The organism is Methylophaga sp. OBS4 (assembly GCF_026319305.1).
Taxonomy (GTDB): domain Bacteria; phylum Pseudomonadota; class Gammaproteobacteria; order Nitrosococcales; family Methylophagaceae; genus Methylophaga.
This window is the reverse complement of sequence record NZ_JAPDMV010000003.1, coordinates 1-57,671: the sequence shown is the minus strand read 5'-3', so window position 1 is coordinate 57,671 and position 57,671 is coordinate 1. Positions and strand designations below refer to the sequence as shown.

Genomic DNA, 57,671 nt, shown 5'->3' with positions numbered 1-57,671 from the left:
ATCCTCCCGGTGTCCCCACAACTCGGACGTCCGGAACACCACGAATGGCGCTGGGTACGTTTCAGCCAGGCAACAAAACTGCTGCCGCCACGGCTGCAACCAGTACTCGCCTGGGCAAGGCAGCAGTTGGAGTCATAAATGCGCCCTTCATTTCACCCCTTTCTGGTCAACGATCCTTTCGGTGATCCGGGACTGTATATCGATTTCCTGTTCGAACGCCGCGCCCTGCTGTTCGATCTGGGCGATATCCGTGCTCTGCCTCCACGCAAGCTGCTGCGCATCTCCGACATCTTCGTCTCGCACTGCCATATGGACCATTTCATGGGCTTCGACTGGTTGCTGCGTATCCGTCTGGGCCGTGAGCGTGATGTCCGGCTGTACGGCCCGCCGGGGTTTCTGGACCAAGTGGAAGGCAAACTCTCGGCCTACACCTGGAACCTGGTCCACCGCTATGAAAGCGATTTTGTCTTGACCGTAATGGAACTGGCGGAGGATGGCCATGCCCGGCAGGCGGTGTTTCGCTTACAGAATGCCTTTCAGCGCGAGGCAGAAACAGAAGCCATCATCAATGACAACATCCTGCACAATGAAATGGACTTCCGCGTGCGCTGTGCCATTCTTGATCACGGCATCCCCTGCCTGGCTTTCGCCCTGGAGGAAAAGCAGCATGTCAACGTGTTGAAAAACCGTCTCGCCGAGCTGGGTCTTGCTGCAGGCCCCTGGTTACAAAAACTCAAACGGGCAATCCTTGAAGACCGCCCCGCCGACAGCCCTATCGCGGGGCCGGAAGGCCGGATCTTCACCCTGGGCGAGCTCAAATCCTGCCTGCGGTTCACTCCGGGACTCAAGTTGGCCTACGTTACCGATGTCCTGTTCAATGAAAGCAATGCGGCGCGCATCGAAAACCTGGCCAGGGATGCAGACAAGCTGTTCATCGAAGCGGTATTTGCCCAGGAACTGGCTGAACGGGCCAGGGACAAATGTCATCTCACCGCCGCCCAGGCCGGCTGGCTGGCGCACCGGGCGAAGGTAAAAACAGTGATACCGTTCCACCACTCCCCCATCTACCGGGAACAAAAAGCCCTGCTGCAGCAAGAACTGCAGACACACTTCCGGCAAGGCAGGTCCCCCTAGCGCTGGCTCAACTGCAACTCGCACCCTTCCGAAGAGGTCACTTGCGTGCCGAAACGTTCACCTTCCCGATTAAGTGTTGCCTTCAGCCACTGCACACCTTCCGCAGGTGCATAACCCACCCGGAAACGGCGGGTCTGTGTGGGTGTCATAGCAAGGCTGACCAGCTTGCCCTGTGCCAGCACCGGGAAATACATCAACGCAAGATCGCCTCGGTATTGATCGTAGCCACTGATGCCCTCATAGTCGTTGAGAAAGTCGCCGCAACCGTAGAGAATGAGCCGGTCGTGATAGACCTCGATGCCTCTGACATGGTGGGACGAGTGGCCATGCACCACATCCACCCCGGCTTCGTCGATAAGGCTATGCGCGAACCGGCGATAGTCGTTACTGACGGCAAAACCCCAGTTGCCGCCCCAGTGAATGGAGGCAACCACCTGGTCACCGGCTTGTTTTACCGTCCGCACCTGCTGCGCGATGTCCGCGATCGTGCCCAACGACAGATCAGGCAGAAAATTCACCCCCGCCCGTTTTTCCCCGGCCGCCCATTCTGCAGGAACACCACTGCCCGGCATGCCCCAGGCAAATACCAGCACCCTTCCCTTGCCTTCTACTTCCAGCACCGCCGGCGCTGCAGCCTCGGCCGCGTTGCGTCCGGCCCCCGCAGTGGCAATACCTGCCTGCTGCAGCGTATCCAAAGTTTCTGCCAGGCCCGCATAGCCCCAGTCCAAAACGTGGTTGTTGGCGAGTACACAACAATCAATACCGGCAGCAGTCAGGCAAGGCACATTGTCCGGGTGCATGCGATAATGGATGCCTTTGCCAGGCTGGGCTTCCTCGCTGGTAGTCACTGAGGTTTCCAGGTTGATGATGCGCAGATCGGGACGCAGCCGCTCCCAGGCGTCCAGCGCATCGCCCCAAATATAGGAGAAATCCACCGGTTTCGAAATAGGACCGTTCTCTTCCTCAGCGAGTTGTACGTAACCCAGCGCCGAGCGCATATAAGGCTCGAATAACTGAGGCTTCGATGGCTGCGGCAGGATCTGGTCGATACCGCGACCGGTCATGACATCGCCACACAGAAACAATGTGATGCGCTGCGAAGGATGTTGTGTCTTCATGTCAGCATGCTCCTTCGTCATCAAGACGCCGGCGAAGCCAGTTCGGATCCCTGACAGAGCGCCCAGCAGCAGGCTCGTGATAGCGGCCAGAAAGCGTCTGCGGTTAAGCAATGATATGAAGTCAGTATTCATACATTTTTCTCCACCGAAGCCAGCCGGTGCGCGTGGCGAGTCGTTTCCGGCAATCGGTAGCGGCCGACACAGCCCAGCGTAAGCTCGACAGCGGACCGGAGACTCACTCGATGGCCGGTGGATACATAAACCGGTTTCACACCAGTACGAGTCCGCAACACGGCGCCGATCACCTCGTTACCATCAATCAGCGGCGACCAGTTACCTTTCTCAACCGGCGGCTCAGCATAATGGCCGATGAGCCTGGTCTTGCCAACGCCGATGGTAGGCAAATCCAGCAAGACCCCGAGATGGCTGGCAATACCGAAGCGGCGCGGATGCGCGATACCCTGTCCATCGCACAGGATAAGATCAGGCAAAGTTTTCACTTTATCCAGCGCTGCCAGCACAGCCGGGAGTTCGCGAAACGACAACAGTCCCGGGATATAGGGAAACTCAGAGGGACAGCGGGCCACGGCTGTCTCCATTAATTGCAAATCGGGAAAGCTGAGCACGGCCACTGCCGCCCGTGTCATGCGCCCGTCCTGTTCAAAACCGACGTCCACCCCTGCCACTCGGCAGATTTCAGGCAGACGATCATAACGCTCCACACGCCCGCTCAGTTCATACTGCAACGCGACCGCCTCAGCCGGCGTTAGCCGCCAGGGATGTTCGATCTTCAATTTCAAAATACGGCTCCTTATGAAGCTGAAGCCCGAGTGATCAGTACCAGATTTCCATACGCAGCCCCTTGCTGTCTACCGGCACATTCTGACCGGGCAGGCGGGCACCCAAACCAAGCCGGATGCGGCGGGCCACCAAAGCCAGGACGCAGGCGTCGAGAATGTCATCCTCCGCCAGCCGCTGCCTGCCAAAGTGCTTCCGCAACGCCTGCACATCAGGTTCATGGCGGCCAAAATGCTGCCTCAACCATCCCATACGTTCGACCAAACCCTCGCGACTTTTCTTGCTGTGACTCATTGGAGAACCGGCAAGCGACATAAAAGCCAGTTCCGGGTGAGATTCCATGATGCGCCTCTGCAGGCGCGGTGTCATGCAGCTATCCACTTCCCCGATTCTGGGCAAGATATGCCATGCCGGCAGACTGATACCCGCCCCGTTTACCGCTACCGCCGCAGCATAATCCGGATAAGCTGCCAGCGCCGGACGTGCAGGCGGTGAAAAGACGCTGGACCTTCTGGGCCCCAGCAGGCGACGCGCTGCCCGATCGCACATTCGTCCGCCCGGCAAGGCCTGTTCCAACAAGCCGACAGGCATGTCTACCGTCACCATTACCGACCGCGCTACAAGTTTGACCACCTCATCAAAGTGTTGGCACAACTCGTAGCGCACAGTCTGTACCGTATCCTCGCGACAGCCCAGCAGTGTAACGAACCAGCCGCCGCGGCAACCATCAACTCCGGCGTACCCAACCTCAGTCATGGCAGATCCCGCTCCAGTAAAGTCCCTGCCAGACTTTGAACCGGAATCTGGCCAGCAGAAACTGTTCGATAAGCCATATCAGCGTCTGCGCATGCTGGCTCACCTGCCGAAAGTCTTTGTATCTCAGCCCATCGATTGCCTGCAGCAACTGCAAAGTAAACTCCAGCTCCTTCAGCTTTTTCAGGTAGTAGCGCGGCTCGCTCATAAAGTGTTGGCAAGATGATTTTCATTGTTCAATCTGCCTGGTTCAGCCTGAATCAGGCAGAACCAACTAGTTTTCTCCTTATTGCACACCACTAAGTATCTGGAGGTTTATGTGCCCTTGCTGAATCATAGCAAGTGGTACAAGCCATCCAAGTCTTTTCCAGCAAACTCAGCACCGCACTTTTAACCAACTTAGAACGTGATAAACATTCGGTGTCATTAGAGCTTCTATCTATTGTCGGCCCAATCCTTATCTTCTATTATCATCGTTATCGGTTTCGATATGCCATGGACTCTTGCTGATGTCAGAGACGATAACCAGCAGTATGAAAAACCCGACAGCCGTTATCGGCTTCATCGTCGAGGTTCATGGCCCTGTTGTGGTTATCAACTGCGATCCCCTTCCCCCCTTGCGGCAAGCACTATGTACCAAAGTCGCCCATGAAACCTTCATTTTCGAAGTCCATCAGCACCTGGATCAACAACATGTACGTGCGGTGACTTTGCACCGAACGGCCGGTCTGTACCGTGGCATGCCGGTATACGATACGGGCGCCCCGCTGCACGTGCCTGTCTCGCCTGATTGTCTCGGGCGTCTGCTCAATACTTTTGGCGAACCACTGGATGATGAAAATCAGCTGCCGGCAACAGAATTCCGCAATGTTCACTGCCGCCCCGCACCGTTGAATACCGCAATAAGTACCGGACAAATTTTGGAAACGGGCATCAAGGTGGTTGATCTGCTATGCCCTTTTGTCAGGGGGGGTAAAACTGGCCTGTTCGGCGGCGCTGGGGTCGGCAAAACGGTGCTAATAATGGAATTCATGCATGCGGTAGCAACTTTGCATAAGGGCGTATCGGTATTTGCCGGTGTCGGAGAACGGATCCGTGAAGGCCATGAGCTTTGGCATGAACTGAAACGAGCCGGTGTGTTACCACAGACGGTAATGATATTCGGCCAGATGGACGAATCGCCCGGCGTACGATTTCGTGTCGGGCTTTCGGCCCTCACTTATGCAGAATATTTACGTGACACGGCACAAAAAGAAGTGTTGTTCGTCATGGATAATATCTTTCGCTTTGTTCAGGCAGGCAGCGAAGTTTCCAGCCTGCTTGGCCGCATGCCGGCCACCGTCGGTTATCAACCGACTTTAACCACCGAAGTAGCGGAAATGCAGGACCGCATTATTTCCACCGAACTCGGTGCCATCACTTCCGTCCAGGCGGTTTATGTACCTGCTGACGATATGACCGATCCGGCAGTCAGTGCCATTCTCAGCCATCTCGACACGATTGTGATTTTGTCTCGCAGCCTGGCCAGCAAGGGGATTTATCCTGCTATCGATCCGCTGCAATCGGGTAACCGGTTGATGGATCGGCAAACCCTTGGCGATCACCACTACACCATCGCGGAAGGGGTACGAGAACATCTGGCCCGTTATCACGAACTGGAAGATATTATCGCAATGTTGGGCATAGAAGAATTGTCCAGCCAAGACCGCAAAATCGTGATGCGAGCCCGCAAGCTGCAACGCTATCTGACTCAACCTTTCTGGTCGACCGCATCTCATACAGGCATAGTCGGCGTTTCGGTACCGCTAGAGGCCACGCTCGCCGACTGCGATGCCTTATTATCCGGGCAATACGATGATATTTCTGAAGACGCCTGTTACATGCGTGGCACCATTTCAGAGTCACGGTCATGACCGCGAGCTTCACACTCCGGCTTCAGGATGCGACCCACCGGCAAGACATCACCGGCATCACATCTTTTGTCGGTGAAGATGCCTCCGGCAGTTTCGGCATTCTGGCAGGGCATGCCCGCATGATAACGACACTGATTATAGGTCTCGCCCGTTTCCGCAGAAATAATGGGCAGTGGCAATATCTGGCACTACCCGGTGCCGTATTGTATTTCCATGAAAACGTACTGACCTTGAGTACCCGCCATTATCTGATGGATGATAACTACATGCGGATCAGTCAGGCCCTGCAACAACAGTTACTGGCAGAGGAAGAAAAGCTGCAGGACATGAAGAAAAGTTTGCATCATATGGAGGAGGAAGTCCTTAAACGGCTGTGGGATATGAGCCGGGAAAGAATAAGGTGACCACCATGACGTCATCAAATGATCTGAAAAATCAGGTAGAACGACAAGCACGGCGAATGCAGAAAGCCGAGCGTGAACGCCCGACGCTGGTCGGCCAGACGGTTTACATCGGTGTGCTCGGACTGTTGTTTGTACTGCCGGTGATTGGCGGTGCTTATCTCGGCCATTGGCTCGACAGCCTGACAACCGGCTATTCAATTCGCTGGACTGTCAGCCTGATCCTGCTTGGCGTTATAGTGGGGGCGCTGAACGTTTATCTGACAATCAGGGAATAACGTGATGACCGACGGGGAATTGATTATTAAACCTTTATTCACGATCGGACCGTTAGAAGTGACCAACACCATTGTCACCACTTGGCTGATCATGGCAGCACTCACCCTGTTCTGCTGGATATTGTCACGCCGGCTCAGCAGCGAGCCTGGCCCGTTACAGACAACCGTGGAAGGCATTGTCGAAACCATCGACAAAGCGATAGCGGAAGTCACGCCACAACATTGCCGCACAATCATGCCGTTTGTCGCCAGTCTGTGGATATACCTGGTCATCGCCAATCTCAGCGGTCTGCTCCCCGGCGTGCATGCCCCTACCCGCGACCTGTCGGCCACCACGGCGCTGGCGATCCTCGTATTTCTATCAACACACTGGTACGGGATCCGCATTCAGGGACTAAAAAAATATCTGCATCATTACATCATTCCCAACCCTGTATTGCTGCCGTTTCATATCATCAGCGAAATCACTCGTACGGTCGCGCTGGCTGTACGGCTGTTCGGCAATATCATGAGCCTGGAAATGGCCGCGCTGATGATCCTGCTGGTCGCCAGCTTTCTGGCACCGATTCCCATCCTGATGCTGCATATTGTTGAAGCGCTGGTACAAGCCTATATCTTCGGCATGCTGGCTTTGATCTATGTGGCAGGCGGAATTCAGTCCCAACAGGTACGTTCACAAAACAAGGAGTAGCCCATGCCTGATCTTTCTCTATTTAGCCTGGCGTCGACCGTAGCCGTGGTACTGGCTATCGCTTTCGGCGTTTTGGGGCCGGCTCTGGCAATGGGCTGGGCGATAAGTCATGCCATGGACGCCTTGTCACGTCAGCCGGAAGCCGAACATGCCATTATGCGAACCTTGTTTATCGGGCTGGCGATGATTGAGTCATTAGCGATCTATGTGCTGGTCATCGTGCTGATCGTGCTGTTCCGCAATCCGCTGCTTGAATATCTGTTGCAATAAAAATAGCCAAGTGTCATGTCCCTGATACCCACAACCTGTTGGAGCAGCATGTTATGGAACTGAACTGGTCCACTTTTGTACTCGAAATCATTAACTTTCTGGTACTGGTCTGGCTACTTAAACACTTTCTGTACAAGCCAGTCAGAGAAGTGATTGCACGCAGGCAAGCCGGCATTGAAAAAACGTTGGCTGATGCCGAAGCCAGATATGCTGAAACCAGACAATTACAGCAACAGTACGAAAGCCGCCTGGCCGACTGGGATCGGGAGCGGCAGCAAAAGCGCGAAACACTCCGGCAGGAACTGGATGACGAGAGCCAGCGACAGCAGCAGGAATTGCAGACACGCTTGCAACAAGAGCAGGAAAAAGTACAGGTCACTGCAGCCAAACGCCAGCATGACCGGAACCGCAAAATGGAAGAAACTGCCTTGCAACACGGCGCCAGTTTTGCCGCCAAACTGCTACACGGTTTATCAGGCCCCGACACCGAAGCCCGCCTTGTCGACAAGCTTGTTCACGACTTGAGCCAGTTGTCTGCCGAAAAAACCAGCATGCTGCGCAGCCATTATGGTGAAAATCTGGACAAGTTCGAAGTCGCCAGCGCCTATCCGCTTTCCTCCGATCTGCAGCAGCAAATCGAGCAGGCCTTGCACACGGTGACCGGCCTCGATATGCCCGTCAGTTACAGCCAGGACAGCTCGCTGATAGCCGGCCTCAGAGTCGGCATTGGCAGCTGGGTTATCAATGCCAATATCCAGGATGAATTAAGCGGTTTCGCGGAGCTGGCCCACGATGGATAAAGAAGAAGTCGAGACAAACTCCCTGCTGGCCCGTCAGGCAAAATGGCTGGACAGCTATCAGCCTGCAGTCCATATCAATGAACGCGGCCGCGTAGTGGCGGTTGGCGACGGTATCGCCTGGATCACCGGCTTACCGTCAGCTGCGATGGACGATATTCTAAGCTTTGCCGATGGCAGTACCGGCATGGTATTTGACTTGACTAATAAACTTATCGGGGCTGTTTTGCTGCGTGACTCGGAAAAACTGACATCAGGTACGTCAGTAAAGCGTACCGGCCGCACGCTCAGTATCGCTGTCGGTGACGCATTGCTGGGACGTATTATCGATCCACTCGGCATGCCGCTTGATAATAAGCCTCGGCCCAAACATAGCCGCTGGTTACCGCTGGAAACAGCCTCTCCCCCCATCGTGGCACGTGACTTCGTAGTCAAACCGCTCTATACCGGCAACAAGATTATTGACACCATGATTCCGATAGGTAAAGGTCAGCGGCAACTACTTATCGGCGACGAAGGATTGGGACGCAGTTCAATTGCTTTGGATACGGTTATCAACCAGCGCGGCCAGAACGTATATTGTGTCTATGTGCTGATTGGACAGAAACGCTCATCTATAGTCAACACCATCAATATTCTGCGTAAAAGCGGCGCGCTTGATTACACAACAGTCATTGTCGCTGAGGCCAGCAGCTTACCGGGCTTACAACATCTAGCACCTTTTGCCGGATGTGCCGCGGCTGAGTTCTGGATGCAACAGGGGCACGATGTTCTGGTGGTCTATGACGATCTTTCCACCCATGCCAAAACCTACCGCGAACTCTCTTTATTATTGCGGCGGCCACCTGGACGAGAGGCCTATCCGGGCGATATCTTTTCTGTTCATGCCAGACTGCTGGAGCGCACCACCTGTCTGAATGCCGCCAATGGTGGCGGCAGCATGACTGCCCTGCCAATTGTAGAAACCAAGCTCGGAGAAATCACCGCCTACATCCCGACCAATCTGATTTCCATCACTGACGGCCAGATCTATTTCGATCAGGCTTTATTTGCGGGCGGTTTCCGTCCGGCTATTGATATTGCCCGATCCATCTCCCGTATTGGCGGTCAGGCCCAACATCCAAGTATCAAAAAAGAAGCAGGTCGCATGAAGCTCGATTACCTGCGCTATCTCGAGCTGGAAATCTTCACCCGTTTCGGTGCCCGTCTTGAAGCATCGATGGAAAAAGCTATCCATCGAGGCCGTCTGTTAAGGGAAATTCTCAAACAGGATCGATTATCGCCATTACCCGCCACATTCGATATGGCATGGCTGGTGGCCTTTAATGACGACATGTTAGAACAAGCCGGCACCGATAAAATTCCGCCGCTGCTGGCAACACTTGAAGCATCGGTGAGCCACACCACCCTGACGCTGGATAGTCCGCGCGACCAGTGGGCCGATGCAGTCACACGATGGCTTGGCCCTGTAGGAGACTGACTATGTCACGGCGTCAGAATCTCGAGCATCATCGCCATAGCCTGACTGAAGTGCAAAACATCATGAACTCGATGAAGACCATGGCCTACATCGAGAGCCGCAAGCTGTCCGCTTGTATCGATGCCCAGCAAGCCGTGATTCACAGTATTGAGCAGGCAAGCCGGGATTTGCTCAATTTCTATCCCGATATCTTGCCGCAACCGGGCCGAAATCCCTCTGTTATTTTGCTGATAGGCAGCGAGCGCGGCTTTTGCGGTGATTTCAATCACGCCCTATTCCGAGAATTGGAAGTACAGACATCCAAGTCTTCACTGCTGATCAGTGTCGGACACAAGCTGAATCTTCTGCTGGAAGATGACCCGCGCCTGACAGCAGCCATTGACGGCATCAGTGTGAACGAGGAAATCACTTCCGTCATTGAACAGTTGGTCGCCCGGTTAGCTTTATTGCAGGAGCAACACGGCTTGCTCAGTGTTTCCTGTTTGTATCACGCTGGGGATGATGGTATCCGCACTCAGAAACTGCTGCCCCCTTTCCATGATCTTCTGCATCAAACTGTCGGTTTTTCTCATCCGCCGCTGCACAACCAGCCCCCCGAAGACTTGTTGCTTGAACTCAGCGACCATTATCTGTTTGCCGTATTGCATCAGATCCTGTTCATCTCACTGCTGGAAGAAAACCATCGCCGTATTACCCACCTTGATGGTGCGGTTAAATACCTCGACAAACAATTAGCAGAACTGACCCGAAAAAGCTCTGCCCTGCGTCAGGAAGAAATCATTGAAGAAATCGAGGTGATTCTACTGAGTGCGGCAAGCCTCGATGCCAATCTGGATACACAAACCTGAATCCCGAACATACAGTTAACAGCGAGGGGCTCTACTTTCAAGTTCTCATGGTCGCCTAGGTGCGACATATGGAAACAGACCGAGATACTCGCGCCGCCACCAATCACCGCTTTGCTTACGCTGTTCAGCCGTGGTGAACCGGTAATCATAAGCCTGCACCCGCAAAAAGCGCGGCGGTTTGACCGGGAACGGATTGTTTTTCAGCAAGCTAAGCACCTGCGGCGAACCCTTTCTGAGCTGACTCTGAAACTCTCGGAACCAGTACAACTGCCGCCCGGACTGGCTCGGAACAAACCACATCATCCAGTCCAGCCGCGGATGATAAGGCACGATAAAAGCCGGTTGCCGGTTCACCTTGCCCGGTTTGAATTTAAACTCGTAATCCCGCCAGTTCTGACCGTCATCACTGCCCTGAATTAGCAGCTCCTGCCGCGTTGTCTGCATGGTGGGAAACACATGATAAATATGGCCGATACCCCAAAGCTGCACACTGTCGTCAATCTTGATGATCGGCTCGGGCAACAAGCTACGCGTGGCATACATATAAAAAGCCGTGGTACTGACAAACACAATCAACAAACCCGATATCAGTGCAAGGCCCGACTTCAGCAGGCCCGGTTCACGACTGCCCTTATTTATCCACTGCAACAGTTTTCGCGGTAACAGCCGGCTGATAATACGATCATCCAGCAGCAATACACAGAGTAAGATCACCAGCAGATTGACATAAGCATGATTGCTCGTCGCTATCAGCAGCAACTGCATCAGAATCGTAATCAAAGCTGCAGCAATCCGGTACGGCCTCGGCATAAAGATCAGAAACGGCACCAGCAGTTCGGTAAACAAGGTGAAACCGACCCCGAATTGATGCAGCCAGTGCGGCAAGTAATGGGCATACCAGGAACCGATATGTGGTAACGGCTGCGTCTCGAAATAATGATGCAATGCGGTAAAACTGGCCCAGCTGGGATCATCGGAAAGCAGTTTGGCCAGTCCTGACATAAACCGAAAACGAAACAGTAACCACTCATACAGCAGAATCAGCAGCAAACTGGGACCTGAAATCAGAAATATTGCCAGAAACCCTGCTTCCAGTAACAGGCTATCCCACTGAAAACTCAAAAACAGCTGGCCGGCATGAAACAAAGACAGATACAACACAAATAGAGCAATCGTAGCCAGCTGTTCCAGTCGCCCGAGAAACAATAAAACCGAGAAAATACAGCCGGCTACGGCCGCGCTCTGCAACGCCAAATCCGAAGCATTGAACCAGAACAGATTGGGCAATGTCAGCCACGCCTGCCAGCCGTCCTGTTGATAAGCCCGTTCAAGCACGCGGTCAAACGGTAAAATACCGTCCGGCCCGACCAATCCGGCCATCTGACCAAATAAGGAAGCAAAGGCAATAAAATAGATAACCGCGAGCAGACGCAGGAATAAATTGGCGGTCAGCTGATAATCCGGTCGCAGCTGAAACAATGTCCGCCAGAGCATGGCTTGTTGTGCCGCTTTCATGCTCACCTCCGTGCAATGCTATGACTACTTTAAATATGCCTGTCAGTAAGATGCCTCCGCTTCGGTCGGCATGACAACGCCCTTTACCAAACCAGCCCCGCCGAGCATAGCGAGGGGCCTGTCATTCCGAGCGCAGCCGAGGAATCTCTGTTTATCTTCTCAGATGCCTCCACTCCGGTCGGCATGACAGCTACTTGTCCAACAATTCCAGATACAAATCCCTCCATTCGGGATTCATAACATCAACCAACTTATTTTTCTTTTCTCTACGCCAACGTTTGAGTTGTTTTTCCCGACTGATCGCGGTGTAAGCATCATTCGTCTGCTCAAAATAGACCAGCTTGGTCACGTTGTACTTATCTGTGAATCCTGTGACCACATGCTGTTTATGTTCATAAACACACCGTATCAAATCGTTTGTAACACCGATATAAAAACACGATTACTGATGTTCGTCATGCAATAGACATAGTACGTTTTCATCGGCAGTTCCCTCTGCATTCATCCTTCAGAGTTATTGAGATGCCTCCGCTTCGGTCGGCATGACAGCGCCCTTTACCAAATCAAGCCCCCGAGCATAGCAAGGAGACTGTCATTCCGAGCGTAAGCCGAGAAATCTCGTCCAATGCCCGACCTTAAGGCAAAGTCCAAACCTTCAAAAAATCGCCGCTTTGATAACCAAACAATTTGTTACCGCCGCTAGCCACCGCGATATATTGCCTGCCGTCTATCTCATAACTGATGGGCGGCGCATTCACACCCGCCTCAGATTGACCAGACCACAACTTCTCGCCGGTTGCGGCATCCAAAGCAAATAATTCACCCGAACCTTCGCCGCTGAACACCAGACCACTGGCTGTGCTCAACACACCGCCCAACAGCGGGTTCGGCGTTTTGTGCTGCCAAACCAGTTTACCGTTATCAATATCAATGGCGCTGAGCAGGCCATAACGCTCGTCGGTATCCAGCGGCGACATCGAAGAATACTGCAGCCCCGGCTTACCGTTTTTACCCTGCAACTGATGCAGGCTGTATTCAACCGGCCAGTGAATACCGGCGATAAAAACCAACCGCCGTTGTTCATCGACTGAAACCGGCGACCAGTTGGAGCCGCCCAATACCCCCGGATAAATAATCGTGCCGGCTTTACTCGGTTTCTGAAACATATTCTGTTGCGGCACATAAGCTTCGCTCTTAAACAACAACGCACCGTTTTCACGATTTAACACATAAAACCAGCCGGTCTTACCCGCCTGCCCGATAGCAGGGATCGATTCGCCATCAATATGAGCGGTGAACAACACCGGCGGACTGGCGACATCATAACCCCACATATCATGCGGCACCTGCTGGAAATACCATTTCAACTCACCGCTATTGGCATCCAAAGCCACCAATGACGAGGTATACAGATTATCGCCAGGCCGCGACGAACCTTCCATTTGCGGAGAAGGATTGCCGGTGCCAAAGAACAAGGTATCGGTTTCATAATCAATCGCCGGGGTACTCCAGGCCGAACCGCCGCCATAACGCCAGGCATCGGCATAATTGTCAGCACTGGATTTTTCAGCCTCGATATCACGAGGCAACCTGACACCATCGGCGGTGAATTGAACAAAATCCCCTTCCCAGCCCTGCTCCGGAATGGTATCGAACTGCCAGGTTTGTTCGCCGGTTTCCATGTCATACGCAGCCAGAAAGCCGCGACGGCCGTATTTGCCGGCAATGCCGACCACCGTGCCCAGCGGTGCATCCGAGTCCAGCGAGTCCAGATGCAAACCGTAACCGACTCCGGTAATGCCGATAATCACTTTACCTTTATAAACCATCGGCGCCATATTCAAACCGGCGCCGGACGTGCCGGATACTTCACCTGTAGTATCGCCGGCCAATGTGCGGATATCTTCCTGAATGCCGCTTTTACCTTCGGTCACATCCTTATCCCATAATTTTTCACCGGTCTCGGCATCCAGTGCCAGCAAACGGCCATCGACCGTCCCCATAAACACACGGTCTGCGGACACCGCCACCCCGCGATTAGCCGGGCCGCAGCACATCCCGCGTTCTTTAATCCGATCATGCCGGTAGCGCCAAATCTCACGACCGGTTTTCGCATCCAGCGCCGCCACATCATTAAAGGGCAAAGACAGATACATCACCCCGCCGCGCACAATCGGCGTCGCCTGAAACGTCGCCTCGATACCGCTGTTGTACTGCCAGGCCAGTTGCAACTGCTCGACATTCTGCTTGTTGATTTGGGTTGACGGGCTATGGCGTTGATGCAGGTTATTGCCGCCGAACAAAGGCCATTCGGCATCCGCAGCACTGGCAAACCATGGCATAGCCAGAAATAAGAAAGTTGTTATTTTCAAAATCGATGTTGTTGTCATAACTTTATTTCTGCAGCCTCGTTGTTTCATTATTAGTTTTTAACCTAGTTTCTATCACTCTAAAACGCAATCAATCTGCGGCCATCAAAACCATCCAAATGCCGCCGGTTCAGTGACAAAGTGCGCATTTATATCCGCCATACTGTCTGTCAGCCCGTTTTGCCAACGATTTCACGCCAATCATCGCCAAGCCTGCTATTGGTAACATATAATTAATTCAGCGGTCATTACCAATAATGGCTGTTACTCTCGGAGGCGACTATGTTGTCTATGGGTAAATGGATGACGCAAAGACTGACCAGTTGGTTGAACAAGGAACCAGCTGTCGATCCCTCTGTTCCTTCTTTAACCAATTATGAACGGCTCTGCGATGAGATCCGTCCCGGCGATGTGTTGCTGATCGAAGGCCGCAGCCGCGCCAGTAACATCATCAAGAAGCTCACCCAGAGCACCTGGACACACTCGGCACTCTATATCGGCAATTATTATCAACTCAATCTCGCCGGTATCGCCCCGCATGCCTTGGTCAACTATTCACGGACACCCCATACCAATCTGATTATTGAAGCCGTCTTGGGACAGGGCACGATCGTCACCCCGTTGAGCAAGTATCGACAAGCGCATATCCGTTTGTGCCGTCCCCGCAGCCTGACTTTGACTGATCGCAATGCCGTGATCAAACATGCCTTGGACAAACTGGGCTACCAATACGATATCCGGCATTTGATTGATCTGGCCCGGTTTTTATTGCCTTATTCGCTGCTCCCTCGCCGCTGGCTTTCCAGTCTGTTCGAATTCAAGCCCGGCAAGCCCACTCAAACCATTTGTTCCTCCATGCTGGCCGAGGCCTTTATGTCGGTGCATTATCCGGTATTGCCGATTATCTCGCACACCGAGGACGGGATACGTTTCTACAAACGCAATATCAAACTGTTTACCCCGAAAGATTTCGATTATTCCCCTTATTTCGACATTATTAAATATCCCTTTGTCGGTTTGGATGAACTGGCCACCTACCGTTCATTACCCTGGGATCAGGAAGGATTGATCTGTAATGATGCCGGAGATTGTGTGGTTCCTTTCCAGGATCTGGATAAAGACTCGCACCAAAAAGGAGAATGAGATGAAACGCCTATGGACAGTGCCTTTATTATTCATCATTACCCTATTGTTACTGCTAACCGGCCATTATCTGTCGACATTGATCGTCTTTGCCGCTGCAGTGGCCATCATCTGGATATCGTCGTGGCGCAAATTTTTTATTATTGAACCTATCGTGTCCGTTTTTCGGCGGGCAATGCCGCCGTTATCTGCAACCGAACGGGAAGCGCTTGAATCCGGTACCGTCTGGTGGGACGGCGAGTTGTTCAGCGGCAAACCTGACTGGACTAAGCTGCTCGCAGCAAACAAACAGGAACTGACGGGGGAAGAACAGGCATTTCTGGCCGGACCGGTCGAGCAATTATGTGAGCAGCTCAATGACTGGCAAATCAACCATCAAGACCATGACTTGCCGCCACAGGTCTGGGATTTCATCAAACAGCAGCAGTTTTTCGGATTGATTATTCCCAAACAATACGGTGGTCTCGGTTTTTCACCGCTCGCGCATTCACAAGTCATTATGAAAGTAGCCAGCCGCAGTGTAACGGCGTCGGTCACCGTCATGGTGCCCAACTCCCTGGGACCGGCGGAATTGCTACTACATTATGGCACTCAAAAACAAAAAGACTATTATCTGCCCCGACTGGCCCGCGGCGAAGAGGTGCCCTGCTTTGCGTTGACCGGTCCGGAAGCCGGCAGCGACGCCAGCAATATTCCCGATAAAGGCATTGTCTGCAAGCGCGAATTCGAAGGCAAGGAAATAACCGGCATCCTGCTCAACTGGGAAAAACGTTATATCACGCTGGGGCCGGTGGCCACCTTGCTGGGGCTGGCTTTTCATCTTTACGATCCTGACCATCTGCTCGGCGACTCGTTTGATGGCAGGGACGATATCGGCATTACGCTGGCACTGATCCCGACTGATACGCCGGGGATCCGTATCGGGCAGCGGCACTGGCCGATGGGCACCGCGTTCCAGAATGGGCCTAACTGGGGTAAAGACGTGTTTATTCCGCTGGACTGGATCATCGGCGGTGTCGATTATGCCGGTCAGGGCTGGCATATGCTGATGGAATCGCTGGCAGCCGGCCGCTCCATTTCCTTGCCGGCTTTAAGCGCCGGTGCCGCCAAGCTGGCCTGCCGCATCACCGGTGCTTATGCGCAAATCAGAAAACAGTTCCACCAGCCTATCGGCCACTTTGAAGGCATTGCCGATGTCTTGGGCCGCATGGCGGGACAAACCTATATGATCGATGCGGTGCGCCGCACTACGGCACAAGCGGTCAGTGCCGGTGAACGGCCCGCCGTGCTGTCGGCCATCGCCAAATATCAGTTGACCGAAGCCATGCGCCGCATTGTCAATGATGCGATGGACGTGCATGGCGGCAAAAGCATTTGCCTCGGCTCACATAATGTTTTGGCCAATATTTATCAGACCATTCCGATCAGCATTACTGTTGAAGGCGCGAATATCCTGACCCGCAATCTGATTATTTTCGGTCAGGGTGCGATTAGAGCTCACCCTTATATTCTGCAAGAAATGGCAGCGCTGGAAGCTGAAACAGGTAAACAGGCGGTCACTCAGTTTAATGCAATCTTTAGCCGTCATTTGCTTCATACCATCCGCAATATCGGCCGCAGTGTTTTACTGGGTGTGAGCAAAGGCCGCTTTAGCCGGGCACCGCCATCACCGTTACGCCCCTTATATCAGCAAATAAATCATCTCAGTGCCGCCATGGCGGTGACCACTGATTTCAGCCTGGCCTTACTCGGCGGCAGTCTTAAACGCCGCGAATCACTCTCCTCTCGCATGGGTGATGTACTGAGTCAGCTTTATCTGGCTTCCTGCAGCCTGCAAAATTATGAACATAATAATGAAGCCGATGATATTGACCTGGCGCGATGGGCGGTTGAACACGCTGTTTTCCAGGCACAACAGGCGTTGATCAATCTGTTGGCCAACCTGCCCAACCGCTTTCTGGGCTGGTTGTTGAAACGATTGGTATTTCCGCTCGGCCCCCGTTACCGGCCGCCTTCCGACAAACTGACTCATCGTCTGGCGCAACAAATCCTGCAACCCGGGCCGGTACGTGACAGGTTGACCGCCGGTATTTACCTGCCGGCAGACAAAGACCAGGTCGTGCAGCAGCTGGAGTTGACTTTAGCGCTCTGTGTTGAAGCCGAACCAATCGAACAAATGCTCAGAAAAGCAACGTTGTCAGCTGAATCAGCCTTGCAAAAAGGGGTAATAAGCGATGATGAATTTCTGTTGGTTGTATCTGCTCGCAGCGCACGCAGTCAGGCCATTGCGGTTGATCATTTCAGTGCGCAACTGGAGGAAGCCGTATTATGAATACTGAATATCCTCATTTTGCCTATCCGGATCGGCCGGTTTATATCGTCGACGGCTGTCGCACCCCTTTTCTCAAAAACACCGGCAAACCCGGCCCGTTAAGCAGCAGTGACCTGGCTGTGGCCGCCGGCCGCACCCTGTTAAACCGCCAGCCTTTCGCTGCTGAACAGCTGGATGAAGTCATTCTCGGTTGTGTGATGCCCGGTCCCGGTGAAGTCAATATTGCCCGCATCGTGTCGTTACGGCTGGGTTGCGGTAAAGCGGTACCGGCCTGGACGGTGCAACGTAACTGCGCCTCCGGTATGCAGGCATTGGATAGTGCGGCGCTTGATATCAGCAGCGGCCGCAGCGATCTGGTATTAGCCGGTGGCAGTGAGGCGATGAGTCACGCGCCGTTATTGTTCAAACCTGAGATGGTCGACTGGCTGGGCGAGTGGCGTAAGAAACGCCCTATTCACAAGCGTCTGCAATTGTTAACCGCTTTGCGACCGGCCATGTTAGCGCCGGTTATCGGCCTGTTAAAAGGCCTCAAGGACCCCACCGTCGCTTTATCGATGGGACAGACAGCTGAAATACTGGCGCACCGGTTCAATATCCAGCGCAGCGAAATGGACGCCTTTGCTTTGGCCAGTCATTACAAACTGGCAAGGGCTAATGAACAGCATTATCTGAGCGAAATCGGGCCGGTTATCACTGCTGACGGTCAGATTTTTGATACCGATACCGGATTGCGCACGGACAGTGATTTCGCCCAACTGGCCAAATTAAAACCGGCGTTTGAACGCCATGGCCTGATCTCGGCAGCCAACAGTGCCCAGGTCACCGATGGTGCCGCCTGGTTACTGCTCGCCTCGGAAGCGGCAGTCAACCATTATCAGTTACCGGTTTTGGGTCAGCTCATTGACTGCCAGTGGTCCGGTCTTGATCCGGCACAAATGGGGCTGGGGCCGGCCTATGCGGTACCTTCATTATTACAACGGCATCAACTGCATTTTGATGATGTCGACTTTTGGGAAATCAACGAAGCGTTTGCAGCCCAGGTGCTGGCTTGTCTGGCCGCCTGGCAGGACGAGCAGTTTTGTCGCACTGAGCTTCGCTGCGACGGGATAGCAGGCACGGTTCCGCCCGCGCGCTTAAATGTGGATGGCGGCGCAATTGCCATCGGTCATCCGGTCGGCGCCTCCGGTGCCCGCCTGGTCTTGCATCTTTTATCGGTACTCAAACGCCATGATGCTCAGACCGGCGTCGCCACTTTGTGTATCGGTGGTGGTCAGGGTGGTGCGATGCTGATTTCCAGAACAGGAGCAACATTATGACTAAGGTCAAAGAAACGGCAATCTGGATAAGAACGCAGGATAAAGACGGCATTGTCTGGCTGGCGCTGGATACACCCGGTAGCCAAACCAATACGCTCACGCCGACAGTGCTGGATGCGTTAACGGCTGAAGTCGAACAGTTGGAATCAACACCGCCGCGCGGCGTGGTATTTTATTCCGCCAAGGAAAAAGGCTTTATCGCCGGCGCTGATATCAATGCCTTTAAACAGCAACATTCGGTGGATGAAACCTATGCCGTGATCCACGATGTGCAAGCGCTGTTCAGCCGGATTGAGAAGCTGCCCTGCCCGACTGTCGCGATGATTCACGGTTTCTGTCTTGGCGGCGGCCTGGAGCTGGCTCTGGCCTGTGACTACCGGGTGGCGCAAGATGATGCCGATAGCCGGATCGGGCTGCCCGAAATCAAACTCGGTATCCACCCCGGTTATGGCGGCAGTGTGCGTTTAATTGAATTAATTGGCGTTCTGCCGGCCATGAAACTGATGCTGACCGGGCATTTGCTCTCTGCCCGCAGTGCCCAAAAACAGCATATCGTTGACCAAATCGCACCGGCCAGGCATCTACGGCGTGTTGCCTCCGAGCTGATCCTGACCGCGCCCGCCAAACGAAAAGCGCCCCGGTGGCAGATTATTTTGTCACACAAAAAGCTACGGCAGACCGTCGCCAATATGCTGCGCAAACAGACGTTAAAACAGGTCAATCCAGCGCACTATCCGGCACCACTGGCGTTAATTGAATTATGGCAAAACAGGCCGGAGCAGCGGCAGCAGTATTTTGATGCCGAAGCGTTATCGGTGGCCAAGCTGCTTGTGACTGAAACCGCACAAAATCTGGTCAGACTGTTTTTCTTACGCAAACGGCTGAAAGATTTCGGTAAACAATCAGCATACCGGGCCCGTCATGTTCATGTCATCGGCGCCGGGGTGATGGGCGGTGATATTGCGGCCTGGTGCGCTTTGCAAGGTTTGAACGTGACATTGCAGGATCAATCCAGCGAGCGTATTGCACCGGCTGTCAAGCGGGCGCATAAGCTGTTCAGCAAACAATTGAAGGCACCCCATCTGGTACAGGCTGCCATGGACAGGTTAAGCCCCGATGTCAGCGGCGACGCGGTTGCCAAGGCCGATGTGGTGATCGAGGCTATTTTTGAAAACCTGGAAGCCAAACAAACCCTGTACCGGACGATTGAACCGAAATTGACAGCAGATACCATACTGGCGACTAATACCTCCAGTCTGTCACTGGAATCCTTGTCGACCTGTCTGGTTCATCCCGGGCGGCTGGTCGGACTGCACTTTTTCAATCCGGTTGCCAAAATGCAGTTGGTTGAAATAGTGACGGCAGCAGAAACCGCTTCGCAGTGGACCGAAAAAGCCATCGCCTTTGTACATCAGATCGATCGTTTGCCTTTGCCGGTTAAGAGTGCGCCTGGCTTTTTGATTAACCGCATCCTGATGCCTTATCTGCTGGAAGCGGTGCAGATGGAAAATGATGGCATTCCGCCAACCCGGATTGACCAGGCCGCAAGAGATTTTGGCATGCCAATGGGGCCTATCGAACTCGCTGACAGTGTCGGGCTGGATATCTGCCTGTCGGTGGCTGAGATTCTGGCACCGGCCCTGGAACTCAGCATTCCGGATAACCTGTCCCATCTGGTCGACCAGGGTCATCTGGGCCGAAAAAACGGCCGGGGATTTTATCAATACGATGCCAAAGGCAAGCTCAAGCCACCGGCAAAAACTGATAGCGACACAGACACTGCGGTCGACATTTCCAGCAAGGATATCGGTCAAAGACTGATTCTGCGTTTGCTGAACGAATGTGCGGCCTGCCTGGAGCAAGGCATTGTTGCTGATGCCGACTTGCTTGACGCCGGTATGGTATTCGGCACCGGTTTTGCTCCATTTCGTGGTGGGCCGATGCATTATGTAGAACAACAAGGTGCAGCCACAGTGGTCAAACAACTCGATCAGTTCAGTCAGCTTTACGGCGCCCAGTTCAAACCTCAATCAGGATGGAGGCAATTGCTATGAAACGCACCGATATTATCCCGCCTCAAATCGCCCGCACCTTGCCCGGTTTATTGGTTGAGCGCGCCAGGCGCAGCCCTGATAGCACGGGCTGTTGCCAATATGATGAACAGCAGCAGCAATGGCAGTCATTAAGCTGGCAACAAATAAATGCGGCGGTGATGCAGTGGCGCGGTGCATTGGCTGCGGAACAGCTCAACCCCGGCGATCGGGTGGCTATTATGCTGCGCAACTGCAAAGAATGGATGTTTTTCGATCTGGCTGCACTCGGCCTGGGCCTGGTTACCGTACCGCTTTATCCCAATGATCGTGCTGACAGTGCCGCCTATATTTTGCAGCATGCCGATGCCAAACTGCTGTTGCTGGAAGATCTGTCTGAGCAACCGGAGTTATTGCAACATGATGTAATCCACAAATTGAAGCGGGTGATCAGTCTGGCTGAAACGCCGCCCCCCGAACCTCTGGCCAACGGGCATATTGTGACAGACTGGCTGAACCAGGCCGAACAGGCACTTGAACCACTCAACACCATCGATACCGATGAACTGGCCACCATTGTTTATACCTCGGGGACCACCGGTCCGCCCAAAGGCGTTATGCTTAGCCACCATAATATTTTATGGAATGTCTGGCGCGGACTACAGTATGTACCGATTTATCCGGATGACAGTTTCCTTTCCTTTTTACCGCTTTCCCACACATTGGAACGCAGTATCGGTTATTACCTGCCGATCATGGCCGGTGCCGGCATTACTTATGCCCGTTCTATTCCACAACTGGCGGAAGATTTATTAGATCGGAAACCTTCGGTATTAATCAGCGTACCGCGTATTTATGAACGTATTTATAACCGCCTGCAGGAACAACTGCTCACTAAATCGCCACTGGAACGGCAGTTATTTAAGTGGGCGGTTACCATCGGCTGGCATTATTTTGAATACAGGCAACAACGCCGTCGCTGGCATCCAGCCTTGTTATTACACCCCATTTTAAACAGGCTGGTAGGAAGCAAAATACAAAATCGTGTCGGTGGCCGTCTGCGGGTTGCGATCTGTGGCGGCGCGCCCCTACCGGAACATGTATCACGAACATTTATTGCACTGGGTTTACCGATCCTGCAAGGTTATGGCCTGACCGAAACCAGTCCGGTTATCAGCGTCAATCAGGCTGATAAAAATCTACCGCGCAGTGTGGGTTTGCCACTGCAGGATATCGACTTGCGCATCACTGATGAAGATGAGCTGGTAGTCAAAAGTCCCGGTGTCATGCTGGGTTACTGGAAAGATCCGGAAGCAACAGCACAGGCTGTTGATGAACACGGCTGGCTGCATACCGGTGATCTGGCCGAGCAGGATGAAAAAGGTTATATCCATATCACCGGACGGCTGAAAGACATTATTGTCTTGGCAAACGGTGAAAAAGTGTCGCCGGTGGATATGGAAACGGCCATTGCTGCTGACAAGCTGATCGATCAGGCGCTGGTCATCGGTAATGATCGTCCTTTCCTCAGCGCATTGTTGGTATTGAGCGACGAAGCCTGGGTACAGCTGTCCAAACTGACCGGCTTGGCCGAACAGGAACAGATCAAAACCGAACCGGCCGCCCAGCAACTGTTGTTGGACAGAATTCAACTGTTACTGCACGATTTTCCCAGCTATGCTCAAATTATCCGGGTGGCGATCTGTCTGCATCCGTGGACGATTGAAAATGGCTTATCCACACCGACGTTGAAAGCCAAACGCCAACAAATCCTGAGACAATATGCAGCAGATATAGACAAGCTTTATGAAGGACATTAATACTCCTTCCCTATAATATTGCCGTATCCGGCGTTAAGTCGCTTGTGTTTCAGGCAACACAGCATGGGACAAGTGGCTTGACGCCCCAAGGTTAGTTTAAAAGATACCCATTAAGACAATATTATTATATGGAAGGAGCCTGTATGGATTGTTTACCTGCTGAACACGCTATCCTGCGGATCATGGCCCGGCCCAGTGATGTGAATGTCGCCGGCGATATATTCGGCGGCTGGCTGATGTCCCAGTGTGATATTGCCGGAGGTATTGTTGCCAGCCGTCGGGCAAAAGGCCGGGTAGTCACCGCAGCAGTCAAGAATTTTCACTTTATCGCCCCGGTATTGGTCAGCGATATCGTCAGCATCTATGCCCGGGTTAAACGGGTTGGCATCAGCTCAGTCACGATAGAGATTGAAACTTATATCGAACGCCAACAAGATAATGTCGAAACCACCGTCAAAGTGGCGGCGGCAGACATTGTTTATGTGCATATCGACGAGCAGCGCAAACCCTGCCCGATATAAATGAGTACTTAGATTTCAGTTTGCTAACTTACTGGTAGTAAACAATCTCGACAATTTCGACCCGTAAATCACCGGCCGGACGCGGCCAGATAATTTCATCATCGACTTCCCGGCCGAGCAAAGCTTTTGCCAGTGGCGATACCCAGCTGATTTTGCCGTGTTTGATATCTGCTTCATCCTCACCGACGATCATAAATTCATATTCTTTATTGTCTTCGTCGATCATGCGCACGGTGGCACCGATACCAATCACATTCGGATCTTGCTTGGTAATCAATTGAGCACTGTTAATACGGGATTCGTAATAACGCAGGGCACGCTCACACCGTTCCAGTTCAATTTTGTTGCTGAGATCCTTGTTGCCGTCCTGTTGCAATTCCTGAATCTTTTTCAGCAATCTATCCTGCTCGTCCCTAAGCTGTTGCAAGCCATTGACTGTGACATAGTTAGTATGTGGGCTGATAGGCCATTCCGGTAGTTGATCAGCAACCTGATCACCATCAGGCTCTTTTACAAATGCTCTGCTCATGAGAATTATCTGCTTAATTTAGACTCTATACTCTATAAAGACTGCGCGCGATAGATTAGAGTTGCACCCCCTCCAGCAGTAGTGAAGATGCAACATCAACAGGTCCCGATAACAGATATAGAAAACTTAACAACTGTGCTATATTTAACACATCAGAAAAATCATTCTGAGATGTTAATAGCCCTCATGAAAGCGCTACTAACAGGAGTATCGCATTATGAACGACTGGCTATACCTCCTTCTTATTCCTGCCTTGCTGTTAGTGGTCTGGTTCTGGCCTGAACAGAAAAACAAAGCACCGTCTTCAACAAGACGTGAGCGTTCTTCGGCACGCGCCAACCAATACCATGCTGTCAGCATAGAGCCCGGTGCAGATGCTTGTGATGCAGTAAGTGCGCTGGGTGGAAAACGTTTTCTGGCTGCTGAAGCGATGCCCCTGCCCCTTTCCGCCTGTGATGCTATTCAATGCAAATGCACTTATAAACATTACGCGGATCGGCGCAAAGGCGAAGATCGTCGACATGCCAGTACCGTCATGGAACATATTTATTCCAAACAAGAGCATCGGACAGGCATAGATAGAAGAAGGCAGCACGTCTATCAGTAGACGTGCTTGACAGAAAGCTTGAATATCAGGTCGTTCAATCGGCACAGAGGATATTACGCGTCAAACTGACGACAAATTTCTGCTGTTGCAGCCACGGTTCCGGTGCTACGGTTTTCCATTATCTGTACGAAGATCGGTGATAACTTTTCTCCGCCGCTTTGAAAGCAGGCAATCAGTTTTTCATATTCGTTCAAATAACGGGCAGGTCACTGCCGGTATTTATTTGCATCTTTTCATCCACCTGCAACGATGTACCTTGTCCTGAAATAGCAACGTTGGACAAGCAAAACTGGCAGACAAAAAAAGGGGTAAACAAATGTTTACCCCAAGGCTCAGCACGTAGACAAGAGAGAAATCACAAACAACATGAAGCTGAAAAGATTGTTTGTAGTTATGACTTAGCATCAGCCATGCCAAAATTTATTCCTTTTGTTTTCAATAAGATAAAAATGGTTCGATTTCTATTGCTGTTTATTTGCACAGTCTGAGTGCACTGATTAATGCTTGTGCTCTTTAAAGGTGATATTACCGAGAAACTTTTGAATTCCCACTGAACCGATCATAATTTATGAGTCTAAGTACAATATAAGCATTACAAATAGAAGCAGGTAGGCATGCACCAGCACAGTGTTGAACAATGGCAACAGGATCATGATTTTGTTATCTCCAATAAACAGGGAGAACGTCGCACTCGTTATGTATTGATTCTGACGGCTGTCACCATGCTGGCGGAAATTATCGCCGGCACCGTGTTTGGTTCGATGGCCTTATTGGCGGATGGCTGGCATATGGCCACGCATGTAGCCGCTTTTATGATCACGCTGTTTGCTTATCACTACGCCAGCAAACACGCCGATAACCCGGCGTTTGCATTTGGCACCGGTAAAGTCAGTGTACTGGGCGGCTTTACCAGTGCCATTGCCCTCGCAGTGGTTGCCTTGATGCTACTGGTTGAATCAATAGAACGCCTGCTCGATCCACAAACCATTCAGTTCAATGCTGCAATTGCAGTCGCCATAGTGGGACTGACTGTTAACCTGCTCAGCGCTTTGTTGTTGAAAGATTATCACCACCATCACGATCAGAAACATCATGATCACAATTTGAAAGCAGCCTATGTGCATGTGTTGGCCGATGCATTAACTTCCGTTCTGGCAATTGTCGCGCTGCTGTCGGCTAAATTTCTCGGCCTGCTTTGGCTGGATCCGATGATGGGCATTGTCGGTGCGACCATTATTACTGCCTGGGCGATCAGCCTTATCAGGGAAACCAGCCCGATTCTGCTGGATGGCAGTATTGATCAGAACTATCAGCAGGCCATTCGACAGCGCATTGAAAATGATGCCGACAACCGCATCGCCGATTTTCATATCTGGCATGTCAGTGCGCATCACTATGCCGCTATCGTTACCATTGTCACCGCGCATCCTCAAGCTACGTCCCACTACAAAAATCTGCTGTCCGAATTTGACCGGCTGTCCCACCTCACGATAGAAGTACATCAGTGTCTGGACAAGGACTGTGAGCATCACGCCTGAGCGAATCCATTATTTCCGTTTCGCTGAACTGAACCTGTGGTTATGGCGATGGTCGATAATTATACCGAAACAACCTGGAAATACATGAGCCCCCGCAGGGCGGAGACGATAAGCTGATATCGTGTATTCCCAGGTTGTTTCGGTATAAAACGGGGATTATCAATAAAGTTATCGTTATCAGGGCATCTCTAAATATCAGAATTATTAGAGGTGTCGGTACGAATATTGCGTTGCCCCTCGGTATCTACCTTTAACTTAAAAGACAGACATGGATATGCTGGACATCGATATCAGCCGTTTTCTTAAACAACAGCAATTGCCTGACTCCTATTGCCAGTTGACGGAACGCTGGTTTGCGGCATTGGCTGAAGATATTGCAGCGCACCAGAAAAGTGCAAACAGACCTTTGGTAATCGGTATCAATGGTGCACAGGGTTCCGGAAAAAGCACCCTAGCCCAATTACTGGTCTTTTTATTGCAACAGCAATATCAACTGAAAGCCCTGTCGCTGTCGCTGGATGATTTCTACTTCAGCCGCAGTGAACGGGAAACGCTGGCCCAGGGCATTCACCCCTTGCTTGCTACCCGCGGTGCGCCTGGCACCCATGATATTGCTTTGGCCAGAAAGACTATCAGTGATTTGATACAGCAACGTCTGCCAGTGACTATTCCGCGCTTTAACAAGGCAACGGATGATCGCTTTCCACAGCAAGACTTTGACCGCATGGAACACGCTGTTGATATTGTGGTGCTGGAAGGCTGGTGTCTGGGTGCACAACCGCAATCCGAACAAGAACTGGCTGTTGCGGTAAATGATCTGGAAGCCAACGAAGACCAAGACCGGCATTGGCGTCGCTATGTGAATGAGCAACTGGCATTGTTCTACCCCAAGCTGTTTGAGTTGATAGATATATGGGTGATGTTGAAAGCGCCTTCTTTTGATTGTGTATTCCGCTGGCGCGCAGAACAGGAAAACAAACTGCGCCAATCACAAATAACCCAGCCTGACCCTGCAACAAAACAATTGATGGATGATGCGGCGATCGCCCGTTTTATCAAGTTCTATCAGCGCATTACCGAGCACACGCTCAAAACTTTACCCGCCAAAGTGCATTATCTGTTCGAGCTGGACGCGCAGCGCAATATCATCAAACTGCAACAACACGATCTCAAACTTGCGTCGCGGAATCAGGAAAAAAAATGGCTGATATTTACCGATATGGACGGCAGTCTGCTGGATCATTACAGTTATCGTTTTGACGAAGCGGTGCCGACGCTTGAATTACTCGAAAAAAACCATATTCCGCTGATCCCGGTTTCCAGTAAAACTCAGGCTGAACTGGAATTGTTACGTAATAACCTGAACAACGCCCACCCCTTTATCGTGGAAAATGGTGCCGCAGTGTTTATCCCGGTGGGTTATTTTGACAAACAGCCTGCCGGCACCATCGAAAAAGGCACATTCTGGGTCAAGGAATTTGTCGAGCCCAGAAAAAAATGGCAAGCGCTGATAGCAGAGCTCAGACCCCAATATAACGATCAGTTCATCACATTTGCCGATGCGGGCATAGACGGCATTATCGCCATGACCGGTTTGAATGTGCACACTGCAGCCAGAGCCGCCCGCCGCCAGTATGGCGAACCGGTTTCCTGGCTGGGCAACGGCAATCTCCGGCAGCAATTTATCCGCGAGCTAATACAACGCGGCGCTTTTGTGCTGGAGGGGGGGCGCTTTCTTCATGTTTCCGGCGATTGTGATAAAGGTCGCGCACTGCAGTGGTTGGCCGATGTGTACCAACAGTTTTCACCAGCACACACCGTGGTCACGCTGGCCATAGGTGACAGTCCCAATGACAAAGCCATGCTGGAGCAGGCTGATTATGCACTGTTAGTCCGCTCACCGGTGCATGCTTTGCCGGAAATCGAACGGGACAACAACCTGTATGTCTCAACCCGTACCGGACCCAAAGGCTGGGCAGAAGGTGTCACCCAAATACTCGGCGCAATGTTGCATTCCAATTCATCAACGCTACCCAGAGGACATCATGGCTGACTTTCACCAGAATGGGATTATTACAACCTTACATAATCTGACTAACCGCCACCTGGCAGATCTGGAAAGCGACCTGCTGCAATTCAGCAAGCAACGGCCGATGGGTTTACTGTTACCTTCGCTGTTTTCAGAACTGGAAGGCGAAGCCCTGCCTAATATTGTGCAACATCTGAAAGCGGTGCCGTATCTGTCGGAAATCGTGATCGGGCTGGATCGGGCGGATGCAGAGCAATATCGTTATGCTCTCTCCTTTTTCTCCACCCTGCCCCAGCATCACCGCATTTTGTGGAATGACGGGCCGCGGCTTAAAGCAATCGACGCTGAACTGCAGTCACTGGGACTGGCACCGAAACAGCTTGGCAAAGGACGTAACGTCTGGTACTGCATGGGATATATCCTCGCCTCCGGCAAAACAGAATCCATAGCCCTGCACGACTGCGATATTGTGACCTACAGCAGCGAACTACTGGCCAGGCTGATTTATCCGGTTGCCAACCCCATGTTCAACTATGAATTCTGTAAAGGCTATTACGCCCGTGTCTCTAACGGCACGCTGAAAGGCCGGGTCAGCCGTCTATTGGTGACGCCGCTATTGCGGGCTTTAAAAAGCGTGGTCGATAATCATCAGTATCTGGATTATATGGACAGTTATCGTTATCCGCTGGCCGGCGAATTCTCGTTTCGCCGCGATGTGCTGACCGATATCCGCATTCCCAGCGACTGGGGGCTGGAAATCGGCGTATTGTCGGAAATGCACCGCAACTATGCCAATAACCGTCTGTGCCAGGTTGATGTGGCCCAGGTTTATGACCACAAGCATCAGGACTTGTCGCTGGATGATCAACATACCGGTTTGTCAAAAATGTCGGTCGATATCGCCAAGTCGCTGTTTCGTAAACTGGCCACCAAGGGCACCGTCTTTTCGGCTGAAAGTTTTCGTACCCTCAAAGCGACTTATTACCGGATTGCGTTGGATTTTGTCGAAACCTACCGTAACGATGCCATTATGAACGGGCTCAGTTTTGATATTCATCAGGAAGAAGAATCGGTGGAGATGTTTGCCAAAAACATTATGGACGCGGGCCAGATGTTTCTGGAAAACCCGATGGAAACGCCGTTTACCCCAAGCTGGAGCCGGGTACAAAGTGCTTTGCCTGATATTTTCGAACGTATTTACGACGCTGTGGAAGCCGATTATCAAGAATTTTCGGCCTGAGGAACCCCGTCCATGAAACCCAGTGATGAGCAGTTCAAACTGCTGAACGAGACTGTCCTGTACCATCTCCAGTCTATCTATTCGGAGGTACCGCCAGCAAAGCCGTTGCAACAGTTATGTGATGAACTCATTGCCATTATGCGTTTGCATGATGAATATCACGAAGTAGTGCCCCACCAGAATAACTGGGATCAGCATGATATGGCCTTAATCACTTACGGCAACAGTATCAGCCGTGAAGGTGAAGCGCCGTTACAAACGCTGCACCGTTTTCTTGATGAAACCGTGAACGGTTATATTAACAGCGTACATATCCTGCCTTTTTTCCCTTATTGCTCCGATGACGGCTTTGCCGTAATGGACTACTACCAGGTTAATAAAGCACTGGGAGACTGGCAGGATATTGAAGCCATCGCCAGTGATTACCGGCTGATGGCCGATCTGGTTATCAATCATGGCTCCAGCAGTGGTGAATGGTTTAAAAACTTCATCAAGGGCGAAGGTCATGGGCATGATTATTTCTTCACGGTACCGGCCAATGCCAAGGTCAGCCAGGTGGTCAGACCGCGTATCAGCCCTTTATTGCGCGAAATAGAAACACATGATGGCACGCACTATGTCTGGTGCACCTTCAGCCACACACAGGTCGATTTTGATTTCCGCAATCCCGAAGTGCTCAAGGAATTTATCAAAATCGTGCGTTTCTATCTCGACAAAGGCATCCGTATTTTCCGCCTTGATGCGGTAGCCTTTCTATGGAAAAAACCGGGCAGCAATTGCCTTAACCTGCCGGAGACACATGAAGTGGTGCGTCTGCTGCGCAGTCTGATTCAACATGTACAACCCGATGCGATTATTATCACCGAAACCAATATTCCCAACCGGGAAAACCTCAGCTATTTCGGCAATGCCAACGAAGCCCATTGCATTTATAACTTCTCGCTGCCGCCATTGCTGGTTAACACACTGGTCACCGGCAATTGCCGCTATTTGAAACAATGGCTGATGAGCATGCCACCGGCACAAAATGGCACCGCTTACTTTAACTTTATCGCGTCACATGACGGCATTGGCCTGCGGCCGGCAGAAGGCCTGTTAACTGAGGCCGAAATCGCCTCCCTGATCAGCACCATGCAGCATTTTGGCGGCCGGATTTCCTGGCGGGCCGGGGACAGTGGCGCCAAAAAGCCCTACGAAATCAATATCTCTTTGTTTGATGCCTTGCAGGGCACAACCGAAGGACCGGATCAATGGAATATAGACCGGTTTATCTGTGCCCACGCCATCATGCTGGCGCTGGAAGGCATTCCAGGTATTTATATTCACAGTCTGCTGGCAACCGGCAACGATAATGAAAAACTGGCCCGTACCGAACAAAACCGGGCCATCAACCGGCATGAGTGGAACTATGAGCAGCTGCAACAACAGCTGGATAATCCGCAATCGCAACACAGCAAAGTTTCCGGGCTTTTGAAAAAACTCATGCATCTGCGCCAGCAGCAACGGGCTTTTCATCCCAATGCGACCCAGTTTACACTGCATATGGGAGAACAACTGTTCGGGTTCTGGCGCCAGAGCATGGACAGAAGACAGAGCATCTTTTGCATATACAACATCAGCAAAACGCCGCAGCCATTGCGTCTTGCTGATTTAAACCTGGTTATCACCGATCGTTGGTGGGATCTGATCAGTGGTCATATTTTTGATGAGTCCACCGAGACTTTCACGCTGGCACCCTATCAGGTCTTGTGGATTACTAACGGCTGAGCAACCATGTCATGGTAAATTCATAATGATCTGTTATTGTTCCGCTACTTAGACTCATAATTTATGAGTCTAAGTATTAGCTAAAAAGGAAAGAATTAATGGAACACGTTAAACCTATTCGCAAATGTCTTTTTCCTGTGGCTGGTTACGGCACTCGTTTTTTACCGGCTACCAAAGCCATGCCTAAAGAAATGCTGCCCATCGTCAACAAACCCCTGATTCAATACGGGGTTGAAGAAGCAATAGAAGCAGGCGTCAGTGAAGTCGGGTTTATCACCGGACGCGGCAAACGTGCTATTGCCGACCACTTTGATACCAGCTACGAACTTGAACATCAGATCCGCGGCACCAGTAAAGAAAAACATCTGGAAGATATTCGCGAGGTGATGGAACACTGTGACTTCATCTTCATCCGTCAGCGCGCCATGCTCGGTCTGGGCCATGCCATTCTGACCGGCGAACCCATTATCGGCAATGAACCGTTTGCCGTTATTCTCGCCGACGATCTGTGCGCCGAACCGGAAAACGGCGAAACCAAACGCACATTGAGCCAACTGGTCGCGTTATACGAGAAATATCACTGCTCAGTGATCGCCATTGAAGAAGTGCCTAAAGAAAATATCGGCAGTTACGGCGTGATCTCCGGCCATGAAATCGAAGACGGCGTGTTTGAAATCGAAGATATGGTGGAAAAACCCAAACCCCAGGAGGCACCCAGCAATCTGGGTATTATCGGTCGTTATGTGCTGACCCCCGACATCTTTGATTACATTCGCAATACCCCGCCCGGCACCAACGGCGAAATTCAGATTACTGACGCTATCCGGGCATTGGCTCAGGAAAAACGGGTTTTAGCGGTCAAGTTCAAAGGCCGGCGTTTTGATTGTGGCAGTATTGATGGTTTTGTTGATGCCACCAACTATTATTATCAACGTGAGCATCAGAACAAATAAATCAGCAGATATGAGATGATAGAGCTACTGCTGATTATATCGTTGCGATGACAGCAGACCTGTTTAAGGCTGACACTTATCTGTAACCAGTTGTTTTATTATGGATAAAGAATCTGACAACCACACGGTAGCTGCTAATGCCATTTTGATCAGTCAGGCAGCCCTGCTTGACCAGTTGCTCACACACTGGCAGCTAGCACCAAAATACGGGTTTTCCGTATCGGTCTTTATTATTGATACCGACAGATTTTCCCAGCTTGAAAACAAGTCTGCCTGTTTTGAAAAAATCCTCGCGGCAGTACACAGTCAGTTTCATCGCGAAACCGACTTTATCGCCCGTTTCAATCGCAAGCAGATCATGGCCATTTCCTCGCATATGAACTTCCATCAGACCACACAGCTGGCAAAACGCATACACAAAGCGGTCGCCGCCCTGGAAATCTTTCATCCCTATTCACCTACAGGCCGTTACGCTACCGTGAGTATCGGCCATACTACCTATGCGCCTAAAGCTGATGATGGCTACGGCGTACTTGATTTTCTCACCACTGTATGGAAACACCTGCGACAGGCCAAACAAAGTGGCGGTAATTGCTCCAAAACCCGGCTGCACAGCCGCGTACTCCAATAGTCTTACCGATGTCCTTTGGGTTGTTAGGATCTGTTGACGTTTCACCTCCAGCAGTGGTGAATACAAAAGATCAACAGACTCTAAGGGTAAGTGCGTAACTGACCGACCACAATGCCCTGTACTCTGACACGCGCAGCCGGCAAGGTCACCGGTTCATAATTGATATTAGCCGGCATCAAGGTTACCGTGCCATCATCATTCAGCAGCAAGGTTTTCAGCGTTGCATCAAAACCATCCACCAACGCCACCACGATATCGCCATGCCGTGCGCTCGACTGTGACTGCACAACCACATAGTCACCGGACATAATGGCTTTATCAATCATCGAGTCACCATTGACCTTTAGTACGAAACGGTCTTTACCAGTGAACATCTCACTGAGATCAATTTCAGACTCATCAGCAACCGCTTCAATCAAACGTCCGGCAGCGATCCTGCCCATGACCGGCAATTTAACGGAGACCATACCGATTTGCTCATCCTGCTCAGTCAGGCGTAATCCACGGGTTCGGCCTACATGGCGTTCCAGTAACCCCGCATCCACCAGCGCCTGAATGTAACGGTGTGTGGTACCTTGCGAGCGTATGCCAAGGCCATCGGCAATATCAGAAACCAGCGGTGAACGTCCATGTTCAGCGACATAGGCACGAATAAAATCCAAAGTATCCTGTTCACGTTCAGTCAGCATGTGTATCTTCCTCTTTGAGAAAATAGCAAGAAGAGAAAATATAGAGAACTTTCAGCTATTAAGCAAGCGGATTTTTAATCAGGTAGTCGGTCGCCATTTTTGGTTTGTGTCCGGCAATACTCAGCAGGCCGGTATCTGGTATCAATCACAACAATAACAACGTCTGGGGCGGCAAACTGATATGGCGCGCAGCTGCCTCTGTTCGAAAATAAAAGGAATTTTATGTTTAAAATACCCTGGCATAATTTCGCAACAACTGATATCTTAGCCCGCTAATAATAATTTTAATAATCGTTTAACCATTTGAACTACGAGTAAAAAGTTATGTTGAAAAAAATCGATACGCTGCTGATGGAAAAATTTCCACACATCATTCTGAGCTTCACTGTTTTCTGGCTTTCGTTGGTTGCATACGGCTTTCTCAACTCATAAGCAGCCGTTGAATTCATATCGAAAGAGCCAGTCACTTGACTGGCTTTTTTATTGGGTCTAAGCTCAGAATTACCAACAAATGAACAATTCTTGATCCAGGTCAAGGCTCACCACCAGGACGTGACTGATAATTCAAACAACAATTGAATGTCAATTCATCTAATAAGGAGGTGCACCATGGAGAACAAGTTTGAAGAATTCATTCACAAACACTTCGTTGAATTAATCTGTATCTTATCAGTAGCATTTATCGTATTAGTCGCTTACGGCTTCTTCGTATCGTAAAGATCGTTTATCATATACAGCTAAAAGCCGGTCTCAGACCGGCTTTTTTTTGAATTCAATATTGTTATTCAGCGGTGTATCACATAGCATCTTTTAGTTTGACTACGTAAAAAATAATTAAGGGTTAATGATGACTTTTCAGTATATCCGTCCTTTTGCAGAGCTCAGTATTGACGACATTGAGCTGGTCGGCGGTAAGAATGCCTCGCTTGGCGAAATGTATCGTGAACTGGCACCTAAAGGTGTCAAGGTACCCAACGGTTTTGCCACCACAGCTGAAGCATACCGTTACTTTATGCGTCATAACGATCTGGAACAGAAAATCAAACAGGCGCTGGACGAATTGGATCTGGAAGACACTGAAGCCCTGGCCGTCACCGGCGCCAAGATCCGTCACTGGATTACCGACGCCGAGATGCCCAAAGATCTGGCCGCCGAAATCGAACAGGCTTATCACCGAATGGAAGCAGAATATGGCCCCAGTGTGGATGTAGCTGTGCGCAGTTCGGCCACCGCAGAAGATCTGCCGGATGCCTCGTTTGCCGGCCAACAGGAAACGCATCTGAACATCAGCGGTACCGGTGAGTTGTTACACAGTTGCCGCCAGATTTTTGCCTCCCTGTTTACTAACCGTGCTATCTCCTACCGTTGCCATAAAGGTTTCGATCATATGGCGATAGCTTTGTCGGTGGGTGTGCAGAAAATGGTACGTTCCGATAAAGCATCATCCGGCGTTATGTTCACCATTGATACCGAAACCGGTTTCCGTGATGTTATTTTGATTACCGGTGCCTGGGGGCTGGGTGAAAACGTCGTGCAGGGCACGGTCAACCCCGATGAATTTTATGTATTCAAACCGACTCTGGCATCTGGTCATCGCCCTATTTTGAAACGTCAGCTGGGCAGCAAAGCCGTCAAAATGATTTATGCAGCGGCCCATACCCATGCAGGCACCACCCGTAACATTGAAGCCAGTGCCGAAGAACGCAGCCAGTTTTGTATCAGTGACGATGAAGTGCTGGAACTGTCAAAAATGGCGGTGATCATCGAGCAGCATTACAGCAAAAAAGCCGGGCATCACAGACCTATGGATGTCGAATGGGCCAAAGACGGTGATTCCGGCGAACTGTTTATCGTACAAGCCCGCCCGGAAACGGTAGAGTCGACCAAAGCTTTGCACGCTTTAGAAAAGCACGTGCTGGAACAACACTCGGATGTAATCACCACCGGTAAAAGTGTCGGTGGCAGAATTGCAGCCGGTAAAGTGCGTGTAATCATGCATCCCGATCAAATGCACGAACTGAAACCGGGAGAAATCCTGGTCACCGATATCACCGACCCTGACTGGGAACCGGTGATGAAACGTGCCGGTGCAATTATTACCAATCGCGGTGGCCGCACCTGTCATGCCGCCATCATTGCCCGTGAACTGGGCATTGCCGCCATTGTCGGTACCCATAACGGCAGCCAGTTGCTGAAAACCGGCGATGAAGTCACGGTATCCTGTGCTGAAGGCGATACCGGTTACGTCTACAAAGGCATTCTGCCGTTCCATGTCAATCAGATCGACATGAATGCTATTCCCAAACCGGAAAACACCAAAATCATGCTCAACCTGGCGAATCCGGAAATTGCCTTTGAAACCTCGATGTTGCCTAACAGTGGTGTCGGCCTGGCACGGATGGAATTCATCATTAACAACAGCATTCGCTGCCATCCCAACGCCCTGCTGCGTTTCGACCAGTTACCGGAAGACAAGAAAAAAGAAGTCGCCACGCTGACCGCCGGTTACGAAGATCCATCACGTTATTACGTTGAACGTCTGGCGGAAGGCATTGCCAACATTGCTGCAGCTTTTTATCCCAAACCGGTTATCGTTCGCCTCAGCGATTTCAAATCCAATGAATATGCAGCGCTGATTGGCGGTGATTTGTTCGAGCCAGAAGAAGAAAACCCGATGCTGGGTTTCCGTGGTGCCGCCCGTTATCCGAGCCCGGATTTTGCCGATGCCTTTGCATTGGAATGTGAAGCGATTCGCATGGTACGCAACAATATGGGGCTGACCAATATTGCGGTAATGATTCCGTTCGTTCGTACCGTTGAAGAAGGCCAGCGTGTGGTGGATCTAATGGCGAAAAACGGCCTCAAACGCGGCCAGGATGAGCTCAAGCTGTATCTGATGTGTGAAATTCCGGCCAACGTGCTACTGGCCGACCAGTTCCTGGAATTGTGCGACGGTTTCTCCATCGGTTCCAACGATCTGACGCAGCTGACGCTGGGCGCGGACCGTGATTCCAATATGCCCGGTAATTACGACGAACGTAACGAAGCGGTATTGATGCTGATCGAAATGGCGATTGATGCCTGTAAAAAAGCCGGCAAGTATGTCGGGATCTGTGGTCAGGCAGCTTCGGACTACCCGGAAATCACCCAGTTTCTGGTCAAAAAAGGGATCAGCTCGATTTCGCTGAATCCGGACAGCGTGGTGGAAATGACTAAAGTGGTTTGCGATATGGAGCAATCACTTAAACATACAGAAGGCCCCATTAAATCTAGCCAGATTATGTAATCTGTGGCCTTATGAAAGCTCTGATTAATGTCATTCATTCCCGCGCAGGCGGGAATGTGAATTCTCTGAATCTCCGCCTTCTCGGGGATGACGGAAACGAATCTAATCTGAGCTTTCTTGATTAGACCTTTCTCAGCTCAACCTCGGCCCGGGCGACCACCTGACCATTGATCAAACAATCGATCCGGTGTCTGCCCGGATAATAACGCCGGGTTGAGATGGGCTTGAAGGCATGTTTCTTTTCCAGCCGGAGTGTCTCGCCGCTTTTAAGGCTGATATTTTTCCATTTGAATACCTTGCCGCCCAATTCGCCATTGGCTTTAACAAACTGTATCCGGTAGTCCACCACCAGTTGTTGAGCTTCTTTGTGCGCTGATGTCAGCGCAAGTTTCAATATGATTGTATCGCCCAGGCTGATCCGGGAAGCATTCAATTCAAATTCAATATGGCTTAATTTCGGTTCTGCTGTATAACCAAGCACAGCAAACACTTCGGGATAGCCGGATCTGACCAGGGTCCTGAGCCCGTGCCGGATGACCCAGTCAGTGGTATCAAGCTGATTTTTTTGCCATTGCCGGCACAGCGCCAGCACCTGTTCAGCATGGTCTTTACTGATATCATTCAGGTTGTTGGCCACCGAGCGCCTGACATACTGGCTGGGATCGGCTTTCAATTGCTCCAGCACCGGCCAGATCGGATTGGGATCTTCTATCAATGTTCTGAGCTGTGGGGCCCAGGGAAGACGCGGTCTGATACCTTCTGATGCCAGCCTTCTGACATGCTCATTTTCATGCTGGCACCAGGACAATAGTTGCTGATGCGTCAACTCAAAGTGCTGTTGCAGAAATGGCCTGATAGCAAATTCCGCCGTGAACAAGGGGGTCAGTTTTTCCAGCACCTGAAAGGCGCGCTGAGGATAAGCCAGTCCATAAATGCTGACATAATCAATCAATGGCCAGGCAGCATAGTTAGTCCAGTTTCGCTCACGGCTGTCTGTTGGCCAGGCATCGCCTGCCGCTTCCAGAATACGCGATGTCTGACAAAAACCGCTTGGCAGATGCGTGGCCAAAGCCGCGACGATATGTTCCACTCTGGCCTTGAGTTCCAGTTGTTCCAGCCCATCAGTCGCCCGGCGCGTGAAAGCGGAACCATCAAAGCCGGGATGAACCGCAGAGATGATCTCCCGGATTTGCTCAACCGCATCATGATTAAGCTGGTGTTTAAGTAGTGCTGCTTCGACCATTACTGTATTTTTTTGCTGAATACGGCGATAGATTCAACATGGGTTGTGTGCGGGAACATATCCATCACCCCGGCGGCTTCCAGCGTATAGCCATGCTGATGCACCAGTTCTCCGGCATCACGCGCCAACGTGGCCGGGTTACACGACACATACACCAGCCGCTCCGCACCTAAATCAGCCAGTTGGTGCAAGACCTCAAAAGCCCCGCTGCGCGGCGGATCCAGCAAAATCTTGTTAAAACCGGCCTGAGCCCAGGGGTAGTCTTTCAGTTCCGTTTTAGTCAGATCGGCCAGCTCAAATTCAGCATTGTCCAATTGATTCAATACCGCATTATTTCTGGCGTGATTGACCAGCGCTTGATCACCTTCCACCCCGACCACTTCGGCCACGCGTTTAGCCAGAGGCAGCGTAAAGTTACCCAGACCACAGAATAAGTCCAGAATGCGATCTCCGGCTTGCAGTTCCAGCAATTCAAACGCTTGTTGAATCATTTTTTTATTAATGCCGGCATTCACCTGGGTAAAATCGCTGGGATCGAAATTCAAGCTAAGTCCCGTTTCCGGTGCATAAGACAGTTGCGGATTAACCGGCCATAACGGTGAGATGGTGTCCGGGCCGCCCGGTTGCTGATACACCCAGATATCATTTTCCTGACCGTAGGCGCTCAGTGCTTGCTTATCAGCAGCGGACAAAGGGTCAAGATTACGAAATACCAGCGCCACATGCTCGTCGTCCATGGCGACTTCAATCTGGGCAATGCGGTTATACGCTTCCAGGGCTGCGATCATTTCACCCAGTTCAGCCAATCTGTCACCGACACGCGGATCCAGCACCTGGCAGCGTTCTAAGCGGGCAATAAAGGGGGAAGACTTTTCACGAAATCCGACTAATACCTGCTCTTTTTTAGTGACATATTTGACGCCTAGACGGGCTTTACGGCGATAGCCCCATAACGGCCCTCTAAGCGGTTCCAGCCACTGGCGGGGGCTTAAGTTGCCAAAGTGGGTAAAATGCTCGGCCAAGGTGTTTTGTTTATGGACTAATTGCGCCTCCGGCGCTATATGCATCAGGCTGCAACCGCCACAGACGCCAAAATGTTCACATTTAGCATCCACCCGCTCAGCCGCCGCCGATAACACCTCGACGGTACGTGCTTCATCAAACTTTTTATGCAGGCGTGTGTATTGGAACGTCACCTGCTCGTTGGGCAAGGCGCCGTCGACAAACACCGTTTTGCCGTCGATACGGGCAATGCCGCGCCCGTCGTGTGATAAAGATTCGATTTCTGCCGTTACCGCTTCCTGAGGTAGCTTTTGTCTGCGCCCGCGTCTTGCCATTAATGTTCTCTGTCTTGATCAAAAAATAAAAAGTCCAGTGATGCTCCCGCACCACTGGACCTGATTATTATACCCAATCAAGAACATCCATCGCCGCAGTGGAAGCGCTGCGATGACTCTGACAATTCTGTCAGGAACAAGATTGCACCCTGCCGAACGGTGGCACACATGAATGTGTGCCATGAAACCGCCATTTTGAGGTTGATTGGGTATATAAGAGCTATGCTTATTTTTGTTTCCAGTTGCCGCCTTGCTGATACCACCAGCCTTTGGCCGCATTGCCGATCCAGCGCCGTGCAAATGTTTCCTGAATATCGTCCTGCCACTCAGGATGACCATTGGCACGGGCAATTTCAGCATACAAAGCCTTGCGATCCTTGTTCTCGTCAGCGACCAGACCATTGACCTTGTTACGATCTTTGAGGGAAATTGCTTTGGCATCACGCACTGTGATCAGACCATCATCCGTCAGGCCCACCGCGCCACTGTCATAAAATGGTTTCAACTGATCATGCCGCGCTTTCATTTGTGACTGCAAAGCATTGATGGCCGGCGAGTTGATATTGATATTGGCTTCGGCAGCCGCCGCCTGCGGTATCAGCCAGTTCAATACACTGACAGCCACTGAGGTTGAGGCTGGTGTTAATTCAAGGGCTGAAGACTGTTCCTGCTCAGGTTCTGCTTGTGGTTGCTGCGGCGGCCGGGTTTCCGGTCCCCAGACATCTTCGATAATGCGATCAGCGGCTTTTTCTGCCGCTGCGGCAGGAAAATAAATATTGATTGTCACGCATGACACCAGCATCAATCCTGATACCGTTCCTGTCAGCCATTTGAATAAGTTCATTTTTGTTTCCTCTACTGAATTACCGGTCCCGAGCTGTCACTGACGGCTTTTAATCGCTCAATCAGATCCGTCCAGTCAACACGGCGAGTATACCCCACAACATTAATCCAGGGCGGCAGACCACCTCCCCCTTTGACAATATAATAGCCTTGCTCTGCTTCCTCTATCCCTGACATTTCGCAAATCTCATTTTGCAGTTTGCAACTCAAGCCCAGACGCTGGTAGGAAAAGTCCTCAAAAAAACGCAGGAAACTGCGAGACAGAATACCGGTGGCGCCGCCGCCGATCTGTGACAGATTGTCGACTGCTTTCTGACTGATGCGGCGTTTGCCCGGATTCTTGTCCGGTGTGGCCAAACGGGCATCAAACTGCACCGGTCGCCAGTTGGACAGACGCAGATTGCGCACATACCCGTCCAGCCTGCCGCTAATTCTGCCGAAATCGAAGGTACGGGTAAGCAGCTCCAGATCCAGATTATTCACATCAATATTGGCATAAAGCTGTGGCAATGAGCCTAAAGGCGAAGTCATACGCAGATCGCGGATCACCGTGGTGCCATCAAATAATTTGACCTGCAACGCCCCGTCGACTTGCAGCTGCTGCCTGCTGTAACTGACCCTGGGAATCACGCCGGACAGTTTGCCGTGCAAAGTCGGCCACGCCAGCGCTTCGCTCAATGTTTCCATTGATATCGGTGACAGCAGGCCTTCAAACGACCATGAAACCTGATTCTGCTCATCTTGTTGCAAGCTGAAGGCATGTACCTGCAATTCACCATCCAGCACCGGTAGAATCAAACTGTCCAGCAACTCAAGACCGCCTGCATGGCTTTGTGCTTTCAGCTCTGCAGCGCCCAGGGGGATAGCGTAAACCTGTGCCTGTTGCCAGCTCAAACCGGTATCCATAACAATATCAGCATTGCTCCAGCCCAGCTTGCCGGTCAGGCCTTCAATACTGAAACGTTGCTCCCGATCATTCACTGCCACAGCATCTGCAGTCATGGCTAACCGGTAAAGATCATGGTCGAGTTCGAAATCAACCGTGACCCGGCCGGAAGTATCCAGTTTGGCTGCCGCATTATCCAGCATAAACGGTTGCAGCCAGATGGGATAAAGCTTTGCCAGATCGGCAGGCTGTGTTTTTACTTTAAGCCGGGCAAGCTGGTTTTGCTCAAAAGTCATCTGCCCATGGGCAGATAACACCGATTTTTGTTCAAACCGTAACTGCGACACCTGGATCAGCTGTTGTGATATCTGCCAGCTACCGGTTGTTTCTATCTCAGCAGGGGTGTCTGCAAAATCAATAAAAACCGGTTCGGCATAAGTCTGACCCGCTTCAACATTCAGCCGGGTCTGCCATTGCCAATGACTTGCTGACATATCGACTTGTAACGAACCGTTTGCTGTTAACCCTTCCCCCACATAGCGACCTTGCTGATCACTAAAACTGAAATCAGTCACTGCAAATTTCACTGCAAGCTGACTGACTGTCTTATCCTGGCCGCGGAGATCGGCATCCAGAGCCACATTTCCCTGATAGTCCCAGTCGGCAATAGCCGCCAGTTGTGCCGGCTCCAACCATAGCGGCAGCCATGCAGCTAATGCTGCCAGCGAGACGGTATCGGCATGAACTTGCAACTGCCACTGTGACTGATTCATCGTGATGGCAAGCGAGACGGGAGAATCTGCCAATTGCAGACCGCTGAGCTTGATTTGATGTTGTTGCAGCTGTGGTTGCAATGCAAGACTGAAGCTAATAGCCTGCTTGCCGAGTTGTGCATGCTCGAAGTGCAATATGCCTGCCTGACACTGAATCCGGCCGCTGGCGAACAGGGTTTCTTCGCAGCGCAATATTACATTGTTGAGTTTATCAAGCGGGGCGGGCAGCGTAAGTTCACGTGCTTCGGCCTGAAGCATTAATCCGGTTTCAGTCAGTTTGACATCTAAATCAAAGCCTTGTGCAGCCAGTTCATCGCCAGACCAGCTGCCAATACTGATTTGGATATCATCAATAGCATGGACTTGCAATTGCCATAACAGCAACAGGCATAGACAAGCACCTGGCCATGCTGTCAGCCTGCCCATTATTCCGCCGGGAACACACCTGTCGACAGGTAACGATCGCCACGATCGCAAATAATGGTGACAATCACCGCATGCTCGACCTGTTCTGACAGCTTCAATGCGGCCGCCACCGCACCGCCGGATGACACACCGCAGAAAATTCCTTCCCTTCTGGCCAGTTGTCGCATGGTTTCTTCCGCTTCTTGCTGGCTGACATCAATAGTCTGATCGACCCGTTCGGGCTCAAAAATCTTCGGCAGGTAAGCTTCCGGCCAGCGGCGAATACCAGGGATGCTGGCCCCTTCCGCCGGTTGCACACCGACTATCCGCACATTGGGATTTTGCTCTTTCAGATAACGGGAAACGCCCATAATGGTGCCGGTCGTGCCCATCGAACTGACAAAATGAGTCACTTCACCACCGGTATCGCGCCAGATCTCGGGACCGGTGCCTTCATAATGCGCCAGCGGGTTATCGAAGTTGGCAAACTGGTTCAAAACCTTGCCTTTACCTTCTTCCTGCATTTGCAACGCCAGATCACGCGCTGATTCCATACCATCAGTCAGAAGAATTTCGGCCCCGTAGGCATGCATCGTTGCGCGCCGCTCCAGGCTGCTATTTTCCGGCATAATCAGAATCATCCGATAACCCAGGATCGCCGCCACCATCGCCAGCGCGATACCGGTGTTACCGCTGGTCGCCTCAATCAGGGTATCACCCGGTTGAATATCACCACGTAATTGTGCCTGACGTATCATACTGGCCACCGGCCGGTCCTTGACTGAACCTGCCGGGTTGTCACCTTCCAGCTTCACCAAAAGGATATTACTGGTCTCGCCAGACAGACGCTGCAGACGTACCAGCGGCGTGTTGCCGATGCAGGTTTCAATAGTGGGATACTTTTCAGTAGCGGAATACGGTTTCATGAAGTGACTTCCATTAAAATTACATAAGCACTGGCATATTCATGATCATCACTGAGACTGAGCAGGCTGCGGCCGATATGCAACTGCTTCGTCAGTGTTAGACCGGCCAGTTCAAAGCTTAATTCCGGTTTGCCCAATGCGTTATTACTCACCACAATATGGCGCAGGCTCAGGCCGTCACGAAAACCGGTGCCCAGGGCTTTGGCTGCAGCTTCTTTGGCGGCAAAGCGTTTTGCCAGATAGGCTGCCGGCTTCAATTGCAGTTTGAACTCGGCAAACTCGGCATCACTCAGAATCCGGGACGCAATCTTATCGCCGTGCTTATCCAGCAGACTTTGCATACGGGGGATATGCACCAGATCCGTGCCGATTCCAAAAATCATCCGCGACGGGCTTCCTGCATCAGCTGTTTCATTTCCCGTACCGCCACCTGAAACCCGGTAAACACCGAACGGGCGATAATCGCATGGCCGATATTGAGCTCCACCAGCTGCGGAATAGCAGCGATAGCCGCAGTATTGTGATAGTGCAAACCATGGCCGGCATTGACCTGTAAGCCACGTGCATGGGCCTGTTCGGCGGCTTCGGTAATGATGGCCAGTTCTCTGGCCGCTTCCTGTTCGGTTTCAGCATCGGCATAACGCCCGGTATGCAGTTCAACCACCGGGGCGCCGCAGGCCGCCGCCGCTTCTATCTGTGCTAACTCAGGATCGATAAACAAAGACACCCGCACATTGGCTTTTGCCAGCCGCTGACAGGCCTGTTGCATACGCTCAAATTGGCCGGCCACATCCAGACCGCCTTCTGTAGTCAGTTCTTCGCGTTTTTCCGGCACCAAGCAGCAATCAGCAGGACGGTATTTTTCTGCCATGGCCAGCATCTCTTCGGTGACCGCCATTTCCAGATTCATTTTGGTTTGCAGAATATCCGCCAGCATAGCAACATCACGCTCCTGGATATGTCGTCTGTCTTCACGTAAATGCAGGGTAATGCTATCCGCACCCGCCTGTTCCGCTTCAATCGCAGCTTGAATCGGATCCGGGTAACGTGTGCCACGTGCCTGACGCAAAGTAGCAATATGATCGATGTTGACACCTAAAAAAATTGACATGAATCTGTAAGCCTAATGTTTCATTGAGAATTGAACTGTTTGAGTCCGGCAAACAGCTGACGACTGTACAGCGGTCTGCCAGCCAAATAATAATTTATCACTGTGCGCATCAGCCATTTAATTTCCTTCAGGCTGGTCTCATCAAAACCGCTTTCTTGGTTCAGATGACGCAGACTGCGGCCGGATATGACCGGTTCCGATGATGTATTGCCACGCAGGCGGGGTCCATTATCCGGCTGATACACGTAATAAGTCTCATCACGGATTGGCGCTTGACTGCCAGCTTCGTGCGCCAGGAGCAGACCATAACCCAGATGACTCAGCAAACGCTTTTCAAACAGGCGCAAGACAATCTGTTCGTCATCGCCCTGTTGCAGCTGTGCCAACGCGGTTTGATAAGCAGCAAATACTTCCGGTTCCGCTTCCTGGGCAGGCAACAGTTTCACCAGCAGCTCGTTAAGATAAAAACCACAGAGACTGGCATTGCCTTTCAGTCTGTATGCCGCTGCCGACGGTTCCGCCTGAGTCAGCGTGACCAGATCGCCATGCCCATACCAGCTGATCAGAATCGGCTGGAACAACTGAAATATATTATGCTGGCGTTTTTTTTGCTGCCTGACACCGCGGGCAACCAGGCTGACACGGCCATAATCCTGCGCAAAAATGTCCACCAGTAAACTTGTTTCGCGATAAGGACGATGGTGCAGAACAAATGCCGGTGTCAGTTCCACAATAAGCCTTTTTTACAAGTCGTCGTTATAACCCAGGTTCTTCAGCATGCGTTCATTATCTGACCAGCCCTCACGCACTTTAACCCAGATTTGCAGAAACACTTTCTGGCCGAATAATTGTTCCATTTCCAGCCGGGCATCTTTACCGATGAGTTTCAGTTGCTCGCCTTTCTTGCCGATCACAATCGATTTCTGACCGTTACGTTCGACATACACCACCGCGCCGATACGGAACATATTTTCTTCTTCGTCAAACTGTTCCACTTCGACGGTAATAGAGTACGGCAATTCCTGCCCCAGATAACGAAACAGCTTCTCACGCACAATTTCAGCCGCCAGGAACCGGGAGCTACGGTCGGTGAGCTGATCTTCAGCAAAGATCATGTCACCTGCCGGCATCAGTTTGGCAATTTCTGTTTCCAACTGGTCGGTGTTCATGCCTTTTCGCGCCGACACCGGAATCACTGCGGCAAAATCATACTGTTTTGCCAGCTGTTCTATTTGCGGTAACAGTTCGGCTTTGTCCTGCAGCTTGTCAACTTTATTCGGCACTAAAATAACCGGGGCACGGGCATCCTGCTGCAAACGTTTCAATACCCGGCTATCTTCCTCAGTCCATTTGAGGCCTTCAATCACAAATAAAATAACATCAACATCTTCTATGGATGAGGCAGCAGCACGGTTCATATAACGGTTCATTGCCCGCTTGTTGTCACTGTGCATGCCCGGCGTATCAACATAGATAAACTGGCCTGCTTCGGTAGTTTTAATACCGAGAATACGATGCCTGGTCGTTTGAGGACGGCGCGAGGTAATACACAGCTTCTGCCCCAGAATGCGGTTGATCAACGTCGATTTACCGACATTCGGGCGGCCAATAATGGCCACATAGCCGGAACGAAATGGGGTATCAGTCATAACTTCTCTTCGATTATGGTCAGGGCGCGTTCAGCTGCTTTTTTCTCAGCTTTGCGATGACTGCTGCCCTGAGCCAGCACCACTTTGTCTAATAAGGTGATCTGGCAGGATGCTTCAAACACCGGATGTTTGTTGTCGCTTTTCACTTCTTTAACGCTATAAATAGGCAGCGGTTGCTTACGGCTCTGCAACAGCTCCTGCAGGCGGGTTTTGGGGTCTTTAACCGTTTCAGTGACGTCAATGGCTTCAAGACGTTCATCAAATAGGCGCAGAATCAGAGCTTTGGCGGGTGTCAAACCACTGTCGAGATATAAAGCTCCCAGAATCGCCTCTACCGCATCAGCAAGAATGGACTCGCGGCGGAACCCACCACTTTTCAGTTCACCGGGCCCCAGAATCAGCACGTCACCCAGTTTCAGTTCCCGTGCGATTTCGGCCAGGGTTTCTCCCTTAACCAGCGACGCTCTCAGGCGACTGAGTTTACCTTCCTTGACCTGAGGGAAGCGGTTGAACAACTCCTCGGCAATAACAAAACTGAGGATGGCATCACCCAGATATTCGAGACGTTCGTTATTTTGTGGATCAGCACTGCGATGAGTCAATGCCTGCTGTAATAACGTTGTTTCCTTAAATTCAATTTGAAGCAGTTTGCACAGGGCTTTTTGCCGCTGGGTTATCATCGTGATTTAGGCTCTATATCAATTTCTTTATGAAAATGGCCGATAAAGTCGAGCTGGGCGATAAACGGTTTTCTGACTTCATAATCAACCACAATTTTAGTCACGTAAGCAGTATCTTTACCGCGCAGGATTTCAACATTTTCTCTTTTTACACTGCTGATATAGCCAATATCAAAACGTCTTTCCATCAGCGTCATCACTTCGTTTTTGGTCAGGTTGTTATTTTTAAGCTCAATTTCCATATCATTCATGATTTGCAATACGCCGTAATATTCCTGATACATCGGTATCAAACGCATCGCCATAGTGGCAAAAAAGGCGATCAAGGCTAATATTATCACCCAGCCAATCAAAGTCATTCCGCGTTGTTTTTGCATGATCTTCCCCTTAATCAATTGACTGCCCCAGGCGGTTCCAGACAATACCACCTTCATTCCAATCCCAACTCATCCAGATGAAAAATGCTTTGCCAACTAAATTCTCTTCCGGTACTGTGCCCCAAAAACGGCTGTCATTACTATTATCACGATTATCGCCCATCACAAAGTACTGTCCATCAGCCACGACGGTTTCACCTTCCACCAGACGCCGCTTCGGATCGACCAGAATATAATGCCCTTCATTACCGAGATGCTCAAATCTTAACTCGGATCCTGCGGCGGCCAGATTAGCCAGTTCCGGTTTTTTTTCCTTGATTTCCTGGCCTATCGGCTGACCGTTGATATAAATAGTCTTGTTAAAATAGCCAATACGGTCACCAGGTACACCGACCACACGTTTGATGTAATCCACATCAGGCTTGTCTTTGTCTTCTTCTTTTTGGGGATATCGAAACACAATCACATCACCACGCTGGGGTTCACCCGTATCAAATAATTTACTGTTAAGCACCGGCAAACGGATACCATAAGCAAATTTATTCACCAGGATAAAATCGCCCACATGTAACGTCGGCAGCATGGAAGAGGATGGAATCCGGAACGGTTCCGCAATAAACGAACGTATTACCAGAACCAAAAGAATAATGGGGAAAAACGAACGCGCATATTCAACCAGCAGCGGCTCCTTACTTTCCTTGTCACGGCGCGGTGCCAGAAACAACCTGTCCAGTAACCAGATCAGACCGGTCAAGGCCACCAAAAACACCATCATTGCTGGAAAACTCACTGAATATCGCTCCTTATAGTGTTTCTATGAATTCTTGGATAACTGTAATACAGCCAGAAAAGCCTCCTGGGGGACATCAACCTTACCCACGGATTTCATCCGTTTCTTACCTGCTTTTTGTTTTTCCAATAACTTGCGTTTACGTGATACGTCACCACCGTAACATTTGGCTAATACGTTTTTACGCATCGCTTTCACCGTAGAACGGGCAATGATATGCCCGCCAATCGCGGCCTGTATCGCCACATCAAACATCTGTCTTGGAATCAGCTCTTTCATCTTCTCGACCAGTAACTTGCCTCGATTGACACTGATATCCCGATGCACAATCAGAGACAAGGCATCTACGCGCTCACCATTGATTAAAATATCCAGTTTAACCAGGTCGGCTGTTTCGAATCTGACAAAATGATAGTCCAGCGAAGCATAACCACGACTGACTGATTTGACACGATCAAAAAAGTCGATAACCACTTCATTCATCGGCAGTTCGTAGCTCAGCGCTACCTGTTTGCCCATATACTGCATGGATTTCTGCACGCCCCGCTTCTCCACGCAGAGCGTGATGACCGCACCCAGATGTTCCTGTGGTACCAGAATGTCGGCGATGACTATCGGTTCACGTATTTCATCAATGCTGCCCACATCCGGCAGTGACGCCGGGTTTTCGACCTTGATAGTCTCTCCTTTACGTGTCAGCACCTCAAACACTACGGTCGGTGCCGTGGTAATCAGATCAAGATCATATTCACGTTCCAGCCGCTCCTGGATGATTTCCATATGCAACAGACCGAGGAAACCACAGCGGAAGCCAAAGCCCAGAGCCTGAGAGTTTTCCGGCTCAAAGAACAGGGAGGCATCATTAAGACGCAGTTTCCCCAGCGCTTCACGGAACGAATCATAATCATCGCTGCTGACCGGGAACAAACCCGCATAAACTTGCGGTGTCACGGCTTTAAATCCGGGTAACATCTGGGTCGCACCATGATGCGCATGCGTCAGGGTATCCCCCACCGGCGCACCATCAATTTCCTTTACACCGGAAATAACATAGCCGACTTCACCGCAGTTGAGCGCTTCATGGGGTGTGCGTTTAGGGGTAAAAACGCCGACCTGCTCGACCTGATATTCATGCCCGGTGGACATGACTTTGATCTTGTCGCGTCTTTTCAGTGAGCCATCGACAATGCGTACCAGTGAAATGACACCCACGTAACTGTCAAACCAGGAGTCGATAATCAGCGCTTTCAATGGTGCATCAGGATCGCCTTTTGGCGCCGGTATTCTGGCAACCAGCTCTTCCAATAAATCGTCGATTCCAAGACCGGTTTTTGCGCTGCAACGGACCGCATTCATCGCATCGACACCGATAATGTCTTCAATTTCCTGGGCGACAATTTCCGGCTCGGCCGAAGGCAAATCAATTTTGTTCAGTACCGGCAACACTTCCAGGCCCAGATCAATGGCGGTGTAACAGTTAGCTACACTCTGGGCCTCGACACCCTGTGCCGCATCTACGACTAACAACGCACCTTCACAGGCTGCCAGCGAACGGGATACCTCGTAGGAAAAATCGACATGGCCCGGTGTGTCGATAAAATTCAGGTGATAGGTTTCGCCATTACGCGCTTTATAGTCCAGCGATACGCTTTGTGCTTTGATGGTAATACCACGCTCACGCTCAATATCCATCGAATCCAGCACTTGCTGAGACATTTCCCGAGCAGTCAAACCACCACAGATCTGGATAAAACGGTCAGCTATCGTAGACTTGCCGTGATCAATGTGGGCAATAATTGAGAAGTTTCTTATATTTTTCATTTAACAGATATTACAAACGTGACAGGTTCAGATATAACAGTTTGCAAAATGACTCGACCCCCGAATTAAAGGTGAAATGCCTGCGTATGTCACGCATGCAGCAAATGACCCGCTATTATACGCATTTAACAAAGCCAAAACGAGATTAAATCCTTTAATTCATAAGCAAAAAGGGCTGGCCTGCCCAGGTGAATTAAATACTTAAGTCAGCAATAAGCAATTAATGTGGCTTGCCCTCTAAAATAGTAATGAGTAGCACGATCATTTAATGACCAACAGCCGCTGACCCGAAGGCATTGCATGCAACAAGCTAAAACTGAAAACATTATTTTGACCGGTCCTGTCATATCAACGTTCATACGTTATGCCTTCCCCTCCATTCTGGGACTGCTTGCCATTACCACAGCCAGCATCGTTGACGGTATTTTCGTCGGCCATTTTGTCAGCGCCGAGGGTCTGGCAGCCATTAACCTGCTGATCCCGTTTTTTTCATTGATCTTCGGCGTGGCACTGATGCTCTCTATCGGTGGTGCCATCCGGGGTGGACATTATCTGGGCCAGGGACAGGTCCATGCCGCTTCGGCCATTTTCAGTAAATGTCTGATCAGCATTTTTATCATCGGTATCGGATTTATGAGTCTGTCTCTACTAACAGACCGGTGGTTATTAAAACTGCTGGGCACGCCTGATGAATTGATGCCGCTGATATTGCCCTATTTTCATATTATCTGCGTGGTTCTGGTGGTTCAGATCTTCACTATGGTGCTGTACTACTTTATCAGAGTGGATAACCGGCAGACGCTGGCCACAACGGCTCTGGTAGCCGGTGCCATAACCAATATTGTGCTTGATGCGCTGTTTATTATTGTTTTTGACATGGGGCTGACCGGTGCTGCCTGGGCAACAGCCATTGCACAAACCATGCAATTGTTCATTTTGTCGACTTTTTTCCTCAGCCAACAGCGACAGTTATATTTCACGAGACAACTGGGCCAATGGTCGGAACTGGGACGTATCGCCGTGAATGGTCTGTCTGAGTTTATCAATGAAATTTCGGGTGGTCTGGTTATTCTGCTGCTGAACTGGTTACTGGTGCTCAGTCAAGGTGTAACCGGCATCGCCGCTTTTGCGGTTATCAATTATCTTATCTTTGTCAGCCTGATGCTTTATTACGGCATTGCCGATGCATTGCATCTGCTGGTCAGTCACAACCATGGTGCAGGTCATGCCAGGCGTATTCAGCAATTCGTTAACATAGCTATATTGATGGTAATGATATTGAGCCTGGTACTGACACTGGCTTTATTAATCTGGCCCCAGTGGCTGACCGGCCTGTTTCTGCATGAAGCCTCGCAGCAAACCAGAAACATCTCGACACACTTTATTGCTATCGTCTGGCCTTTATTTCTGGTTAATGGTCTGAACGTCACGATCTCTGTTTACCTGACCGCCATGCAGAAGCCGCTGCCCTCGATGCTGGTCGCGGTATCAAGAGGATTGTTATTACCTATAGGCCTGTTATTACTCCTGTCTTTGTGGCTGCCGGATCAGCAATTCCTGCTGGCGCTGCCACTTGCCGAATGGCTGACATTCATACTCGCCTGGGTGCTTTACAGGCAGTTCAAACCGATACAAAGCCTGCAACCATAAGCCTGTCTGTTAACTGGTCAGGCATAGATGTATATTTAACGGTATCACGGGTATAGCTACTTCAGCCCATGAAAAAAAGCAGCTGACCTTAAAGATCAGCTGCTTTTTATTTTTAAAAAAATGGGAAACTTCTTATTTTATTGTCAATGCCAGGAATTGGGATTCCCCACCACGCTGAATCAGAACCGGAATCGGCTTACCGGCGGGCAGTTCTTTGGCAATCTCGATAAAGTGATGGGCATCGGCAAGATACTCATTGTTCAGGCTCAAAATCACATCACCCGGACGAATACCGGCATTGATCGCCGGACCTTTTTCAACCTTCATAACTATCACACCACCTTTTTCGATTTCGTACTGTTCACGCTGTTTCGGTTGTAACTCAGCGACTTCCATAGCCAGACGATTATCAACAAAGCGGCCCGGTTTACTGCCGCTGCTGGCCAGTTCCTGTTCTTCAGGCAATTCTTCGATAGTGACTTTGATGGTCTTACGTTTATTGTTACGCATCACCTTCACATCCACCTCCTTACCTACCAACGTTCTGCCAACGATGGGCGGTAAGTCAGAAGAGGTTTCAACCTCTCTGCCATCAAAGTTGAGAATCACGTCCCCGGCCTGGAAACCGGCTTTGGCCGCCGGGCTATCGCCAACAACGCGTGATATCAGCGCACCTTTTGGTTTATTGAGGCCGAATGATTCAGCCAGCTCACGGGTAACATCCTGAATCACCACGCCCAGCCAGCCGCGACTGACATAACCTTGTGATTTGATTTGCGCAACCACATTCATAACCACATCGACCGGTATGGCAAAGGAGACGCCCATGAATCCGCCGGTGCGGCTGTATATTTGTGAGTTGATGCCAATCACTTCACCCTGCAGATTAAACAGCGGGCCACCGGAGTTACCCGGATTAATCGCCACATCCGTCTGGATAAAAGGTACATAGCTGTCACTAGGCAAACTGCGGCCCAAAGCACTGACAATCCCTGCTGTGGCTGAATAATCAAAACCAAAGGGTGATCCAATTGCCAGTACCCATTCACCTACTTTCAGTTTGTTTGAATCACCCAGTTTAACGGCTTTCAGTCCTGTTGCATCGACCTTGAGTAATGCCACATCACTACGTTCATCACTGCCCAGCAATTCGGCATCCAGCTCAGTGCGATCACTGAAACGAACAATGATTTCGTCAGCATCCTTGATAACATGATGATTGGTCAGGATATAACCGTCCGAAGACAGCACAAAACCTGATCCAAGTGACTCATTCTGGTGTGGCGGACGAGGTGCGCCCGGACCTTCAAAAAACTTTTTGAGAAAATCGTCGATAGGTGAGCCTTCCGGAATTTCCATGCCAGGAGGCAACATGGATGTGGGCGCCTGATCGTTTTTGTTGCGAGTACTGATGTTGACAACGGCGTCACCATTATCAGCAACCAAATCAGTAAAATCAGGCAGGGCGCGAGCCTGCACGTTCATACTCAACATCAGCCACGCCATCAACATCATGATGACAGCAGTCCAATTTTTGTATTGTCTCATTTGAAATCCTCTGTAATTTTGACTTGCATGCCCGTATTTCTGTTTTTCAAGCGGATTCGTACCCAATAAAAACCGGTCATCAGGCCAGATAGACCCGCTACGATTTCCGCTAGTTCCCCCGCACCGCTAACACGAACCAAGGCGGCAGCTGCAAACATCAGCAATAAAGGCATCATATACATTAGAAAAGCACCGGACAGCAGCGCCTGTTCCGGAATAACCACCGTGACTTCCTGCCCCACTTGCAAATCATTGTCCGCCGCCACGGCAATACGGGAAAAGCGCTTACCCACATGTTTGGCCAGCAAACCGGTGCCACAACCTTTTTTTACCTGGCATTGACTACAGGTGGATTGCCGTTCAGCTTCCAGCCAGACTTGGTGTTCATCGCGGCTGATAACCGTTGCTTTTTGCTCAATCATGGTTGTTCACCATTGGCAAAGACAAGTCCGTTGCCGATTTTCTCCACGGTAACAGCCGGGACTTCACCCACCACGGTGACAAAATGGGAATTTATAATAGTGCCGAAAGCATTGATAGCTCCCATCCGGGATCCGCCTCGCAAATGATTGTGGCGGGCACGGATTTTTTCGATAAACACGGAAACGGAGCTGAGCCCATCGCTGTATACACGCTGTTCTATATTGGCACCGTTACTGGCCCTGAGACGGGTTTGCAATGCGACCAAAGCAAAACCGTCCGGTAACCATTGTGCCTGCCACGAAGACATATCGCGTTGACTGGCCATGTTAACCGGTGTTTCAGACTCAGTTCGATGCCAGGTCAATTCCTCGCCACTCATTTGCGATTTCAGTTTGTGTTCGGGAATGTGTATATCGGTTGTCAGTGATGAAAAAGCAAAGGTCTCAAGTACATTACCATTGCCCGCCCTCAGTTCTGATTTCAGCAACAAATAGGTTTCAGCATCCACCCAGAATCGATAGCCATAACGATAATCATCAACCGGCGTTATCAGCAGTTCATACGCCTTACGCCCTGCGACCCTGTCAGTACCGCCCAGCTCAACCTGATAATAAGGGGTCGCGGCATTCAGGCGTCGGGGTAAATCACTGGGAAACCCCTGACCTAAAGGACGGCGGCTGACATTAACCTTCTTGCCATCAGGATTGATGCAGGTCACCATATCATTGCTGCGAATCACTTCACGAGCAGCGCCGTTAAGCGAAATCAGCCGCTCCACTTCTCCCCGGGCATCTGCCCGGTGATAAATACGAATCGACTGCAGGTTTCTCCCGGACTGATAAGCAAAAACCCCTTCGTAATTAAGATTTTTTGCTGCCTCTGTCATACGTTGCAGAATGTCGATTGCATCCTTGTCAGCGGCATGGGCAGTGACCGATAAAGCCAAGGACAAAGCCAAAAACAGATGTAGCAAGAAACGCATCAGTTACTGCTCCTTACCATAGGAAACAACCCGTGCATAAGAAAACAGACCAGATGCACCGGCATATTCATTATGATCAACCAGGTAGTTGTTGAGTCTGTCTTCTACTTCTTGTTCGCTTACTGTCCAACGGTTAGAAGCAGCTACTGCGATGCTTTTCTGAACAGGTTCGGCTTGTACCAAGTCGGCGGTAGGGGAGACAGCTGTTTGCGGCTGATTCATAACCCCCATGACTGCAAGTGCACCAATTGAAGCGGCCGCAGCCATTCCCGCAGTCTGTTTCCAGAACCAGTTCGGCAGAGTAAGTACTCTGGCTTTGAGTTGTTGGGGTACATGCGATTGTGTCAGAGGCGCCACGTCCCCCAGCGCCTTACTGATACGAGCAGTTAAATCAACTGACTGTTTGCCCGTTGTGTAACCATGCATCAAATCGCTGGTAAATTGATAACTGAGATAGTCGGCTCTGAGCTTTTCATTAGAATTCATCAGTGCCAACAGCTGGTCCAGCTCCTTTGGGTCCAATTCGCCATCGACGAATGCAGACAATAGTTCTTGTTGATTGGCTGTCATAGTTATTCCTCTCCACCCATTACTGCTTTGACCTGTTTATCTATTGCCTCTCTGGCGCGAAAGATACGTGACCGCACCGTGCCTATCGGACAATCCATTGCCTGTGCAATTTCCTCATAACTCAACCCTTCAAACTCCCGCAGTTTGATGGCTGTTGCCGTATCTTCCGGCAGGTCCTGTATCGCCTGATGTATAGCCTGTTCGAGTTCGTCACTCATTAGACTGTTTTCCGGCGTGTTATATTCCTTCAATTCCGGTGCATCATAGTAAATGGTGGCATCCATCGCATCCACATCAGTAACTGGCGGCCGCCGTGAGGCGGCAGTCAGATAATTTTTGGATGTGTTGATGGCAATACGATACAGCCATGTGTAGAACGCACTGTCACCACGAAAACCCGGCAGTGCGCGATAGGCTTTGATAAATGCTTCCTGAGCGACATCCATTGCTTCAACAGGGTCATGCACAAACCCGGTTATTACATGTATGATTCGCTGCTGATACTTCATAATCAACAGGTCAAACGCCTTCTTATCACCCGCCTGTACGCGCCGTACTAGCTCTTGATCCACATTCATCCTTTCGTCCGGCCTTCATCGACACGCCAGAGCTTGTTCTTATTTACAGCTTGATTGACCATATCGATTTAACATTGTTCCACATTCGGTGCAAAATAATCCCATTCCTATTGTACCTTTATATGCCTTTGGAGCCTGTTTATAATCTCACGGTAATCGCGTTGCTGTCAGAAAATGGTTCAGGCAAGGCGCCGACCGTGAGATTATAAACAGGCTCTTATGACAACAACGCATCATTGTGACATTTTAATTATCGGCAGCGGCACGGCTGGCCTGACTCTGGCTCTGCATATGGCGGATCACGCCAAAGTGGCGGTAATATCCAAAGGCCAGTTGGAAGAAGGCGCCTCATTATATGCTCAGGGCGGAATTTCCGTGGTCCTGGACAAAACCGACTCCATTCAATCGCACATCGACGATACCCTTCGCGCCGGCGCAGGGTTGTGTAATGAACAAGCTGCCCGCTTTACTGTGGAACATGCCCGCGAAAATATTGAATGGCTGATCCAACAAGGCGTGTCGTTTACCAGAGATGGTGTGACCTCTCAGACTTATCACCTGACCCAGGAAGGCGGCCACAGTCACCGTCGTATTATTCACTCAGCCGATGCAACTGGCCGCGAGGTGGAAACCACGCTGTTGGCAAAAGCCAGAGCACATCCCAATATTGAAATGTTTCCCTACCATATTGGGATTGACCTTATCACCAGTCGCAAACAATTGGGGGAACAGGATAATCGTTGCCTCGGCTGCTATGTGCTCGATATCAAGCATGATGAAACCAAAACTTTTATGGCCCCGGTTACTGTGTTGGCCACAGGCGGCGCCGGCAAAGCCTATCTGTACACCAGTAACCCTGATGTATCGACCGGTGACGGCATTGCCATGGGCTGGCGTGCAGGCTGCCGGGTTGCCAATATGGAATTTATCCAGTTCCACCCTACCTGCCTGTTTCATCCCAAAGCTAAATCATTTCTGATCAGTGAGGCGTTACGCGGTGAAGGCGCTAAACTTTTGCTGGCAAACGGTGAGCGTTTTATGGATCGGTTCCACCCGCAGGCAGAACTGGCGCCCCGTGATATTGTCGCCCGTGCTATCGACCATGAAATGAAGCGGCTCGGCCATGATTGTGTTTATCTGGATATTTCCCACCAACCGGAAGCATTTATCAAAAGCCACTTCCCGACGATTTATCAACGCTGCAAACAGTTTGGTATCGATATCACAAAAGAGCCTATTCCGGTAGTGCCTGCCGCCCATTACACGTGTGGCGGCATTGTCACCGATCTAAATGGCAGAACAGATATCCCGGGGCTCTATGCAGTGGGTGAGACGGCACATACCGGCTTGCACGGTGCTAACCGCATGGCCAGTAATTCATTACTGGAATGTCTGGTATTTGCCGGCGCAGCTGCCGACGACATAAAAAAACAGTTACCGCTTGCGACACCTCCCGCAGTACGTCCCTGGGATGCCAGTCAGGTTTATCCGGCCAAAGAAGCCATCGCCATCAGCCATAACTGGGACGAACTACGCCGCTTTATGTGGGATTACGTTGGTATTGTGCGCACCACCGAACGGCTACATAAAGCCAGGCAGCGGCTGAATCTGCTGCAAAATGAAATCCGCGAATATTACTCTCAGCATCACATCAGTAATGATCTGCTGGAACTGCGTAACCTGGCTGATGTTGCAGAGTTGATTATCACTTCGGCGCTGCTGAGAAAAGAAAGCCGCGGCCTGCATTACACATTGGACTACCCGGAGCAGGATAACAGTCACCCCCCTCACGATACGATTATTGAGCCCAGGTTGCCGGATCACGCAGTTTGATTCTCAACTGCCTTAACTTTTCTTTATCCGCAGCATCAGTGGCAATCACTACCGCCAGTTTGCGGCCATCACGACGTTGCTGCAGATGCACAATAAGCCATTGCGCCATAACTACACTGCCCATGAGGGTACAAGGACCTTGTTTGCTTTGATTGGAACAGATCACATACCACTGATTATCTTGATTACATTCCAGCGCGGTAATCGATTTTCCGCCAGCCTGCCACTGAAACTGCCGGCAGTAATAAAACAAGCTCAGTAACAGTAACAGACATAGCAAACTTTGGACTATGACCGGCAAAGCCACTGCTATCACCAGCAACACAGCGCAACCATGTGCCGTGCATAAATAGCACAAAATAAGAAAGGAACGACCGATACTGACCTTCATCCGTGAATATCCTTTTTTTCATCCCTATTTTCATAACACAACAGAGGCGAAGGTGAAAC

Annotated in this window: 53 protein-coding genes and 1 pseudogene (1 of these 54 running past the window's edge); 26 read left to right on the top strand and 28 right to left on the bottom strand. The window is 50.8% G+C overall.

Annotated features, from left to right (window positions below; genetic code table 11):
* Together OMP95_RS01340 and OMP95_RS01335 are read left to right on the top strand one after the other, a co-directional pair.
* Positions 1 to 138, top strand: partial view of a bis(5'-nucleosyl)-tetraphosphatase gene (locus tag OMP95_RS01340; RefSeq protein ID WP_266325130.1) — the final stretch only. It extends 375 nt beyond the left edge of the window; the window shows 138 of its 513 coding nt (coding positions 376-513); its start codon lies beyond the left edge, outside the window; it ends in the stop codon at positions 136 to 138.
* Entirely contained in the window at positions 139 to 1,134 is a 996-nt protein-coding gene (locus OMP95_RS01335; protein WP_266325128.1) for a ribonuclease Z, read from the top strand.
* Here the strand turns inward: OMP95_RS01335 and OMP95_RS01330 are convergent.
* The 4 genes from OMP95_RS01330 to OMP95_RS01315 all read right to left on the bottom strand — a co-directional run bounded on the left by OMP95_RS01330 (position 1,131) and on the right by OMP95_RS01315 (position 4,011).
* On the bottom strand, positions 1,131 to 2,252 hold the full coding sequence (locus OMP95_RS01330; RefSeq protein ID WP_266325126.1) for a CapA family protein: 1,122 nt from the start codon (positions 2,250 to 2,252) through the stop codon (positions 1,131 to 1,133). The genes OMP95_RS01335 and OMP95_RS01330 overlap by 4 nt on opposite strands.
* 128 nt (positions 2,253 to 2,380) lie before the next feature.
* On the bottom strand, positions 2,381 to 3,052 hold the full coding sequence (nfi, locus tag OMP95_RS01325; RefSeq protein WP_266325124.1) for a deoxyribonuclease V: 672 nt from the start codon (positions 3,050 to 3,052) through the stop codon (positions 2,381 to 2,383).
* Positions 3,053 to 3,086: 34 nt separating this feature from the next.
* Positions 3,087 to 3,806, bottom strand: coding sequence for a DUF429 domain-containing protein (locus OMP95_RS01320; protein ID WP_266325122.1), 720 nt, complete (start codon positions 3,804 to 3,806; stop codon positions 3,087 to 3,089).
* On the bottom strand, positions 3,799 to 4,011 hold the full coding sequence (locus OMP95_RS01315) for a hypothetical protein (protein ID WP_266325120.1): 213 nt from the start codon (positions 4,009 to 4,011) through the stop codon (positions 3,799 to 3,801). Before OMP95_RS01315 ends, OMP95_RS01320 begins: the two co-directional genes overlap by 8 nt.
* A gap of 325 nt (positions 4,012 to 4,336) precedes the next feature.
* Between OMP95_RS01315 and atpD the strand changes: the two genes are divergently transcribed.
* The 8 genes from atpD to OMP95_RS01275 are packed head-to-tail and all read left to right on the top strand — an operon-like array spanning position 4,337 to position 10,481.
* The gene (atpD, locus tag OMP95_RS01310; protein ID WP_416234622.1) at positions 4,337 to 5,716 is read left to right on the top strand and encodes a F0F1 ATP synthase subunit beta; all 1,380 of its coding nucleotides are present in this window, start codon (positions 4,337 to 4,339) and stop codon (positions 5,714 to 5,716) included.
* Positions 5,713 to 6,120 (top strand): F0F1 ATP synthase subunit epsilon, encoded by a 408-nt coding sequence (locus tag OMP95_RS01305; RefSeq protein WP_266325116.1) that lies wholly within the window; start codon positions 5,713 to 5,715, stop codon positions 6,118 to 6,120. Before atpD ends, OMP95_RS01305 begins: the two co-directional genes overlap by 4 nt.
* Before the next feature lie 5 nt (positions 6,121 to 6,125).
* On the top strand, positions 6,126 to 6,395 hold the full coding sequence (locus OMP95_RS01300; protein ID WP_266325114.1) for an AtpZ/AtpI family protein: 270 nt from the start codon (positions 6,126 to 6,128) through the stop codon (positions 6,393 to 6,395).
* A 4-nt stretch (positions 6,396 to 6,399) separates the two neighbouring features.
* A complete protein-coding gene (locus OMP95_RS01295; RefSeq protein ID WP_266325112.1) occupies positions 6,400 to 7,086 on the top strand; it encodes a F0F1 ATP synthase subunit A in 687 nt (228 codons plus the stop codon).
* 3 nt (positions 7,087 to 7,089) lie between these two features.
* Positions 7,090 to 7,356 carry an ATP synthase F0 subunit C gene (atpE, locus tag OMP95_RS01290; protein WP_266325110.1) on the top strand — a complete coding sequence of 89 codons (267 nt, stop codon included), beginning with the start codon at positions 7,090 to 7,092 and terminating at the stop codon, positions 7,354 to 7,356.
* Between the two features lie 53 nt (positions 7,357 to 7,409).
* Entirely contained in the window at positions 7,410 to 8,156 is a 747-nt protein-coding gene (locus OMP95_RS01285; RefSeq protein WP_266325108.1) for a F0F1 ATP synthase subunit delta, read from the top strand.
* The gene (locus OMP95_RS01280) at positions 8,149 to 9,633 is read left to right on the top strand and encodes a F0F1 ATP synthase subunit alpha (protein WP_266325106.1); all 1,485 of its coding nucleotides are present in this window, start codon (positions 8,149 to 8,151) and stop codon (positions 9,631 to 9,633) included. Before OMP95_RS01285 ends, OMP95_RS01280 begins: the two co-directional genes overlap by 8 nt.
* A gap of 2 nt (positions 9,634 to 9,635) precedes the next feature.
* A complete protein-coding gene (locus OMP95_RS01275) occupies positions 9,636 to 10,481 on the top strand; it encodes a F0F1 ATP synthase subunit gamma (protein WP_266325104.1) in 846 nt (281 codons plus the stop codon).
* 45 nt (positions 10,482 to 10,526) lie between these two features.
* Here OMP95_RS01275 and OMP95_RS01270 read toward each other — a convergent pair whose 3' ends face one another.
* The 3 genes and pseudogenes from OMP95_RS01270 to OMP95_RS01260 all read right to left on the bottom strand — a co-directional run bounded on the left by OMP95_RS01270 (position 10,527) and on the right by OMP95_RS01260 (position 14,386).
* The gene (locus OMP95_RS01270) at positions 10,527 to 11,996 is read right to left on the bottom strand and encodes a lipase maturation factor family protein (protein WP_266325102.1); all 1,470 of its coding nucleotides are present in this window, start codon (positions 11,994 to 11,996) and stop codon (positions 10,527 to 10,529) included.
* A 190-nt stretch (positions 11,997 to 12,186) separates the two neighbouring features.
* A pseudogene (locus OMP95_RS01265) lies at positions 12,187 to 12,479 on the bottom strand (GIY-YIG nuclease family protein).
* A 152-nt stretch (positions 12,480 to 12,631) separates the two neighbouring features.
* A complete protein-coding gene (locus OMP95_RS01260) occupies positions 12,632 to 14,386 on the bottom strand; it encodes a pyrroloquinoline quinone-dependent dehydrogenase (protein ID WP_266325100.1) in 1,755 nt (584 codons plus the stop codon).
* A gap of 261 nt (positions 14,387 to 14,647) precedes the next feature.
* On the opposite strand from OMP95_RS01260, the gene OMP95_RS01255 reads away from it, so the two are divergent.
* From OMP95_RS01255 to OMP95_RS01230, 6 genes are all read left to right on the top strand, one after another.
* Positions 14,648 to 15,508 carry a YiiX/YebB-like N1pC/P60 family cysteine hydrolase gene (locus OMP95_RS01255; protein WP_266325098.1) on the top strand — a complete coding sequence of 287 codons (861 nt, stop codon included), beginning with the start codon at positions 14,648 to 14,650 and terminating at the stop codon, positions 15,506 to 15,508.
* Position 15,509: 1 nt separating this feature from the next.
* On the top strand, positions 15,510 to 17,840 hold the full coding sequence (locus tag OMP95_RS01250) for an acyl-CoA dehydrogenase (RefSeq protein ID WP_266325096.1): 2,331 nt from the start codon (positions 15,510 to 15,512) through the stop codon (positions 17,838 to 17,840).
* The gene (locus OMP95_RS01245; protein WP_266325094.1) at positions 17,837 to 19,156 is read left to right on the top strand and encodes an acetyl-CoA C-acetyltransferase; all 1,320 of its coding nucleotides are present in this window, start codon (positions 17,837 to 17,839) and stop codon (positions 19,154 to 19,156) included. The genes OMP95_RS01250 and OMP95_RS01245 overlap by 4 nt, the downstream gene beginning before the upstream one ends.
* Positions 19,153 to 21,210, top strand: coding sequence for a 3-hydroxyacyl-CoA dehydrogenase NAD-binding domain-containing protein (locus OMP95_RS01240; RefSeq protein WP_266325092.1), 2,058 nt, complete (start codon positions 19,153 to 19,155; stop codon positions 21,208 to 21,210). Before OMP95_RS01245 ends, OMP95_RS01240 begins: the two co-directional genes overlap by 4 nt.
* Positions 21,207 to 23,006 (top strand): AMP-dependent synthetase/ligase, encoded by a 1,800-nt coding sequence (locus OMP95_RS01235; protein WP_266325090.1) that lies wholly within the window; start codon positions 21,207 to 21,209, stop codon positions 23,004 to 23,006. Before OMP95_RS01240 ends, OMP95_RS01235 begins: the two co-directional genes overlap by 4 nt.
* Positions 23,007 to 23,149: 143 nt before the next feature.
* Positions 23,150 to 23,527, top strand: coding sequence for an acyl-CoA thioesterase (locus OMP95_RS01230; RefSeq protein WP_266325088.1), 378 nt, complete (start codon positions 23,150 to 23,152; stop codon positions 23,525 to 23,527).
* Between the two features lie 28 nt (positions 23,528 to 23,555).
* Here OMP95_RS01230 and OMP95_RS01225 read toward each other — a convergent pair whose 3' ends face one another.
* The gene (locus OMP95_RS01225) at positions 23,556 to 24,056 is read right to left on the bottom strand and encodes a GreA/GreB family elongation factor (RefSeq protein ID WP_266325086.1); all 501 of its coding nucleotides are present in this window, start codon (positions 24,054 to 24,056) and stop codon (positions 23,556 to 23,558) included.
* Positions 24,057 to 24,273: 217 nt separating this feature from the next.
* Here OMP95_RS01225 and OMP95_RS01220 point away from each other — a divergent pair, with 217 nt between their 5' ends.
* The 7 genes from OMP95_RS01220 (at position 24,274) to OMP95_RS01190 (ending at position 32,821) form a co-directional block, all read left to right on the top strand.
* Positions 24,274 to 24,663, top strand: coding sequence for a hypothetical protein (locus OMP95_RS01220; protein WP_266325084.1), 390 nt, complete (start codon positions 24,274 to 24,276; stop codon positions 24,661 to 24,663).
* A gap of 614 nt (positions 24,664 to 25,277) precedes the next feature.
* On the top strand, positions 25,278 to 26,201 hold the full coding sequence (gene dmeF, locus OMP95_RS01215) for a CDF family Co(II)/Ni(II) efflux transporter DmeF (protein ID WP_266325082.1): 924 nt from the start codon (positions 25,278 to 25,280) through the stop codon (positions 26,199 to 26,201).
* Positions 26,202 to 26,469: 268 nt separating this feature from the next.
* Positions 26,470 to 28,254 (top strand): HAD-IIB family hydrolase, encoded by a 1,785-nt coding sequence (locus OMP95_RS01210; protein WP_266325080.1) that lies wholly within the window; start codon positions 26,470 to 26,472, stop codon positions 28,252 to 28,254.
* Entirely contained in the window at positions 28,247 to 29,470 is a 1,224-nt protein-coding gene (locus OMP95_RS01205) for a glycosyl transferase (RefSeq protein WP_266325078.1), read from the top strand. Before OMP95_RS01210 ends, OMP95_RS01205 begins: the two co-directional genes overlap by 8 nt.
* A gap of 12 nt (positions 29,471 to 29,482) precedes the next feature.
* Positions 29,483 to 31,237 carry a sugar phosphorylase gene (locus OMP95_RS01200; RefSeq protein ID WP_266325076.1) on the top strand — a complete coding sequence of 585 codons (1,755 nt, stop codon included), beginning with the start codon at positions 29,483 to 29,485 and terminating at the stop codon, positions 31,235 to 31,237.
* Positions 31,238 to 31,335: 98 nt separating this feature from the next.
* Positions 31,336 to 32,190, top strand: coding sequence for a UTP--glucose-1-phosphate uridylyltransferase GalU (gene galU / locus OMP95_RS01195; RefSeq protein ID WP_266325074.1), 855 nt, complete (start codon positions 31,336 to 31,338; stop codon positions 32,188 to 32,190).
* 100 nt (positions 32,191 to 32,290) lie between these two features.
* A complete protein-coding gene (locus OMP95_RS01190; RefSeq protein WP_266325071.1) occupies positions 32,291 to 32,821 on the top strand; it encodes a diguanylate cyclase domain-containing protein in 531 nt (176 codons plus the stop codon).
* 80 nt (positions 32,822 to 32,901) lie between these two features.
* Here OMP95_RS01190 and lexA read toward each other — a convergent pair whose 3' ends face one another.
* Positions 32,902 to 33,510 carry a transcriptional repressor LexA gene (gene lexA, locus OMP95_RS01185; protein ID WP_266325069.1) on the bottom strand — a complete coding sequence of 203 codons (609 nt, stop codon included), beginning with the start codon at positions 33,508 to 33,510 and terminating at the stop codon, positions 32,902 to 32,904.
* An 844-nt stretch (positions 33,511 to 34,354) separates the two neighbouring features.
* Here lexA and ppsA point away from each other — a divergent pair.
* Positions 34,355 to 36,796: a phosphoenolpyruvate synthase gene (gene ppsA / locus OMP95_RS01180; RefSeq protein WP_266325067.1), complete on the top strand. Its 2,442-nt coding sequence runs from the start codon at positions 34,355 to 34,357 to the stop codon at positions 36,794 to 36,796.
* A 121-nt stretch (positions 36,797 to 36,917) separates the two neighbouring features.
* Here ppsA and OMP95_RS01175 read toward each other — a convergent pair whose 3' ends face one another.
* The 13 genes from OMP95_RS01175 to lepA form a co-directional block, all read right to left on the bottom strand.
* The gene (locus OMP95_RS01175; RefSeq protein WP_266325065.1) at positions 36,918 to 38,039 is read right to left on the bottom strand and encodes a DNA alkylation repair protein; all 1,122 of its coding nucleotides are present in this window, start codon (positions 38,037 to 38,039) and stop codon (positions 36,918 to 36,920) included.
* On the bottom strand, positions 38,039 to 39,376 hold the full coding sequence (rlmD, locus tag OMP95_RS01170) for a 23S rRNA (uracil(1939)-C(5))-methyltransferase RlmD (protein WP_266325063.1): 1,338 nt from the start codon (positions 39,374 to 39,376) through the stop codon (positions 38,039 to 38,041). The genes OMP95_RS01175 and rlmD overlap by 1 nt, the downstream gene beginning before the upstream one ends.
* A gap of 226 nt (positions 39,377 to 39,602) precedes the next feature.
* The gene (locus OMP95_RS01165) at positions 39,603 to 40,220 is read right to left on the bottom strand and encodes a YdbL family protein (protein WP_266325061.1); all 618 of its coding nucleotides are present in this window, start codon (positions 40,218 to 40,220) and stop codon (positions 39,603 to 39,605) included.
* Positions 40,221 to 40,231: 11 nt separating this feature from the next.
* Positions 40,232 to 42,304, bottom strand: coding sequence for a hypothetical protein (locus OMP95_RS01160; RefSeq protein WP_266325059.1), 2,073 nt, complete (start codon positions 42,302 to 42,304; stop codon positions 40,232 to 40,234).
* Positions 42,304 to 43,209, bottom strand: coding sequence for a cysteine synthase CysM (gene cysM, locus OMP95_RS01155; protein ID WP_266325057.1), 906 nt, complete (start codon positions 43,207 to 43,209; stop codon positions 42,304 to 42,306). Before cysM ends, OMP95_RS01160 begins: the two co-directional genes overlap by 1 nt.
* Complete coding sequence (gene acpS / locus OMP95_RS01150; protein ID WP_266325055.1) at positions 43,206 to 43,592, bottom strand: holo-ACP synthase; 387 nt, start codon at positions 43,590 to 43,592, stop codon at positions 43,206 to 43,208. Before acpS ends, cysM begins: the two co-directional genes overlap by 4 nt.
* Positions 43,589 to 44,320, bottom strand: a complete 732-nt coding sequence (gene pdxJ / locus OMP95_RS01145) for a pyridoxine 5'-phosphate synthase (protein WP_266325053.1) — start codon at positions 44,318 to 44,320, stop codon at positions 43,589 to 43,591. Before pdxJ ends, acpS begins: the two co-directional genes overlap by 4 nt.
* 20 nt (positions 44,321 to 44,340) lie before the next feature.
* Complete coding sequence (gene recO, locus OMP95_RS01140; RefSeq protein ID WP_266325051.1) at positions 44,341 to 45,051, bottom strand: DNA repair protein RecO; 711 nt, start codon at positions 45,049 to 45,051, stop codon at positions 44,341 to 44,343.
* 12 nt (positions 45,052 to 45,063) lie between these two features.
* Entirely contained in the window at positions 45,064 to 45,969 is a 906-nt protein-coding gene (era, locus tag OMP95_RS01135) for a GTPase Era (protein WP_266325049.1), read from the bottom strand.
* Positions 45,966 to 46,649 (bottom strand): ribonuclease III, encoded by a 684-nt coding sequence (rnc, locus tag OMP95_RS01130; protein ID WP_266325047.1) that lies wholly within the window; start codon positions 46,647 to 46,649, stop codon positions 45,966 to 45,968. The genes era and rnc overlap by 4 nt, the downstream gene beginning before the upstream one ends.
* Complete coding sequence (locus OMP95_RS01125; protein WP_266325045.1) at positions 46,646 to 47,026, bottom strand: DUF4845 domain-containing protein; 381 nt, start codon at positions 47,024 to 47,026, stop codon at positions 46,646 to 46,648. Before OMP95_RS01125 ends, rnc begins: the two co-directional genes overlap by 4 nt.
* A 10-nt stretch (positions 47,027 to 47,036) precedes the next feature.
* Positions 47,037 to 47,816, bottom strand: coding sequence for a signal peptidase I (gene lepB / locus OMP95_RS01120; RefSeq protein WP_266325043.1), 780 nt, complete (start codon positions 47,814 to 47,816; stop codon positions 47,037 to 47,039).
* Positions 47,817 to 47,840: 24 nt separating this feature from the next.
* The gene (gene lepA, locus OMP95_RS01115; RefSeq protein ID WP_266325041.1) at positions 47,841 to 49,637 is read right to left on the bottom strand and encodes a translation elongation factor 4; all 1,797 of its coding nucleotides are present in this window, start codon (positions 49,635 to 49,637) and stop codon (positions 47,841 to 47,843) included.
* 300 nt (positions 49,638 to 49,937) lie between these two features.
* Here lepA and OMP95_RS01110 point away from each other — a divergent pair, with 300 nt between their 5' ends.
* The gene (locus tag OMP95_RS01110; protein WP_266325039.1) at positions 49,938 to 51,287 is read left to right on the top strand and encodes an MATE family efflux transporter; all 1,350 of its coding nucleotides are present in this window, start codon (positions 49,938 to 49,940) and stop codon (positions 51,285 to 51,287) included.
* A gap of 132 nt (positions 51,288 to 51,419) precedes the next feature.
* On the opposite strand, the gene OMP95_RS01105 is transcribed toward OMP95_RS01110, so the two are convergent.
* Genes OMP95_RS01105 through rpoE form a run of 5 tightly spaced genes read right to left on the bottom strand, consistent with a single transcriptional unit; the run spans position 51,420 to position 55,388 of the window.
* Positions 51,420 to 52,835 (bottom strand): DegQ family serine endoprotease, encoded by a 1,416-nt coding sequence (locus tag OMP95_RS01105; protein WP_266325037.1) that lies wholly within the window; start codon positions 52,833 to 52,835, stop codon positions 51,420 to 51,422.
* Entirely contained in the window at positions 52,832 to 53,257 is a 426-nt protein-coding gene (locus tag OMP95_RS01100) for a SoxR reducing system RseC family protein (RefSeq protein ID WP_266325035.1), read from the bottom strand. The genes OMP95_RS01105 and OMP95_RS01100 overlap by 4 nt, the downstream gene beginning before the upstream one ends.
* Positions 53,254 to 54,240, bottom strand: coding sequence for a MucB/RseB C-terminal domain-containing protein (locus tag OMP95_RS01095; protein ID WP_266325033.1), 987 nt, complete (start codon positions 54,238 to 54,240; stop codon positions 53,254 to 53,256). Before OMP95_RS01095 ends, OMP95_RS01100 begins: the two co-directional genes overlap by 4 nt.
* Before the next feature lie 3 nt (positions 54,241 to 54,243).
* Positions 54,244 to 54,810: a sigma-E factor negative regulatory protein gene (locus OMP95_RS01090; protein ID WP_266325031.1), complete on the bottom strand. Its 567-nt coding sequence runs from the start codon at positions 54,808 to 54,810 to the stop codon at positions 54,244 to 54,246.
* Positions 54,811 to 54,812: 2 nt separating this feature from the next.
* Positions 54,813 to 55,388: an RNA polymerase sigma factor RpoE gene (gene rpoE / locus OMP95_RS01085; protein WP_266325029.1), complete on the bottom strand. Its 576-nt coding sequence runs from the start codon at positions 55,386 to 55,388 to the stop codon at positions 54,813 to 54,815.
* Between the two features lie 219 nt (positions 55,389 to 55,607).
* On the opposite strand from rpoE, the gene nadB reads away from it, so the two are divergent.
* Positions 55,608 to 57,221 carry an L-aspartate oxidase gene (nadB, locus tag OMP95_RS01080; RefSeq protein WP_266325027.1) on the top strand — a complete coding sequence of 538 codons (1,614 nt, stop codon included), beginning with the start codon at positions 55,608 to 55,610 and terminating at the stop codon, positions 57,219 to 57,221.
* On the opposite strand, the gene OMP95_RS01075 is transcribed toward nadB, so the two are convergent.
* Positions 57,187 to 57,612, bottom strand: coding sequence for a protein YgfX (locus OMP95_RS01075; protein ID WP_266325025.1), 426 nt, complete (start codon positions 57,610 to 57,612; stop codon positions 57,187 to 57,189). The genes nadB and OMP95_RS01075 overlap by 35 nt on opposite strands.
* Positions 57,613 to 57,671: the final 59 nt, after the last annotated feature.

Bases quoted from the DNA above. Each gene is read 5' to 3' on its own strand.
- lepA (WP_266325041.1), bottom strand. From the start codon at position 49,637: ATGAAAAATATAAGAAACTTCTCAATTATTGCCCACATTGATCACGGC.
- pdxJ (WP_266325053.1), bottom strand. From the start codon at position 44,320: ATGTCAATTTTTTTAGGTGTCAACATCGATCATATTGCTACTTTGCGT.
- OMP95_RS01230 (WP_266325088.1), top strand. From the start codon at position 23,150: ATGGATTGTTTACCTGCTGAACACGCTATCCTGCGGATCATGGCCCGG.
- OMP95_RS01260 (WP_266325100.1), bottom strand. From the start codon at position 14,386: ATGACAACAACATCGATTTTGAAAATAACAACTTTCTTATTTCTGGCT.
- OMP95_RS01100 (WP_266325035.1), bottom strand. From the start codon at position 53,257: ATGATTGAGCAAAAAGCAACGGTTATCAGCCGCGATGAACACCAAGTC.
- rpoE (WP_266325029.1), bottom strand. From the start codon at position 55,388: ATGAATGTGGATCAAGAGCTAGTACGGCGCGTACAGGCGGGTGATAAG.
- rnc (WP_266325047.1), bottom strand. From the start codon at position 46,649: ATGATAACCCAGCGGCAAAAAGCCCTGTGCAAACTGCTTCAAATTGAA.
- OMP95_RS01235 (WP_266325090.1), top strand. From the start codon at position 21,207: ATGAAACGCACCGATATTATCCCGCCTCAAATCGCCCGCACCTTGCCC.
- atpD (WP_416234622.1), top strand. From the start codon at position 4,337: ATGAAAAACCCGACAGCCGTTATCGGCTTCATCGTCGAGGTTCATGGC.
- acpS (WP_266325055.1), bottom strand. From the start codon at position 43,592: ATGATTTTTGGAATCGGCACGGATCTGGTGCATATCCCCCGTATGCAA.
- OMP95_RS01205 (WP_266325078.1), top strand. From the start codon at position 28,247: ATGGCTGACTTTCACCAGAATGGGATTATTACAACCTTACATAATCTG.
- OMP95_RS01305 (WP_266325116.1), top strand. From the start codon at position 5,713: ATGACCGCGAGCTTCACACTCCGGCTTCAGGATGCGACCCACCGGCAA.
- OMP95_RS01095 (WP_266325033.1), bottom strand. From the start codon at position 54,240: ATGCGTTTCTTGCTACATCTGTTTTTGGCTTTGTCCTTGGCTTTATCG.
- nadB (WP_266325027.1), top strand. From the start codon at position 55,608: ATGACAACAACGCATCATTGTGACATTTTAATTATCGGCAGCGGCACG.
- OMP95_RS01190 (WP_266325071.1), top strand. From the start codon at position 32,291: ATGGATAAAGAATCTGACAACCACACGGTAGCTGCTAATGCCATTTTG.
- cysM (WP_266325057.1), bottom strand. From the start codon at position 43,209: ATGAAACCGTATTCCGCTACTGAAAAGTATCCCACTATTGAAACCTGC.
- OMP95_RS01295 (WP_266325112.1), top strand. From the start codon at position 6,400: ATGACCGACGGGGAATTGATTATTAAACCTTTATTCACGATCGGACCG.
- OMP95_RS01315 (WP_266325120.1), bottom strand. From the start codon at position 4,011: ATGAGCGAGCCGCGCTACTACCTGAAAAAGCTGAAGGAGCTGGAGTTT.
- atpE (WP_266325110.1), top strand. From the start codon at position 7,090: ATGCCTGATCTTTCTCTATTTAGCCTGGCGTCGACCGTAGCCGTGGTA.
- OMP95_RS01275 (WP_266325104.1), top strand. From the start codon at position 9,636: ATGTCACGGCGTCAGAATCTCGAGCATCATCGCCATAGCCTGACTGAA.
- OMP95_RS01075 (WP_266325025.1), bottom strand. From the start codon at position 57,612: ATGAAGGTCAGTATCGGTCGTTCCTTTCTTATTTTGTGCTATTTATGC.
- OMP95_RS01210 (WP_266325080.1), top strand. From the start codon at position 26,470: ATGGATATGCTGGACATCGATATCAGCCGTTTTCTTAAACAACAGCAA.
- OMP95_RS01220 (WP_266325084.1), top strand. From the start codon at position 24,274: ATGAACGACTGGCTATACCTCCTTCTTATTCCTGCCTTGCTGTTAGTG.
- dmeF (WP_266325082.1), top strand. From the start codon at position 25,278: ATGCACCAGCACAGTGTTGAACAATGGCAACAGGATCATGATTTTGTT.
- OMP95_RS01200 (WP_266325076.1), top strand. From the start codon at position 29,483: ATGAAACCCAGTGATGAGCAGTTCAAACTGCTGAACGAGACTGTCCTG.
- OMP95_RS01160 (WP_266325059.1), bottom strand. From the start codon at position 42,304: ATGGGCAGGCTGACAGCATGGCCAGGTGCTTGTCTATGCCTGTTGCTG.
- OMP95_RS01240 (WP_266325092.1), top strand. From the start codon at position 19,153: ATGACTAAGGTCAAAGAAACGGCAATCTGGATAAGAACGCAGGATAAA.
- OMP95_RS01105 (WP_266325037.1), bottom strand. From the start codon at position 52,835: ATGAGACAATACAAAAATTGGACTGCTGTCATCATGATGTTGATGGCG.
- OMP95_RS01335 (WP_266325128.1), top strand. From the start codon at position 139: ATGCGCCCTTCATTTCACCCCTTTCTGGTCAACGATCCTTTCGGTGAT.
- OMP95_RS01285 (WP_266325108.1), top strand. From the start codon at position 7,410: ATGGAACTGAACTGGTCCACTTTTGTACTCGAAATCATTAACTTTCTG.
- OMP95_RS01245 (WP_266325094.1), top strand. From the start codon at position 17,837: ATGAATACTGAATATCCTCATTTTGCCTATCCGGATCGGCCGGTTTAT.
- lexA (WP_266325069.1), bottom strand. From the start codon at position 33,510: ATGCTGACTGAACGTGAACAGGATACTTTGGATTTTATTCGTGCCTAT.
- OMP95_RS01165 (WP_266325061.1), bottom strand. From the start codon at position 40,220: ATGAACTTATTCAAATGGCTGACAGGAACGGTATCAGGATTGATGCTG.
- OMP95_RS01175 (WP_266325065.1), bottom strand. From the start codon at position 38,039: ATGGTCGAAGCAGCACTACTTAAACACCAGCTTAATCATGATGCGGTT.
- OMP95_RS01300 (WP_266325114.1), top strand. From the start codon at position 6,126: ATGACGTCATCAAATGATCTGAAAAATCAGGTAGAACGACAAGCACGG.
- rlmD (WP_266325063.1), bottom strand. From the start codon at position 39,376: ATGGCAAGACGCGGGCGCAGACAAAAGCTACCTCAGGAAGCGGTAACG.
- OMP95_RS01090 (WP_266325031.1), bottom strand. From the start codon at position 54,810: ATGACAGCCAATCAACAAGAACTATTGTCTGCATTCGTCGATGGCGAA.
- OMP95_RS01225 (WP_266325086.1), bottom strand. From the start codon at position 24,056: ATGAGCAGAGCATTTGTAAAAGAGCCTGATGGTGATCAGGTTGCTGAT.
- OMP95_RS01250 (WP_266325096.1), top strand. From the start codon at position 15,510: ATGAAACGCCTATGGACAGTGCCTTTATTATTCATCATTACCCTATTG.
- OMP95_RS01110 (WP_266325039.1), top strand. From the start codon at position 49,938: ATGCAACAAGCTAAAACTGAAAACATTATTTTGACCGGTCCTGTCATA.
- OMP95_RS01320 (WP_266325122.1), bottom strand. From the start codon at position 3,806: ATGACTGAGGTTGGGTACGCCGGAGTTGATGGTTGCCGCGGCGGCTGG.
- galU (WP_266325074.1), top strand. From the start codon at position 31,336: ATGGAACACGTTAAACCTATTCGCAAATGTCTTTTTCCTGTGGCTGGT.
- OMP95_RS01330 (WP_266325126.1), bottom strand. From the start codon at position 2,252: ATGAAGACACAACATCCTTCGCAGCGCATCACATTGTTTCTGTGTGGC.
- OMP95_RS01270 (WP_266325102.1), bottom strand. From the start codon at position 11,996: ATGAAAGCGGCACAACAAGCCATGCTCTGGCGGACATTGTTTCAGCTG.
- ppsA (WP_266325067.1), top strand. From the start codon at position 34,355: ATGATGACTTTTCAGTATATCCGTCCTTTTGCAGAGCTCAGTATTGAC.
- OMP95_RS01255 (WP_266325098.1), top strand. From the start codon at position 14,648: ATGTTGTCTATGGGTAAATGGATGACGCAAAGACTGACCAGTTGGTTG.
- OMP95_RS01125 (WP_266325045.1), bottom strand. From the start codon at position 47,026: ATGCAAAAACAACGCGGAATGACTTTGATTGGCTGGGTGATAATATTA.
- era (WP_266325049.1), bottom strand. From the start codon at position 45,969: ATGACTGATACCCCATTTCGTTCCGGCTATGTGGCCATTATTGGCCGC.
- OMP95_RS01280 (WP_266325106.1), top strand. From the start codon at position 8,149: ATGGATAAAGAAGAAGTCGAGACAAACTCCCTGCTGGCCCGTCAGGCA.